General features: G+C 60.7%; 53 protein-coding genes and 1 tRNA gene (1 of these 54 running past the window's edge). 28 read left to right on the top strand and 26 right to left on the bottom strand.

Features of this window, described 5'->3' with window-relative positions; translation table 11 throughout:
- Positions 1-1,477, bottom strand: the 5' portion of a protein-coding gene (locus I2I01_RS00270) for a glutamine synthetase III family protein (protein ID WP_196284422.1). It extends 713 nt beyond the left edge of the window; the window shows 1,477 of its 2,190 coding nt (coding positions 1-1,477); it begins with the start codon at positions 1,475-1,477; the stop codon falls past the left edge of the window.
- A gap of 244 nt (positions 1,478-1,721) precedes the next feature.
- Here I2I01_RS00270 and I2I01_RS23470 point away from each other — a divergent pair, with 244 nt between their 5' ends.
- Together I2I01_RS23470 and mtaB are read left to right on the top strand one after the other, a co-directional pair.
- Positions 1,722-3,584, top strand: coding sequence for an LTA synthase family protein (locus tag I2I01_RS23470; RefSeq protein WP_196284421.1), 1,863 nt, complete (start codon positions 1,722-1,724; stop codon positions 3,582-3,584).
- A 52-nt stretch (positions 3,585-3,636) separates the two neighbouring features.
- On the top strand, positions 3,637-4,971 hold the full coding sequence (gene mtaB / locus I2I01_RS00260; RefSeq protein ID WP_196284420.1) for a tRNA (N(6)-L-threonylcarbamoyladenosine(37)-C(2))-methylthiotransferase MtaB: 1,335 nt from the start codon (positions 3,637-3,639) through the stop codon (positions 4,969-4,971).
- Positions 4,972-5,151: 180 nt separating this feature from the next.
- On the opposite strand, the gene I2I01_RS00255 is transcribed toward mtaB, so the two are convergent.
- The 3 genes from I2I01_RS00255 to I2I01_RS00245 are packed head-to-tail and all read right to left on the bottom strand — an operon-like array spanning position 5,152 to position 8,102.
- Positions 5,152-5,940, bottom strand: a complete 789-nt coding sequence (locus tag I2I01_RS00255) for a helix-turn-helix transcriptional regulator (protein ID WP_196284419.1) — start codon at positions 5,938-5,940, stop codon at positions 5,152-5,154.
- A gap of 45 nt (positions 5,941-5,985) precedes the next feature.
- Positions 5,986-6,843 carry a hypothetical protein gene (locus I2I01_RS00250; protein WP_196284418.1) on the bottom strand — a complete coding sequence of 286 codons (858 nt, stop codon included), beginning with the start codon at positions 6,841-6,843 and terminating at the stop codon, positions 5,986-5,988.
- A gap of 20 nt (positions 6,844-6,863) precedes the next feature.
- Positions 6,864-8,102, bottom strand: coding sequence for an ABC transporter permease (locus I2I01_RS00245; RefSeq protein WP_196284417.1), 1,239 nt, complete (start codon positions 8,100-8,102; stop codon positions 6,864-6,866).
- A gap of 256 nt (positions 8,103-8,358) precedes the next feature.
- Here I2I01_RS00245 and I2I01_RS00240 point away from each other — a divergent pair, with 256 nt between their 5' ends.
- From I2I01_RS00240 to I2I01_RS00220, 5 genes are all read left to right on the top strand, one after another.
- Positions 8,359-9,621: an asparagine synthetase B gene (locus I2I01_RS00240; RefSeq protein ID WP_196284416.1), complete on the top strand. Its 1,263-nt coding sequence runs from the start codon at positions 8,359-8,361 to the stop codon at positions 9,619-9,621.
- Positions 9,622-9,741: 120 nt separating this feature from the next.
- Complete coding sequence (locus I2I01_RS00235) at positions 9,742-10,584, top strand: carboxypeptidase regulatory-like domain-containing protein (protein ID WP_196284415.1); 843 nt, start codon at positions 9,742-9,744, stop codon at positions 10,582-10,584.
- Positions 10,584-10,817 (top strand): hypothetical protein, encoded by a 234-nt coding sequence (locus I2I01_RS00230; RefSeq protein WP_196284414.1) that lies wholly within the window; start codon positions 10,584-10,586, stop codon positions 10,815-10,817. Before I2I01_RS00235 ends, I2I01_RS00230 begins: the two co-directional genes overlap by 1 nt.
- A 132-nt stretch (positions 10,818-10,949) precedes the next feature.
- Positions 10,950-11,741 (top strand): phosphatase PAP2 family protein, encoded by a 792-nt coding sequence (locus tag I2I01_RS00225; protein WP_196284413.1) that lies wholly within the window; start codon positions 10,950-10,952, stop codon positions 11,739-11,741.
- A gap of 233 nt (positions 11,742-11,974) precedes the next feature.
- On the top strand, positions 11,975-13,852 hold the full coding sequence (locus tag I2I01_RS00220) for a sugar-binding domain-containing protein (protein ID WP_211537737.1): 1,878 nt from the start codon (positions 11,975-11,977) through the stop codon (positions 13,850-13,852).
- Positions 13,853-13,866: 14 nt separating this feature from the next.
- Here I2I01_RS00220 and I2I01_RS00215 read toward each other — a convergent pair whose 3' ends face one another.
- On the bottom strand, positions 13,867-14,181 hold the full coding sequence (locus I2I01_RS00215; protein ID WP_196284412.1) for a hypothetical protein: 315 nt from the start codon (positions 14,179-14,181) through the stop codon (positions 13,867-13,869).
- A 207-nt stretch (positions 14,182-14,388) separates the two neighbouring features.
- Between I2I01_RS00215 and I2I01_RS00210 the strand changes: the two genes are divergently transcribed.
- The gene (locus tag I2I01_RS00210; protein WP_196284411.1) at positions 14,389-15,492 is read left to right on the top strand and encodes an Mrp/NBP35 family ATP-binding protein; all 1,104 of its coding nucleotides are present in this window, start codon (positions 14,389-14,391) and stop codon (positions 15,490-15,492) included.
- A 47-nt stretch (positions 15,493-15,539) separates the two neighbouring features.
- Positions 15,540-15,755, top strand: a complete 216-nt coding sequence (locus I2I01_RS00205) for a NifU family protein (protein ID WP_317196864.1) — start codon at positions 15,540-15,542, stop codon at positions 15,753-15,755.
- An 84-nt stretch (positions 15,756-15,839) separates the two neighbouring features.
- On the opposite strand, the gene I2I01_RS00200 is transcribed toward I2I01_RS00205, so the two are convergent.
- Positions 15,840-16,430 (bottom strand): SET domain-containing protein, encoded by a 591-nt coding sequence (locus tag I2I01_RS00200; RefSeq protein ID WP_196284409.1) that lies wholly within the window; start codon positions 16,428-16,430, stop codon positions 15,840-15,842.
- A 116-nt stretch (positions 16,431-16,546) separates the two neighbouring features.
- Between I2I01_RS00200 and fahA the strand changes: the two genes are divergently transcribed.
- On the top strand, positions 16,547-17,836 hold the full coding sequence (fahA, locus tag I2I01_RS00195) for a fumarylacetoacetase (RefSeq protein WP_196284408.1): 1,290 nt from the start codon (positions 16,547-16,549) through the stop codon (positions 17,834-17,836).
- A 216-nt stretch (positions 17,837-18,052) separates the two neighbouring features.
- On the opposite strand, the gene miaE is transcribed toward fahA, so the two are convergent.
- From miaE to lpxK, 3 genes are read right to left on the bottom strand one after another with little or no spacing between them, the layout of a single operon-like run.
- Positions 18,053-18,649, bottom strand: a complete 597-nt coding sequence (miaE, locus tag I2I01_RS00190) for a tRNA-(ms[2]io[6]A)-hydroxylase (RefSeq protein ID WP_196284407.1) — start codon at positions 18,647-18,649, stop codon at positions 18,053-18,055.
- Positions 18,650-18,659: 10 nt separating this feature from the next.
- Positions 18,660-20,690: a putative porin gene (locus I2I01_RS00185; protein ID WP_196284406.1), complete on the bottom strand. Its 2,031-nt coding sequence runs from the start codon at positions 20,688-20,690 to the stop codon at positions 18,660-18,662.
- 38 nt (positions 20,691-20,728) lie between these two features.
- Entirely contained in the window at positions 20,729-21,826 is a 1,098-nt protein-coding gene (gene lpxK / locus I2I01_RS00180) for a tetraacyldisaccharide 4'-kinase (RefSeq protein ID WP_196284405.1), read from the bottom strand.
- Between the two features lie 54 nt (positions 21,827-21,880).
- On the opposite strand from lpxK, the gene I2I01_RS00175 reads away from it, so the two are divergent.
- The 14 genes from I2I01_RS00175 (at position 21,881) to I2I01_RS00110 (ending at position 36,763) form a co-directional block, all read left to right on the top strand.
- Entirely contained in the window at positions 21,881-22,567 is a 687-nt protein-coding gene (locus I2I01_RS00175; RefSeq protein ID WP_196284404.1) for a uracil-DNA glycosylase family protein, read from the top strand.
- Between the two features lie 129 nt (positions 22,568-22,696).
- The gene (locus I2I01_RS00170) at positions 22,697-23,818 is read left to right on the top strand and encodes a Nif3-like dinuclear metal center hexameric protein (RefSeq protein WP_196284403.1); all 1,122 of its coding nucleotides are present in this window, start codon (positions 22,697-22,699) and stop codon (positions 23,816-23,818) included.
- Positions 23,808-24,569: a zinc ribbon domain-containing protein gene (locus I2I01_RS00165; RefSeq protein WP_196284402.1), complete on the top strand. Its 762-nt coding sequence runs from the start codon at positions 23,808-23,810 to the stop codon at positions 24,567-24,569. The genes I2I01_RS00170 and I2I01_RS00165 overlap by 11 nt, the downstream gene beginning before the upstream one ends.
- 110 nt (positions 24,570-24,679) lie before the next feature.
- Positions 24,680-26,227 (top strand): DUF3808 domain-containing protein, encoded by a 1,548-nt coding sequence (locus I2I01_RS00160; RefSeq protein ID WP_196284401.1) that lies wholly within the window; start codon positions 24,680-24,682, stop codon positions 26,225-26,227.
- Between the two features lie 339 nt (positions 26,228-26,566).
- Positions 26,567-27,550 carry an anthranilate synthase component I family protein gene (locus I2I01_RS00155; protein ID WP_230678856.1) on the top strand — a complete coding sequence of 328 codons (984 nt, stop codon included), beginning with the start codon at positions 26,567-26,569 and terminating at the stop codon, positions 27,548-27,550.
- A 192-nt stretch (positions 27,551-27,742) separates the two neighbouring features.
- Positions 27,743-29,179, top strand: coding sequence for a tRNA (N6-isopentenyl adenosine(37)-C2)-methylthiotransferase MiaB (gene miaB / locus I2I01_RS00150; protein ID WP_196284399.1), 1,437 nt, complete (start codon positions 27,743-27,745; stop codon positions 29,177-29,179).
- 37 nt (positions 29,180-29,216) lie between these two features.
- Positions 29,217-29,648, top strand: coding sequence for a four helix bundle protein (locus tag I2I01_RS00145; RefSeq protein ID WP_196284398.1), 432 nt, complete (start codon positions 29,217-29,219; stop codon positions 29,646-29,648).
- A 3-nt stretch (positions 29,649-29,651) separates the two neighbouring features.
- Positions 29,652-30,941, top strand: a complete 1,290-nt coding sequence (locus I2I01_RS00140) for a sigma-54 interaction domain-containing protein (RefSeq protein ID WP_196284397.1) — start codon at positions 29,652-29,654, stop codon at positions 30,939-30,941.
- Positions 30,922-31,521, top strand: a complete 600-nt coding sequence (locus I2I01_RS00135) for an LptE family protein (protein ID WP_211537734.1) — start codon at positions 30,922-30,924, stop codon at positions 31,519-31,521. The genes I2I01_RS00140 and I2I01_RS00135 overlap by 20 nt, the downstream gene beginning before the upstream one ends.
- Positions 31,522-31,723: 202 nt before the next feature.
- Positions 31,724-33,304 carry a hypothetical protein gene (locus tag I2I01_RS00130; RefSeq protein WP_196284396.1) on the top strand — a complete coding sequence of 527 codons (1,581 nt, stop codon included), beginning with the start codon at positions 31,724-31,726 and terminating at the stop codon, positions 33,302-33,304.
- Between the two features lie 25 nt (positions 33,305-33,329).
- Entirely contained in the window at positions 33,330-33,740 is a 411-nt protein-coding gene (secG, locus tag I2I01_RS00125; RefSeq protein WP_196284395.1) for a preprotein translocase subunit SecG, read from the top strand.
- A 262-nt stretch (positions 33,741-34,002) separates the two neighbouring features.
- A complete protein-coding gene (groES, locus tag I2I01_RS00120; RefSeq protein ID WP_196284394.1) occupies positions 34,003-34,293 on the top strand; it encodes a co-chaperone GroES in 291 nt (96 codons plus the stop codon).
- Between the two features lie 68 nt (positions 34,294-34,361).
- A complete protein-coding gene (gene groL, locus I2I01_RS00115; protein WP_196284393.1) occupies positions 34,362-36,008 on the top strand; it encodes a chaperonin GroEL in 1,647 nt (548 codons plus the stop codon).
- A 218-nt stretch (positions 36,009-36,226) separates the two neighbouring features.
- Entirely contained in the window at positions 36,227-36,763 is a 537-nt protein-coding gene (locus tag I2I01_RS00110) for a GNAT family N-acetyltransferase (protein ID WP_196284392.1), read from the top strand.
- Between the two features lie 81 nt (positions 36,764-36,844).
- Here the strand turns inward: I2I01_RS00110 and I2I01_RS00105 are convergent, their stop codons facing one another.
- Both I2I01_RS00105 and I2I01_RS00100 read right to left on the bottom strand, forming a co-directional pair.
- Positions 36,845-38,419 carry a peptide MFS transporter gene (locus I2I01_RS00105; protein WP_196284391.1) on the bottom strand — a complete coding sequence of 525 codons (1,575 nt, stop codon included), beginning with the start codon at positions 38,417-38,419 and terminating at the stop codon, positions 36,845-36,847.
- A gap of 245 nt (positions 38,420-38,664) precedes the next feature.
- Positions 38,665-39,588: an AraC family transcriptional regulator gene (locus I2I01_RS00100; protein ID WP_196284390.1), complete on the bottom strand. Its 924-nt coding sequence runs from the start codon at positions 39,586-39,588 to the stop codon at positions 38,665-38,667.
- A 243-nt stretch (positions 39,589-39,831) separates the two neighbouring features.
- Here I2I01_RS00100 and pckA point away from each other — a divergent pair, with 243 nt between their 5' ends.
- Positions 39,832-41,457, top strand: coding sequence for a phosphoenolpyruvate carboxykinase (ATP) (gene pckA, locus I2I01_RS00095; RefSeq protein ID WP_196284389.1), 1,626 nt, complete (start codon positions 39,832-39,834; stop codon positions 41,455-41,457).
- 71 nt (positions 41,458-41,528) lie between these two features.
- On the opposite strand, the gene I2I01_RS00090 is transcribed toward pckA, so the two are convergent.
- From I2I01_RS00090 to I2I01_RS00080, 3 genes are all read right to left on the bottom strand, one after another.
- Entirely contained in the window at positions 41,529-42,065 is a 537-nt protein-coding gene (locus tag I2I01_RS00090; RefSeq protein WP_196284388.1) for a hypothetical protein, read from the bottom strand.
- A gap of 92 nt (positions 42,066-42,157) precedes the next feature.
- Positions 42,158-43,198 (bottom strand): SDR family oxidoreductase, encoded by a 1,041-nt coding sequence (locus tag I2I01_RS00085; protein ID WP_196284387.1) that lies wholly within the window; start codon positions 43,196-43,198, stop codon positions 42,158-42,160.
- 27 nt (positions 43,199-43,225) lie between these two features.
- Positions 43,226-43,669, bottom strand: coding sequence for an SPW repeat domain-containing protein (locus I2I01_RS00080; RefSeq protein ID WP_196284386.1), 444 nt, complete (start codon positions 43,667-43,669; stop codon positions 43,226-43,228).
- Between the two features lie 123 nt (positions 43,670-43,792).
- Between I2I01_RS00080 and I2I01_RS00075 the strand changes: the two genes are divergently transcribed.
- A complete protein-coding gene (locus I2I01_RS00075) occupies positions 43,793-44,491 on the top strand; it encodes a 16S rRNA (uracil(1498)-N(3))-methyltransferase (protein WP_196284385.1) in 699 nt (232 codons plus the stop codon).
- A 49-nt stretch (positions 44,492-44,540) separates the two neighbouring features.
- On the opposite strand, the gene I2I01_RS00070 is transcribed toward I2I01_RS00075, so the two are convergent.
- From I2I01_RS00070 to I2I01_RS00040, 7 genes are all read right to left on the bottom strand, one after another.
- Positions 44,541-45,614, bottom strand: a complete 1,074-nt coding sequence (locus I2I01_RS00070; protein WP_196284384.1) for a WD40/YVTN/BNR-like repeat-containing protein — start codon at positions 45,612-45,614, stop codon at positions 44,541-44,543.
- A 138-nt stretch (positions 45,615-45,752) separates the two neighbouring features.
- Entirely contained in the window at positions 45,753-47,189 is a 1,437-nt protein-coding gene (locus tag I2I01_RS00065; RefSeq protein ID WP_196284383.1) for an RtcB family protein, read from the bottom strand.
- An 87-nt stretch (positions 47,190-47,276) separates the two neighbouring features.
- Entirely contained in the window at positions 47,277-47,990 is a 714-nt protein-coding gene (locus I2I01_RS00060) for a hypothetical protein (RefSeq protein WP_196284382.1), read from the bottom strand.
- Positions 47,991-48,056: 66 nt separating this feature from the next.
- Positions 48,057-48,926 (bottom strand): cation diffusion facilitator family transporter, encoded by an 870-nt coding sequence (locus I2I01_RS00055; RefSeq protein ID WP_196284381.1) that lies wholly within the window; start codon positions 48,924-48,926, stop codon positions 48,057-48,059.
- Positions 48,927-48,981: 55 nt separating this feature from the next.
- Entirely contained in the window at positions 48,982-49,440 is a 459-nt protein-coding gene (locus I2I01_RS00050; RefSeq protein WP_196284380.1) for a hypothetical protein, read from the bottom strand.
- 63 nt (positions 49,441-49,503) lie between these two features.
- Positions 49,504-50,202 carry a hypothetical protein gene (locus tag I2I01_RS00045; RefSeq protein WP_196284379.1) on the bottom strand — a complete coding sequence of 233 codons (699 nt, stop codon included), beginning with the start codon at positions 50,200-50,202 and terminating at the stop codon, positions 49,504-49,506.
- Between the two features lie 76 nt (positions 50,203-50,278).
- Positions 50,279-50,854, bottom strand: coding sequence for a Crp/Fnr family transcriptional regulator (locus I2I01_RS00040; protein ID WP_211537733.1), 576 nt, complete (start codon positions 50,852-50,854; stop codon positions 50,279-50,281).
- Between the two features lie 190 nt (positions 50,855-51,044).
- On the opposite strand from I2I01_RS00040, the gene I2I01_RS00035 reads away from it, so the two are divergent.
- Positions 51,045-51,707, top strand: a complete 663-nt coding sequence (locus tag I2I01_RS00035) for a DUF4159 domain-containing protein (RefSeq protein ID WP_196284377.1) — start codon at positions 51,045-51,047, stop codon at positions 51,705-51,707.
- Between the two features lie 15 nt (positions 51,708-51,722).
- Here I2I01_RS00035 and I2I01_RS00030 read toward each other — a convergent pair whose 3' ends face one another.
- The 5 genes from I2I01_RS00030 to I2I01_RS00010 all read right to left on the bottom strand — a co-directional run bounded on the left by I2I01_RS00030 (position 51,723) and on the right by I2I01_RS00010 (position 55,608).
- Positions 51,723-52,022, bottom strand: a complete 300-nt coding sequence (locus I2I01_RS00030) for a hypothetical protein (protein ID WP_196284376.1) — start codon at positions 52,020-52,022, stop codon at positions 51,723-51,725.
- A 38-nt stretch (positions 52,023-52,060) separates the two neighbouring features.
- Positions 52,061-52,633: a 1-acyl-sn-glycerol-3-phosphate acyltransferase gene (locus I2I01_RS00025; protein ID WP_196284375.1), complete on the bottom strand. Its 573-nt coding sequence runs from the start codon at positions 52,631-52,633 to the stop codon at positions 52,061-52,063.
- 127 nt (positions 52,634-52,760) lie between these two features.
- The gene (locus tag I2I01_RS00020) at positions 52,761-53,567 is read right to left on the bottom strand and encodes a patatin-like phospholipase family protein (RefSeq protein ID WP_211537732.1); all 807 of its coding nucleotides are present in this window, start codon (positions 53,565-53,567) and stop codon (positions 52,761-52,763) included.
- A 98-nt stretch (positions 53,568-53,665) separates the two neighbouring features.
- The gene (locus I2I01_RS00015) at positions 53,666-54,514 is read right to left on the bottom strand and encodes an MBL fold metallo-hydrolase (RefSeq protein WP_196284374.1); all 849 of its coding nucleotides are present in this window, start codon (positions 54,512-54,514) and stop codon (positions 53,666-53,668) included.
- Positions 54,515-54,660: 146 nt separating this feature from the next.
- Positions 54,661-55,608 carry an acetyl-CoA carboxylase carboxyltransferase subunit alpha gene (locus I2I01_RS00010; protein ID WP_196284373.1) on the bottom strand — a complete coding sequence of 316 codons (948 nt, stop codon included), beginning with the start codon at positions 55,606-55,608 and terminating at the stop codon, positions 54,661-54,663.
- Between the two features lie 308 nt (positions 55,609-55,916).
- On the opposite strand from I2I01_RS00010, the gene I2I01_RS00005 reads away from it, so the two are divergent.
- Positions 55,917-55,990: transfer RNA gene (locus tag I2I01_RS00005), tRNA-Asp, on the top strand.
- The last annotated feature ends 238 nt before the right edge of the window (positions 55,991-56,228 follow it).

Raw genomic sequence — 56,228 nt, 5'->3', positions numbered from 1 at the left:
TGAGCACCGTCATGGCCGAAGAGCAGTTGGCCGAGGAGCCCACGGCGCGCAGCTCGAACTTGTTGCCGGTGAAGGCAAAGGGCGAAGTGCGGTTGCGGTCTGTGTTGTCGAGCAGGATGGGCGGAATCTTATCGATGCCCAGCTTGAGGTAGATGTTGTCGCCTTTGTCGAGCGGCAGCTTGGCGGTGCGCTCCAGTTCGTCGAGCACCGAGTCCAGCATTGAGCCCACGAACACCGACATGATGGCCGGCGGGGCCTCGTTGGCACCCAAGCGGTGGTCGTTGCTGGCCGAGGCAATGCTGGCGCGCAGCAGGTCGGCGTAGCGGTGCACCGCCTTGATGGTGGTGATGAAGAAGGCCAGGAATTGCAGGTTCTCCTTGGGCCGGCGGCCGGGCGCGAGCAGGTTCACGCCGGTGTCGGTGCTCATCGCCCAGTTGTTGTGCTTGCCGCTGCCGTTCACGCCGGCGAAAGGCTTCTCGTGCAGCAGCACTTTGAAGTTGTGGCGCTCAGCTACGCGGTCCATCACGTCCATCAGCAGCTGGTTGTGGTCCACGGCCAGGTTGGCGTCCTCGAAGGTGGGGGCGCACTCAAACTGGTTGGGGGCCACTTCGTTGTGACGGGTGCGCAGCGGAATGCCGAGCAGGTTGGCCTCCTCTTCAAATTCCAGCATGAAGCCGTGCACACGGGCCGGAATCGAGCCGAAGTAATGGTCGTCGAGCTGCTGGCCTTTGGCCGGTGTGTGGCCGAACAGGGTGCGGCCGGTCATCACCAGGTCGGGACGGGCGTCGTACAACGCCTTGTCAACTAGGAAATACTCCTGCTCGATGCCCAGCGTGGTGTTAACGCGGCTAACATCTTTGTCGAAGTACTGGCAAACCTCCACGGCGGCCTTCTCCAGCACGCCCAGCGACTTCAGCAGCGGTGCTTTGTAGTCGAGCGCCTCGCCGGTGTAGGCCACGAAGATGGTGGGGATGCAAAGCGTTTTGGCGCCTACCGTCTCAATGATGAAGGCGGGCGAAGTGGGGTCCCAGGCGGTGTAACCGCGGGCCTCGAAGGTATTGCGGATGCCGCCGTTGGGGAACGACGAGGCATCGGGCTCCTGCTGCACGAGGGCCGAGCCCTTGAAGTTCTCAATCGGCCGGCCGTCGGAGTTGAGGTCGAAGAAGGAGTCGTGCTTTTCGGCGGTGGCACCGGTCAGAGGCTGAAACCAGTGGGTGTAGTGCGTGGCGCCCTTGGCCATGGCCCAGGTTTTCATGGCCGAGGCCACGGCGTCGGCCACGTTGCGCTCCACGGTAGCGCCCTGCTTGATGGCAGCTTGCAGCTTCTTGAAATAGTCGCCGGGCATGGTAGCCCGCATGGCTTCCAGGTTGAACACGTTTTGCCCGTAGCTATCGGAGCGGCGGGCGGCAGCGGGCACCACGGTAATGGGGTGGCGCTGATTAACGAGTTCGAGGGCTTTAAAGCGAAGGGTGGCCATAAACAAAAGTACCGACGAGGACTGGTGACTAGGTGAGGTGTAATTTCTGGGGCAAAGATAAAGCAAGAATCGTTTTTTACGGCGCCTCCCCCTAAAAATTGGGGGCTTTACCATAAAAAAGCACTCATTTTTAGCATGACCCCATCGTAACTACATCAATCTTATGGTATCACCTATCGAAAAGCAACGGTTTGCCTTCAGAAGCTTTATAAAGCCGGCTGCACCCAAAGGCTATCTTTGTTGCGTGAAAAACCGCTTTGCGTTTCAGCCGCGCTACTTTTTGTTCTGGCTGCTTTTTTTCGGATTGGGCCGGGCGCTGTTTCTGGGCTACGAGTATGCTGCCGCAAAGCAGCTTTCGTTTGGCACAATGGCAGCCACGTTCGGGTACGGGTTGCGGCTAGATGCATCAGCGGCGGCCTACGTGTGTTTGCTACCCTTTGTGCTGTTTATAGTGGGCAGTCTTGTGCCCCGGCTGCCCTTGCGCGGGCTGATTAATGCTTACTCGGGCGCAATTGGAGCTTTGCTGGTTCTACTGATAATTATTGACCTGGAGCTGTACCGGGCCTGGGGCTTTCGACTCGACGACACGCCGCTGCAATACCTGAACTCGCCCGCTGAGATGGCCGCCTCGGCGGGCAGTGCGCCGGTGCTGCTATTACTGGCGTTGCTGGCTGGGTTTGGCGCGGGCAGCTGGTGGCTGTATAAAGCAGTAGTAGGCCGGATGCCGGCGCTGCCGCCGTGGTTTGGGCGCGGGCGGGCAGCGCTGGCCAGTTTGCTGTACGCGGCGCTGCTGGTGGTGCCGCTGCGGGGCGGCACGCAGCAAATTCCGATAAACCAAAGCGACGTGTACTTCTCGCGCATCCCTTTCGCTAATCACGCGGCACTTAATGCGCCCTGGAACCTGATGAGTGCCCTGGTGCTGCGGGCCGAGGAAAAGCCCCTCGCACCCTTCATGGCCGACAGCACGGCCCGGCGGCTGGTGGCAGGCCTGTACCCTAGGGCTGTGGGTGCGGCGGCGCCCCCAGATACGTCCGCCGCGGTGCTGACGACTTCGCGGCCGAATGTGCTGTTTATCATCCTCGAAAGCTTCACGGCCAAGCTAGTGGGTAGTGTGGGCGGCGAAAAAGGCGTCACGCCCAACCTCGACAGCCTGGCGCGCACGGGTGTACTATTCGATAGCGTTTACGCGGCCGGCGACCGCAGCCAGAAGGGCCTTGTGTCGCTGCTGTCGGGCTACCCTAACCAGCCTACAACCAGTATCATCAAGTTTCCGCGCAAAACGGAGAGCTTGCCGCACCTGTGCCGCACGCTGGCCACGGCAGGCTACAGCTCCAGCTACTACTATGGTGGCGAGCTGGCTTTTGCCAACATGAAGAGCTACCTCCAAACGGCCGGCTACGAACACCTGACCGAGCGCGCCGATTTTGCCGCCGCCGACCAAAATAGCAAGTGGGGCGCGCACGACGGCGTTCTGTTCAACCGCGTGCTAGCAGACTTGGCCCGGCAGCGGCAGCCCTTTTTTGTCACAGCTTTCACCCTGAGCAGCCACGAGCCATTCGACGTGCCGATGAAAACTCGGTTTCCGGGCAAGGCGGAGGAAGACTTGTTTCGCAATTCGGTGTTTTATACCGACTACGCGTTGGGAGAATTTCTGAAAAAAGCCAAGCAACAGCCCTGGTACGCCAATACCCTCTTGGTACTCGTGGCCGACCATGGCCACATCTTACCCGGCAATTCGTCTAACCAGAGTCCGGAAAAGTTTCACATTCCGCTGCTGCTGGCCGGGGGCGCCCTCCAGCCCGAAAGCCGGGGCCGGGTGGTAAGCACCATCGGCTCGCAGACGGATGTGGCGGCCACGTTGCTGCACCAGTTGCGCCTGCCCGCTGCCGATTTTGTGTGGAGCCGCGACTTGCTTGCGCCGAAAGCTGTGCCGTTTGCTTTCTATACGTTTAATAACGGGTTCGGAACGGTGTCGCCGGCCGGAATAGTGACCTTCGACAACGTGGGCCGCAACACCTGGGAGCGCGACGCTACCGTGCCCGATGCCCAGGTACGCCTCGGCCAGGCACTGGAGCAAGTTTCGCTGGAAGACTTTGCTCGCCGCTAGGGCAAAGGCCAGGCGGCGCATTTTGGCCCCCGGCCGTACCTTTGCGCCTGCTATGCCTACCCCTCAATCCGTTGCCTTTTATACCCTCGGCTGCAAGCTGAACTTTTCCGAAACGTCGGCCATCGGCCGGCAGTTTGAAGAAAAGGGCTTTGCCAAAGTCGCTTTCGAAGCCGGCGCCGACCTATACGTTATCAATACCTGCTCCGTGACCGACCACGCCGACCGCAAGTGCCGGAAGGTGGTGCAGCAGGCCCTCAAGCACAACCCCGATGCCTTTGTGGCCATCGTGGGCTGCTACGCCCAGCTTAAGCCGCAGGAAATCTCGGAAATTCCCGGGGTGAGCGCCGTGCTCGGCGCCGCCGAGAAGTTCCAGTTGGTCGATATACTGGCGGATTTCAAGAAGCCGGCCGCCGGGCAGCCCGGCGCGGTGCACGCCTCCCCCATCTCGGAAGCCACCGAGTTTGTAGCGGCGCATTCATTCGGCGACCGTACCCGCACCTTCCTCAAGGTACAGGACGGCTGCGACTATTCCTGCTCGTTCTGCACCATTCCGTTGGCGCGGGGCGGCAGCCGCTCAGGCAGCGTGGCCAGCGTGGTAGAGCGCGTAGAAAAGCTGGCCGAAACCGGCGTGAAGGAAATCGTGCTCACTGGCGTCAACCTCGGCGACTTCGGCCTGCAAGGCCCCGAGCGGGAGCGCCGCGAAGACTTCACCCAACTGGTGCAGGCGCTGGACAAGGTGAGCGGCATCCGCCGCTTCCGCATCAGCAGCTGCGAACCGAACTTGCTGACCGACGGCATTCTGAGCACAGTGGCTGCTTCGGAGCGTTTTATGCCTCACTTCCACATTCCCCTGCAAAGCGGCTCGGATAAGATACTAGGCCTGATGCGCCGCCGCTACCGCCGGGCCCTCTACGCCCAACGCGTAGCCCGCATCAAGGAGCTAATGCCGCACGCCTGCATTGGGGTGGATGTGATTGTGGGCTTTCCGGGCGAAACCGACGCCGACTTTCTCGATACCTACAACTTCCTGAATGAACTGCCCATTTCCTACCTGCACGTGTTCCCCTACTCGGAGCGGCCCGATACGCTGGCACCCAGCCTACCCGGCCGCGTGCAGGACCGGGTGCGCCACGAACGCACCACGCAGCTGCGCAGCCTATCGGAGAAGAAGAAACGTTTCTTCTACGAGCAGCACCTGGGCCTCGAAACCGACGTGTTGTTCGAGGACGACGTGACCGATGGCCGCATGGAAGGCTTCACCCCCAACTATATCCGCGTGGCCGCCAAGTACGACCCGCTACTGGTCGGCGAGATGAAAACCCTACGTCTCACGGCGGTGAATGCGCTGGGGCTGATGGAGGCTGAGGAAGTGGGTATTTTAGTCTGAACCACGGATTCATCCGGATTTTTCGGATTGCATGGATTTTGAGAACGATTATTTCGCTCTGTTTCCTACAAAAAAGGCCGCTCTGAGAGCGGCCTTTCTTCTTTTCAATAATCCGTTTGCATGCCTTGCGCACCGGCTAAAAAATCCGTGCAATCCGAGAAATCCGGACGAATCTGTGGTTCAGACCATTGCTTGGCGGGCCATGGCGAGCATCTCGCGCAGCATCTGCTGTTGTTCTAACAAGTGTTGGTTGCGCAATTCGGCCATTGCCAGTTGGTGCTGCATGTGTTGGGCATGCAATGCGGCCGAGATATAAGCTTCGGGGTTGGGGGCAGCGTATGGCGCAGCAGCGGGGACAGCAGCTGGCATTGGCTGCGCACTGGCGGCAGCCGCTACCGGAGGTGCTGCAATAACCGGCTCCTCCGGATGAGCAACGGGCGGCAGTGAACTGGCTTTCGTTTCAACGGAGGGAGTTTCAGCAGCGGCTGGGGGTGCAATAGGCTGCGGTGCGGGCTCATTCAGCACGGGTGCAGCGGTGCGGGCGGGCTGTTGGGCCGCTGCAGCCAAAACCAGCGTAGCGGTAATTTCTTCCGGCTGCAACTGCGTGCTGGTGGCCCCAGAGCCAGCGCGACGGGTGCTGCGGACCTCGATATCCGAAAGGTCGATGGGCTCCAGGGGGGACTCGGGCGCTGGGAGCGCGGAACGGGGCGCGGGCTTGGCGATGGGCTCACCGCCCACCAGCATAGGGCCGCGGCCGAGCAGCAGCCAATCTCTTGAGACATTTGGGTAGACCTCGAAGACCTTGCACAGCAAGTCGTAGCCTGGCTTGTTGCGGCCGTCGATGAGGTGCTGCACCACGCTGGCGGTTTTTCCCAGCGATATGGCGAAGCTGTTTTTCGTTAGTCCAAACTGTTGAATAAGCTGGGCAAAACGCCGGTCAATGGTTTCGGAAGCGGGAATGGCCACCATGCTTGCACAAATGAGGTTTGCGCAAATGTATAAAAACCGGCGTTGTTATTTGGTTTTGGGCTTTTTCGCAGCCGCAGCTTTAGCTAGAGGCACCAACAGGCCGCGCGGGTGAATGCGTGCAAAAGGAAACGTGTAAACGGGGTCGGGCAAAAACGGAATGTCTATGCGGCTCATGCCTACGTTGTGATACAACAACAGGGCGTGGTCATCCAGCGCGAAATCGGCGGTTTTAAGCCAGTATTGCTCGTCCAAAGCACTTGCGGCCGAAGTGTCGGCAAGAATCGGCTTCTGCTTAACCATGTTCCAATCCTCAAACCCGTAGAGCTGTGCCACATGCGCGATGACGTCCGAGTCACCGTAAACGGCCGCTACATCGGCCAATTCAGCCTTTAGGCGGCGGTTTATGGCCCAATCCATCCGCTGGGCTAACTGCGCCGGTGGGTCGGCCACGAGGTCGCCCAACGTCAGCCGTTTGCCCGTGCGCAGGTCGAAGGTTAGGTGTTCGGCGGCGAGTTCAGTGAGGCCGTTATTATCCCTGGTAAATTCGACCGACAGCAAATAGCCCTGGTTCAACAGCACAGTATAATCAGTGCCGGTGTAGCCAAGGCCACCGGCCATCCACGTCTTCGATTCCTGGTCGTAGCAACATTCCAGAAGTGTCTGCCGCAGTTGCTGCCGCGGGCTGGCCGTCGAATCCACGCTGCCAGTGTAATCGACGCACTGCCGCAGCAACTGCCGGTTGATGCGCCGTGCAACGACCGCATTCGGCAAGCGTACTCGCGGCATTCGGAAACGTTCGTAACGGTCGCTGGTCACCGTATACACCTGGGCCATGCTGCCCGGTACCGGTTGCGCCCGCAAGGCCGGGGCCAGTAGAAACAAACCAAATAGCAGCGTTTTCATTTGGAAGCAAGACCTCTGCCCTACTCGTAGCGCAACGAATCAATGGGGTCGAGCGCCGCGGCCTTGCTGGCCGGGTAGTAGCCCGACGACAGCCCCACACCCACGCAGATGAGCAGGCCCAGCATCATCCAGCCCCAGGGCACGTAGAAAGACTCGGAGCCGATGAGTTTGGCCACACCGTTGCCACCCAGCACACCCAGCACGATACCCAACGTGCCGCCCAGCAGGCAAATCACAATGGCTTCAATCAGAAACTGCTGGCGGATTTGCAGGGCCGTGGCGCCCAGCGCCTTGCGAATCCCAATTTCGCGGGTGCGCTCCGTGACGGACACCAGCATGATGTTCATGAGGGCGATGCTGGCGCCCAGCAGCGTGATAAAGGCCATGACGCTGCCGCCGGCCTTCACCTTGCCGGAAATGGAGTCCAGGTCGGCCGCCAACGACTCGCTGCTTTCTACCGTGAAGCTGTCTTCCTGGCCCAGGCGGTCGTGGCGCACGGCGCGCATCTTGCCCGTAGCCTGGCCCATGAGGTAAGCCAGTGTGCCGGGCTTGTCGGTCGCAGTTTTGATGTCGAAGGTGAGGGCGCGCTGGCGAGGCATCTGGTTGCCGGTTTCGAGGGGCAGCAGGGCCAGGCGGTCGGCCCCGCCGCCGCCCATGCCGCTGCCGCTTTTTTCGAGCAGGCCCACTATCAGAAAACGGCGGCCTAAGGCCGACACATACTGGCCCACAGGGCTTTGCTTGGGAAACAGCTTCTGCTTGATTTCGTCGCCCACCACCATCACGTTAGCCCCGCTATTAAGCTCGGTTTGGGAGAAGATGCGGCCCTCGCTGAGGTTGTAGCCCTGAATTTTCAGGTAGTTCTCATCGCCGGCAATTACCTGCATGTTGGGGTTGGTTTTGATGCCATTGGCTTTCATTTCGGCCGCGCCCGAGATAAAAGCCGAGACGCCCACTTGGGCGTCGTCGCCCATGGCTTTTTTATAGAGTTTGGCTTGTAGATAATCGATGGGCGGGTACTGCTTGCCCTTCACGCCCCCACGCTGGAAGCGGTTGGTGTAGCCCTTGGCGTGCAGCTCGAAGGAGTTGGCCCCCAGGCTGGCAAAGGTTTCGGACAGCGCGTTTTTCATCGCGTCGATGCTGGTGAGAATGCCCACCAGCGCAAATAGCCCGATGCTCAGAATCAGGGCCGTGAGGACGGTGCGCAGCAGGTTGGCGCGGATGGAGCGAAAGGCTTCGCGGACGTTTTCGAGGGGACTCATGGCGAGTTTTTGCAGAAGGTTTGGGGAACCTGTCATCCTGAGCGCAGCGAAGGACCTTCTCACCAACGAACGAAACCGTTCTCACTTAAGAAGGTCCTTCGCTGCGCTCAGGATGACAGACCTTGCAGGGAATGACAAGCGGTGCCAATACCGATAACCGGCAACGGCAACGCCCAAAGTTCGGCGGCCGGCGCTTAACTTGAACCACTGCCGCCGCAACCTCGTTGCTCAGACGCGTTTCTTTTGCTAAAATCTTATGCTGTTCAAGCGTTTTTTATTGCTGTTGCTGCTGGCCGCGCCGCTGGCTGCCCGCGCCAACCACGTGCTCATCCCGATGGACAACACCCAGAAGGAGTGCCTGAAGGCCTACGGCGTGGCCTTCTGGCTGCTGCAGCGCGAGGTGCCCGTCGACTGGCTGCTGAACTACCGGGGCGGCGCCTTCGCTTTCGAAACCAGTTCGGCGGCCGAAAACGAGTTGGCCGTGCGCGGCGTATCGTTCCAGGTTATCAGCGAGGCGCAGTACACCGGCATTCTGCAGGAAATAGCCGACCCCAACGCCAACATGGACGTGATGAAGCTTGAGAAGGTGCCCAAAATTGCGGTGTACACGCCCAAGGGCAAGCAGCCCTGGGACGACGCCGTTACCATGGTACTCACCTACGCCGAAATCCCTTACACGCAGCTCTACGACGACGAAGTACTAAAGGGCGAGCTGCCTAAATACGATTGGCTGCACCTGCACCACGAAGACTTCACCGGCGAGTACGGCAAGTTTTACGCCTCCTACCGCAACTACCCCTGGTACCAGCAGCAGGTGCGCGACGCCGAAGCCGCCGCTAAGCGCAACGGCTTCAATAAAGTCAGCGTGATGAAGGGCGCCGTAGCCACCAAGATGCAGGAGTTCATTGCCGGGGGCGGCTTTTTGTTTGCCATGTGCTCGGCTACCGACTCCTACGACATCGCCCTGGCGGGCCTGGGCATCGACATGGTGGAAAGCATGTACGACGGCGACCCGGCCGACCCGGCCGCCCAATCCAAGCTCAACTTCAACCGCTGCCTGGCCTTCCAGAACTTTCAGCTGGAGCGCAATCCCTTCCAATACGAGTACTCCAACATCGACATGCAGCCCAGCGAGCGGGGCCTGGGCGAGCAGAACGACTACTTCCAGCTCTTCACCTACTCGGCCAAGTACGACCCGGTGCCCACCATGCTCACGCAGGACCACGAGAAAACCATCCACGGCTTCATGGGTCAAACTACGGCCTTCCGGAAGAGCCTGATTAAGTCGGATGTGATTGTGATGGGCGAAACCAAGCAGACCGGCGAGGCGCGCTACATCCACGGCACCCTGGGCAAGGGCACCTGGACGTTTTACGGCGGCCACGACCCTGAAGACTACCAGCACCTCGTGGGCGAAGAACCCACCGACCTGGCCCTGCACCCCAACTCGCCCGGCTACCGGCTCATCCTAAACAACATCCTCTTCCCCGCCGCGAAGAAGAAGAAACAGAAAACCTAAGCCGGCCCAGGAACTGGTTATAGAGGCCCGCGCGGCGGCGTAGGGCGGCCGTGGGCCGCTATGCGCCGCCGTTTCTATTTTTGCAGGCTCGTGCTTTTGGTTTCCATTTTCACTTATTGTATGCCGCGTCCTTTACGCTTTTCCCAACGTTACTTGTTGTTGCTCGGCCTTGCCCTTTTCCCGCTGTTGACGGGCCTGGTGGCCTGCTCGAAAAAGAATTCGCCCGACCCCGCAAGCGTGGTGGGTGCCGTGGAAGGCACTGTCGCCCCGGCCGGCAGCATCAACCTGGTCCTGCTGGCGGCTCCTGGGGCCAGTAGCAGTCAGGCCGCGCAGCCCGATGGCAACGGCCATTTCAAGTTTGACAATGTAAATGCGGGCAATTACGAAGTTTCGTTCCGCGAAAACTCCGGCTACCTCCCGCCCAGCCCCCGCGCCGTAACCGTAACGGCCGGCACCACGGCCTCGGTGGGCACTATTGCCGTTTCTGGCAGCACAGGCGCCGTGGAAGGCACCGTGACGCCCGTCAACAGCATTTACTTGGTGGTGCTCACGACGCCTGGCAGTACCAACGGTCCCGCCACCACACCGGACGTGAACGGCTACTTCAAATTCAACAATGTGGCGGCTGGCACCTACAACGTATCGTTTCGCGAGAACTCCGGTTACGTGCAGCCCAGCCCCCGCACCGTGACGGTCACGACCGGGGCCACGGCCTCGGTGGGCACCATTACGGTGAGCCCGACAGGTCCGACCTCTGCCTCGCTACGCGGCACTGTGAGCTGGAGCCGGAGCGGCACTAACTACAACAGCAGCACGGTCGGGGGCTCGGTGAGCCTGACCAACGGTGCCCCCAGCAGCTTCTCGCTGCTGGCCACTTCACAAAATGGCAATATTGCCGAAATTATGGGGCTCAACCTGCCCTATTTCAGCGCCACGCCCACCCTCTCCGCCTCGAAAATGTGATGCTCAGCGGCAACGCCACGTATGTGCGTAGCTCGGGAGGTATCCCCTATGGTTCTTACGGTACCAGTGGCTACGCGGGCTTGCTGGGCACCGTCACCGTAACGGCCGTGAACACCACGGCCCGCACCATCACGGGCACCTTCGGCTTCACCGCCTACGACCCGCGCGGGTCTGCCATCCTGGGTACCGACCGCGTGGACATCTCCAACGGCGCGTTCAACCTGAGCTACTAGCTCCGGCGCGGCTGTTCGCCGGGTTTTTGCGACCATTCGGCTAGCCAGAGGCGGCCGCGGCGCGGAACGGCTTGAGCAAGGTTCGCATAGGTGTTAACTTTCAGCACCTTTCCCCTAGCCTTCCCGAATATCGTGCGTCTGAAGTTTGTTCTGACTTTGCTGCTGGGCCTGACTACTCTTGGTGCCCAAGCCCAGGCCCCTGCCCTTCCGGTCGCCGATTCTGTAGCGCATTCAACGCGGCCCGCTCACGGCACGCGGGCGGCACTGCTGCGCGTGGCCGTGCCTTCGGTGCTCATTGGCGTGGGCGTGCTGGCCCACAGCCCCAAGGTGAACCAGACGCTGTGCCAGGCCAAGCAGGATTTTCAGGCCGAAACGCAGGAGATGTTTCGCGGCTTCAACGCCTACGGCATCGACGATTACACCCGGCACGTGCCCCTGGCCATGGCCTACGGCATGATGGCCACTGGCCACCGTGGCGAACGCACCGCCGTGGGCTTCACCCTGATTTACCTGGTGGCACACGAGCTCGACGAGGGCGTGGTGAGCCACCTCAAGCGCTACACCGCCGAGCCCCGCCCTTACAATCCACAGGAGCTAACCTCCTTCCCGTCGTCGCACACCTCGCAGGCCTTCCTCACGGCTACGCTGCTGCACGAGCAATACGGCCGGCAGTACCCTTGGCTGAGCGTGAGTGGCTACGCCGTGGCTACCGCCACGGGCGCGATGCGCGTGCTCGGCAACAAGCACTGGGCCACCGACGTGCTGGCCGGCGCCGCCATCGGCTTTCTTTCGGCCGAAACCGTGTGGCACGCCTACCCTGCCCTCACCAAGCTGCTGCCGCAAAAGTTGGCGCACAAGCTGCTGCTGGTGCCCAGCTACAGCCCGGCCGGCGGCGCCGGGTTGGCGATGGGCTTGCAGCTGTAAGCTGCTTAAAGTCTTATCATCCTGAGCATTTCGCGCATAAAGCGAAGACGAAGGACCTTCTCACGGCCGAACAACTGTCGTTCAGCCATGATAAGGTCCTTCGTCTTCGCTTTATGCGCGAAATGCTCAGGATGACAGACATTTATGGAGCCGTATCCCTTGCGCAACTCTTTCATTTTGCATCATTCTGCCGCCCTGGCCCGTTAGCAGGAAAAGCTCGGCACCGCGCTTACATGCGGCGCCGCCTTAGCCCAGCCCGCATGGAGGACCTGAATCAATCAAATTACTCGCTCTCGGCCAGCCGGCCTCAGGAGGAAGCTCCCGAAGAATTTACCAACCCGCTGCCCCGCGCCGTGCTGCGCATGAACAGCCACGTGCTGCTCGATGGCGAATGGCATTTTGCCCCCGACGTGGAAGACAAGGGCCTGGAGGAAGACTGGGCCCTGGGCCATACCTACGCCCATAAGGCCCAATGGCCGGGCTCGGTGGAGGCGCACCTGGCCGAGGTGCGCGGGCATCGGGAGGGCGCGCTTTGGCACGACAAAATCGTGGTGTGGTACGAGCGGGAGTTTACCCTGCCCGAAGTAGCCGAACCCCAATCCCGCTCCCTGATTCAGCTCACCTTTGGGGCCTGTGGCTATGAAACCCGGGTGTGGCTCAACGGCCAGCCGCTGAAAACCATCGAGGGCGAGGAAACGCATTACGGCGAATACACCTCCTTCAGCTACGAGCTGGATGCCTCCATCCTGCACTTGGTGAACCGCCTCACGGTGCGCATCGAGGACACAATGGACGCTGAGACGCCACGCGGCAAGCAGGAATCGCACGTGTACAAGCGCGGCGGCATCTGGTACCAGACCTACACCGGCGCCGTGCGCAGCGTGTGGCTCGAAACCGTGGAGCGCAACCGCCTGCGCTCCCGCGTGGGCGTGGTGAGTGTGGTAGAAGACCAGCTGGTGCGCTTCAACCTGACCTTGCGCATTCACGACGCGGGCGACTACATCATCCGGATGCAGGTGTTCGACCCGCTCACGCCCGACCGCACGGCCCCGCTGGCCGAGTCGGACTTCCCGCTGCACCTCGAGCCCGGGCAGTGGCAGCAGCGCGTGGTGATGGAGCTGCCCGGCGCCGAACTGTGGAGCCCCGAGGCCCCCAACCGCTACCGCCTGCTGGCCCAGCTCATCGACCACGAGGGCTACGCTGCGCCCATCGAAACGCTGTTCGGGCTGCGCAAGATTGAGTCGCGGGGGCGCTACGTGTACCTCAACAACCAGTCCGTGTACCTCGATGGCATTCTCTACCAGCCGGGCACGGCCACCCTGGCCGAGATGCAGCGCCACATGCACGCCATGAAGGCGCTGGGCTGCAACTTGGTGCGCGTGCACATTGCCGGCGTCGACCCGCGCATCTACAATCTGGCCGACGAACTGGGCCTGCTGCTGTGGGTGGAAGTGCCCAGCCCGCACAGCTCCACGGCGCGCTCGCGCGAAAACCATCGCGCCGAGCTGCTGCGCCTCGTCACGCTCAGCGAAACGCATCCCAGCATCGTCATCTGGAGCCTTTACAACGAAGACTGGGGCGCCCAGGACATTGCCACCAACCCCGAAACCCGCCAGTACATCATCGAAACCTACCACTTCATGCAGATTGCCTATCCGCAGTTTCTGGTGGTGGATAACGACGGCTGGCACCACGTGTCGTACACCGGCCGCCTGAAATCGGACCTGCTCACGGCCCACCTCTATACGCCCGACCTGGAGCGCTGGAAAGAGCTGCTCGACCGCTTGGTGGGCGGCGAGATGGAAGGCACCGCGGCCTTCCCGCTGGTGGTGGGCGACCCGTTCTTCTACCGCCGCCAGGTGCCGCTGATTGTGAGCGAGTGGGGCGGCTTCGGCTTCTCCGACTACGGCGGCCCGGCCGATGCCGAGGCGCGCACCAACAGCATCCGCGCCTTCAAGCAGGAGCTGCGCCAGCGCCCCATCGCCGGCGACGTGTATACCCAGGCCACCAACATCGAAGACGAGCGCAACGGGCTCATCGACCCGCAAACCGGCGAGCTTAGCGTGCCCGAAGGCCTGCTGGCCTCGCGGCTGATGCAGCGGCTGGATTAGGAAAATAGCACGGACTAGACTTCGGGCGTGCACTGGGCCGGGCGCAAGGGCGCGGCCTTTAGGGTGGCGGTGGTCGACCAGTCGGTGGGCCGGGCGGTGTTGTTCATTTGCAGTTCGACGGGGGTTGTGCTAAATACGGTGCTGCTCACCGACGCGGGCCGCACCCGCAGCCACGCGGTTTCGGGCTGGTGGACGGGGGCCGGCACTTTGGCGGCTCGCGGCACCACCAGCTTCACCACTACCACTAGCTGGTCGTCATTGTCGGAACTATCAGAATAGCTGCCAATTTCCACGTTGGCAGCACAAAAGGCATGGTCGAGGTTTTGCATGGTCGAGAGCGAGGTAAGCGTAAGCGAAATGGTGGGGAATCGTGCGTTTGTAAATATGGGAGGAATTCATCGGACTTTCACTAAATTTTTGCGCTCAATCTTTGCGGCAATTACGCAGCTTGAACAGGCATTTTCGACCGACCCGAACCGTGCCGCCGCTTCCGGGGTTATCTTTGTACTTCGCCCCTGAGGCGTTTTGCCTGCCCCATGACCATAACCAAAGAAGCCGTTCTCAAAGCCCTGAGCTACGTGGAAGAGCCCGACCTGGGCCAGGACCTCGTCACGCTCAACATGATTGAGAACATCGAGATAGACGGCCTTACCGTCGCCTTTACCGTGGTGCTCACCACGCCTGCCTGCCCGCTTAAGCAGCTCATTCACGATGCCTGCGAGCGCGCCATTCATACCATGGTGGATAAGGACGCCAACGTCGTCATTACCATGACGTCGCGCGTGACCACCGGCCGCCACAATCGCGGCGACCTGCTGCCCGGCGTGAAAAACATCATTGCCATTGCCTCGGGCAAGGGCGGTGTGGGCAAGAGCACCGTGACGGCCAACCTGGCCGTGGCCCTGGCCGCCACCGGCGCCAAAGTGGGCTTGGTAGATGCCGACATTTCCGGCCCCAGCGTGCCCGTCATGTTCAACGTGGAGAACGAGGCGCCGCACGTTTTCCAGGGTCCGAACGGTAAGAACCTCATCCAGCCCATCGTCAAGTACGGCGTGAAACTGATGAGCATCGGCTTCCTGGCGCCGGCCGAAAGCGCCATTGTGTGGCGCGGGCCCATGGCCTCGTCGGCGCTCAAGCAGTTCATTACGGAGGTAGACTGGGGCGAGCTGGACTACCTGTTGCTCGACCTGCCGCCCGGCACCTCCGACATTCACCTCACCCTGGTGCAAACCGTACCCGTGACGGGCGCCGTCATCGTGACCACGCCACAGAAAGTGGCTTTGGCTGATGCCCAGAAAGGCCTGCAGATGTTCCGGCAGCCGCAAATCAACGTGCCGGTGCTAGGCGTGGTGGAGAACATGGCCTGGTTCACACCGGCCGAACTGCCCGAGAATAAGTACTTCATTTTCGGCGAAGGCGGCGGCCAGCGCCTGGCCGCGCAGCACGACGTGCCGCTGCTGGGCCAGCTGCCGCTGGTGCAAAGCATCCGCGAAAACGGCGACCAGGGCCAGCCCGCTGTGCTCGACCCGAAGTCGGCCGTGGGTGTGCTCTTTGCCGATTTGGCTGAGTCGGTAGCTCGCCAAGTGAGTATCCGCAACAACGTGGCCCCCAAAACGGCCGTCGTGCAGATGAATTCCTAATGCCCGTGGAAAACGCAACCCTCGCCCCCACCTTCGACCACCCGCTGATGCCCCGCATCGAAGCGGCCCTCGACACCCTGCGCCCCTACTTGGCCACCGATGGCGGCAACGTGCGCGTAGCCAACATCACGCCCGACGGCGTGCTCCAGCTGCAATGGGAAGGCGCCTGCGGGGCCTGCCCCATGTCGCCGATGACGCGCGCCGGCTTGGAAGATACCGTGAAGAAGGCCGTACCGGAAATTACGGCAGTAGAAGCCCGCTAGCAAGGTAGCAACACGTAGCGCGGACTTTGCAGCCGCGTCCCCGCGCCATCGGCGTTGTTGAGGGACGCGGCTGCAAAGTCCGCGCTATTTTTCGTGGTAGTAGCAGCTCAGGATGGATTCCATCGGCTGCTGGCCGGCGGCCACGGCCAGCACTTGCTTGCGGTGGGTGGCGTCGAGCAGCGGCAATAGCGGCTGGGGCACGTGGTTGAATTGCTGGAAGGCGTCGATGAGCTGGGCATCCCACTGGGCGTGAAAGTGCAGCAGGTCGTCGGGCAGCGCCTGGGTGCGCGGGCTGCCGGGCTCGGGCAGGCAGTCGAAGGGCTCGGTAAGGTTGAGGTAGCCGTAGTCGTCGGTCAGCTCCTCGCCGGGCAGGATGTCGCGCACGGCCAGCTCGCAGTTGTAGGCCGTGCTGATGCAGCTGGACCGGAAGCTGTGGTTGACGAAGCGCGAATGGTCGCCGCAGAGGACATAGTCGCCGTTGTGGTCGCGGTAGCTATATTTTTCCAGAAAAGCCTGCTGCAAAGGGTGCATGTCGGCCAGCGCGGCGGGCGAAAAAACTTCGTCGAGCGAATCGAATACCCAGGTGATGGTGCCTTTGGGAATAAGCTTGACAGCCACCACGCCAAAACCTATTTCGGGGCTGATGAACCGCAGCTCGGTGTCAGGATGAATCATGCTGGGAGGAGCTGAATTGAAGAGCTGCAAGGTTGGCAGAAACCAGCCTTGAACCAAGCAGAACCGTGTGCCAGCGCCCCGGTTCCTACTTTTGCGGCCAAACTCTTCTGTATCGCATGGCCACCTCGCCCAACTCGCCCACGCTTCGCTCCTGGATTGACATTCCGCTCGGCTCCGATTTCCCCATTCAAAACCTGCCGTTCGGCGTGTTCGAGACGGACGAGCGGGGGCCGCGACTGGCCGTGGCCATCGGCCGCTATGTGCTCGACTTGTACGCCGCAAGCCAATACGGCTTTTTTGAAGACCTCAACGAGCTGGGCGACGCCCAGCCCAAAGTGTTTCGCCGCCGCTCACTCAATGCGTTTTTGCGCCTGGGCCGGCCGGCGTGGCGGGCCGTGCGCCAGCGTGTGAGCGAGCTGCTGCGCCACGACGAGCCCCGCCTGCGCGACAACGAAGAAGCCGTGCGCGCCTGCCTGCTGCGCCAGTCCGAGGTGCGCATGCTGCGCCCCACCAAGCCGAATAACTACACCGATTTCTATAGCAGCATTGAGCACGCCACCAACGTGGGCACCATGTTCCGCGACCCGGCCAATGCCCTGCTGCCCAACTGGCGCTACATTCCCATCGGCTACCACGGCCGCACCAGCAGCATCGTAGTGTCGGGGACTGACATTCGTCGGCCCAACGGCCAGCGCAAAGCGCCCGACGAGGCCGTGCCCACCTTTGGCCCCAGCCGCCAACTCGATTTTGAGCTGGAAATGGCCTTCGTGGTTGGCACCAGCACCGAACTAGGCAGCACCGTAGACATCAGCGAGGCCGAAGACCACATTTTCGGCCTTTGCCTATTCAACGACTGGAGCGCCCGCGACCTGCAAAGCTGGGAATATGTGCCGCTGGGCCCCTTCCTGGGCAAAAACTTCGGCAGCAGCGTGGCGCCCTGGGTGGTGACGCTCGATGCATTGGAGCCTTTCCGTGTGGCTGGCCCCGCGCAGGAGCCCGCGCCGCTGCCCTACCTCAGCCAGAGCGGCGCCCACAATTTCGATGTGCACCTCGAAGTAGCCCTCACACCCACCGGCGGCTCGGAAAGCACCATTAGCCGCACCAACTTCGGCCTGATGTACTGGAGCATGGCTCAGCAGCTGGCCCACCACGCTTCCAACGGCTGCAACATCGAAGCCGGTGACCTCTACGCCTCGGGCACCATCTCGGGCCCCACCCCCGACTCACTGGGCTCGATGCTTGAGCTGGCCTGGCGTGGCACCCGCCCCGTGCCCCTGGCCGACGGCTCGGAGCGCAAGTTCCTGCTCGACGGCGACACGGTGACGATGCGTGGCTTTGCCGAAAAAGACGGCGTGCGCATCGGTTTTGGCGAGGTGAGTGGGACGGTGCTACCGGCGCACAGCTAAGCATCGTCTGTCATTGCGAGGCGCAGCCGAACCAACCGAAGGACAGCGTAGCTAATCCGTCCAGTTCTCAGCGACTTACCTAATAATGTGACAAAGCCCCGGCACCATTACGGTACCGGGGCTTTATGGTAAAAAAGGCTTTGTCACTTTGGAGCGGGCCTGGCTTTGATAGGACGGATGGCTTCGGCTGCACCTCACAATGACAAGCGGGCGCGCTTAGTGCATCCGGTCGTCGCGCACGGGCAAATTCGTCACAATTTCGCCTTCGATGACTAGCAATTCCTGCAGACGCTCGTCTACCTGTTTGGCGTCGCAGTATTCCTTGGCCAGGTCCACGTAGCTCACGAAGTGGGCGGCTTCCGACACCATCAGTTCGTAGTAGAACTTGCTCAGTTCTTGGTCGGCAATGTTTTGCCAGAGCAGCTTGAACCGCTCGCAGCTGCGCGCCTCGATGAGAGCCGACACCAGCAACTGGTCCATAAGCTGGCGCTCGCGGGCGCCGCCTTTGCGCACGTGGGCCAGCAGCTGCACTACATACTCGTCTTTACGGGGCTTGCCTAGGGCGTAGCCGCGCTTGCGCAGTTCCAGCAGCACCCGCTCGAAATGGCTCCACTCCTCGGCTACGAGGTCGGTCAGCTCGTCTACTAGCCGGGTTTTCTCGGGGTAGTGAATAATCATGCTGATGCCTGTGCTGGCGGCTTTCTGCTCGCACCAGGCGTGGTCGACCAAAATGTCCTCGATGTTTTTCTCGGCAATGTTCACCCAGCGCGGGTCGGTGTTCAGCTTGAGCTTAAGGATGGTTTTCTCTTTCATCTGTTGGGTTCTAATTAAAGAAGTTCCACCGCACCCCGAACTGGAAGCGGCGCGGGTAGCCCGTGTAGTACGGCGTGGTGTAGTAGCCGCCCGAGATGATGCCCTGGTTGATGTAAGCCATTTTCAGGAATACCGACACTGCCTTAATATCGGCCGAGAAGAATACGTCGGCCACGGCGTGGTTGGTGATGGTGAAATGGTCTTGCTGGTAAAACTGCTGGGTGCTGGGGCTGTAATCAAAAGCCTTATAGGCCGACTGATAATAGACCTGAATGCCCATCTGGCTGAACAGCGCCCGGCGGAAGATGTAGCTCTCGTAGAACACCCGCGAGTTGGTCACCAGTTTGGGAATGCGGATGCCCGTCACGTCGCCGCCCTGCGTGTAAGTAGCCTGGTTGTCGAAACCCACGCGGCCGAAATGCACCTGGTGTCGGGCCGACACAATCTGCAGGTTCTTGGCCACGGTGGCTTGCTCGGGCAGGCCGGCCGTGTTGTAATACACCAGGTTGGTGAGGTTGACGAGGTTGGCGCTGGCTTCGAAGTGTTGTTGGGTGAGGCGGCCCAGGTCGGGCAGCTTGAAGCGCAGGCGGCCGGTGAGTTGGGTGCTGCTAGTATTGCTGAACTCGGTGGGAGTACCGGGCAGGTGGTGCCATTCGTAGTTGTTGCCCACCAACTCCTGCTGCGTGAGCGTGGGCGAGTACGACGAGCGCAAGGCCTCCACCGACAGCGGCCCCGTGCGCACCGAAGCCCGCAGCCAGTACTCATCAAAGAGCTTGTACTCGCCGGCTGCCTCTACGGCGTAAATTTTGTGGTAATTGAACGCGACAGTGCCGCCCACGAAAGCCTGGGTGAAAGTGCGGGTGGGCGCGCCTACCACCAGCGAGTCGCCGGTGGTGCTGCGGGCGGCCCGCACTTGGTTCGAGTAAAGCGTTTTGGTGGCCAGACTGGCGTTGCGCAAGCGGCCGTACAGGCGGTATTCCACCACGTCGGTGCGGCCCAGCACGCCAAACGTGTTTTCGACCTGCCGGAACTCGGCCCGGTCCAGAATGGCGCGGGTATTACGCAGCACCCGCGGGTAGTACAGCACGCGCGGAAAGTACACCTCGGCCGTGTTGAGGCGCTTCAGTTCGGTGTCGGAGTAGTTGTTGAACTGGCGCTTGGCGTCGAAGGTGTGGTACGCGGTGAGGCCGCGGCCCAGCAGGCGGTAGGTTTGGGTAAAGTACAGCTCGTCCCGGTCTTCCTGATTAATGGCCTTGGTCAGGTACACCCGCTGCGCGCCGTAGTTAAACAGCTGGTTGGGTGCCGACTCGCCCAGCGTTACGCTGTCGCCCAGCTCCGGCGAGTACGCCCGCGTGGTGATGGGCCAGATGCCGCCCTGCTCCACCGCCCGGTGCCGGGCGTTGCCGATGTTGAACAGCAAGTGGTACCGCTCGTTTTCCGTTTGGAAGCGGCCGTACAGCATCAGGTTGGAATGCTCCACCAAGCCTTTGCCAATGCCCGCGCCGGAGGTAGCCAGCACCTTGTTCGAGGCAATGCGCTCGTAGTTGAAGCCCACGCTGAAGTTTTTCTTCAGGCTGCGGCTGTAGTTGAATTCAAACACCTGCTCGCCGGCGCCGGACTGGATGTAGCGGAAAAACGAAAACGGCGAGCGGGAGTCGTAGTACGGAATCTGGCTGGCGTCGTGGGCGTATTTGTTGAACACATCACGTCCAAAACGTGCCCCCAACTGCAGGTTGGGCTGGTAGAGCAGCGGCCGCGAGGCCGTACCCACTGCCCCCAAATCCTGCTGGAAAGTAGTGTCGTGCGTCCAGAACCGGTCCTGTGGGAAGCGCGTGAGCGTGGTGTCGAGCGGGGTACCGCTGGTGGAGTCGCGCAGGATTTCGGCCTCGTAGATGACGCGGGTGGTTTTGGGACCATACACCACCTTGGTGGAGTCGTCGAGCACCTGCGCGTGGGCGGCGGGCGCGGCCAGCATCGTGAGCAGCACCAGGGCCAGCAGTTGCGGCCAGCGTCCTAAAAATCCTCGTTTCGGGGCCTTCAAACAGGTAACAAATGCGCCGGAGCCCGGCAGGGTTAAAGTCAATTCAGGAGGGCACCGGCCGGCGCGCCGGGCAGCAGCAGCCGCAATTCGGCGCCGCCCATGCCCAGAAACGCCACCCGCACCGGAATGGTATAGATGGGAAGCCCCGTCAGCACCGGCCGCAACACGGCGGCCCGCAGGCGCGTGGCATCCTTTTCCGTCGTAAAAATAGGCCAGCCCGGCTGCCAATGCGCCCGCAGGGCCGCAAAGTCGGCCGGCTCGAAAGCATGATGGTCGGGAAAATGCGCGTGGTAGCGGATGTCATAACCCTGGCTTTCCAAGTATTTGCGCAAAGGCTGTGGCTGCGCAATGCCCGTCAGCAACAGGGCCGCGCCTTTGGCTGGCACATTGGGTAAGTCATCCGCCATTGGCAATTCCTCGCTCCTGCTCACGCTTGCCAGGCCCTGCGGCTTGGCGTATTCATACGTCGAAAACAGGACCGGAGTAGCCGAGCGGCTGTAGCGGCGGACGCGCTGGGCGATGGCCGTCTGGGCGGTTGCATTCAACCCGGCAGGGCATTTAGTTATGATGACGACATCGGCCCGACGGGCACCACCCCGGCTTTCGCGCAGTAGGCCGGCCGGCAGCACGTAGTCCTCATAAAAAGGCCGGGCGTGCTCCGTCAGCAGCACGTTGAGCGTGGGGCGCACGGCGCGGTGCTGGTAGGCGTCGTCAAGCACAACGATGCTGATTTCGGGATGTGCTTGCAACAACAGGTGCACCCCTAGGCCGCGCTTTTCGGCCACAGCTACCGGCACGTTTTGCGCCGCAAAATGCCCGAAGTACTGCCAGGGCTCATCGCCTACCGTGGCGGCCGAATCGGCCGGGCCTGCCAGGCGCGGGCCGGTGGTTTGGCGGCCGTAGCCCCGGCTCAGGATGGCCGGGCGGTGGCCCTGGCGCAATAGCTCTTCCACCATCCAGATGACGTGCGGCGTTTTGCCGGTGCCCCCCACGCGCAGGTTGCCCACGCTTACCAGCGGCACCGCGAAGGCTTCCGATTTCTTCCAGCCCGCGTCGTAAAGCCAGTTGCGCACGGCCAGCACCCCGGCGTAAAGCCAAGAGAACGGTAGCAGCAAAATCATCAGCAAGCGGGCCATACGCCCCCAAAAGTACGGCGGGTTTGGCCGGCACCCGGCGCGTACTTTTGGGTCATGTCTACCCTGGCCGACCGTCTGCTACGTTTTCTCACGACGTTTCCGCTGCCCCAGGCCCTGCCCGCGGGCGTGGAAGCTCTTAGTCCCTTCCGCGAGCCGGCCGTGCGGGAATTGCTTACGCGCTTCGCCGATAAATTTTACGCCGACAACCAGCCCCGCGTGGCTCTGCTCGGCATCAACCCCGGCAGACTGGGCATGGGCCGCACCGGCGTGGCCTTCACCGACCCTTCGGCGTTGGCCGAGCACTGCGGCATCGCCAACGACCTGCCGCGCGGCCGCCCCGAAACCTCCACCCAATTTGTCTATAAATTCATCAACGCCCTGGGAGGGCCGGCCGAATTCTACCAGCATTTTTTCGTGAGTTCGCTCTACCCGCTGGTACTCTTGAAGAATGGGCTGAACTACAACTATTACGACTCTTCTGCTCTCATTAAAGCACTGTGGCCGGATATTCAGCTTTCGCTGCGCCAACAAGTGGAAGAGCTGGGCCTGCGCCGCGACGTGGCCGTAAGCCTCGGCAAGCGCAACGGCGAGTTTCTGAAGCGTCTAAATGCCGAGCTGGGCTTGTTCCAGAAAATCGTCGTCCTCGACCATCCCCGCTACCTCATGCAATATAAAAGCCGCGACGAAGCGACCAACGTGGCTAAATACGTGGAAACACTGGGCGGTTTGATTTCCGAATAATGAAAGTCATGCCGCGCGCAGCCGAGGAATCTCGTCTGCATCGTTGAACGATTGATTTACTACCGCACGCGAGATGCCTCGGCTGCGCGCGGCATGACGGCTTTTCCCTTTTTATACTCCTCACCAATAATGCCCACCGTTCAAGACCTCGCCCGCCTGCTCGAGGCGGCAGCGCCCCTCGCCTACCAGGAAAGCTACGACAACGCCGGCCTGCAATGCGGTGACCCGCAGGCCGAAATCACCGGCGTGCTTATTACCCTCGACTGCACGCCCGCCGTGGTAGCCGAGGCCATGCGGCGCGGCTGCAACGTGGTAGTGGCCCACCATCCAGTCATTTTCCGCCCGCTCAAGCGCCTCACCGGCGCCAACGAGGTGGAGCAAACCATCATCGCCGCCCTCAAAAACGACGTGGCCATTTACGCCGCCCACACCAACCTCGACAACGTGCGCGGCGGTGTCAACGACAAGCTGGCCGAGAAGCTGGGCCTGATAAAAACCCGCGTGCTAGCTCCGCAAAGCGGCATTTTGGCCCGCCTCATCACCTACGTGCCCAACCGGCCCGAAGACCAGCAGGCCGACGTGGCCGGCCGCGTGCTGGCCGCCCTCTACGCCGCCGGGGCCGGTCAGGTGGGCCAATACTCCGCCTGCAGCTTCCAGGCCGAGGGCTCGGGCACCTTCACGCCCGGCGCGGGCACCCATCCCGCCATCGGCGCCGAAAACCAGCCCGAAACCGTACCCGAAAAGCGCTTGGAGGTGCTGCTACCCCTGCACCGGCAAGCAGCCGTGCTGCGGGCCCTGCGCGCCGCGCACCCCTATGAAGAAGTGGCCTACGAGCTCATCAAGCTAGAAAACGTGCACCAGGAAGTGGGCGCCGGTATGGTGGGTGAGTTGCCGGAGGCGATGGAGCCAGCCGCGTTTCGGCAACTGCTGAAGCGGCAGCTGCTGGTGCCGATGGTGCGCCACACGGCGTTTGAGAAGCCTATTAAAACCGTGGCCATCTGCGGCGGGGCGGGCGCGTTTCTCATTGGCGCGGCGCGGGCCAGCGGGGCCGATGCTTACGTGACCGGCGACGTGAAGTACCACGAGTTTTTCGGGGCCGAGGGGCGGCTCATGCTTTGCGACGTGGGCCATTTTGAGAGCGAACAGTTCACCGGCGAGGTGTTTCGGGATTTGCTAACGGCCGGATTTGGACGTACTTTTGCGGTCTTAATCGCTGAAACCCCTACGAACCCCGTTCAATATGACTGCTAACAGTGCCGCCGTGGCGCCCGCCGACGTTCCCGTAGCCGCCAAGCTCGAAGCCCTGCTCACCCTGCAGCACCTCGATTCGCAGCTCGACGAAATCCGGCGTGTGCGGGGCGATTTGCCCGAAGAAGTGCGGGATTTGGAAGATGAAATCGCGGGCTACGAAGTGCGCGTGAAGAAATTCGACGAAGACATTCAGGGTCTCAACGACTTCATCAAGAGCCGCAAGCAGGCCAGCAAAGACGCCGAGTCGCTCATCAAGAAGTACGACGAGCAGCAGCAGAACGTGCGCAACAACCGCGAGTTCGAAGCCATTGCCAAGGAAATTGAGCTGCAGCGCCTGGAAATCCAGATTGCCGACAAGAAAATCAAGGAAGCCCAGTACCAGATTGACGTGAAGAATGCCGAAATCAGCGGCACCAAGTCGAAGCTGGACGAGCGCCGCAAGGACCTCGAAAACAAGAAAGGCGAGCTCGACACCATCGTGGCCGAGAACGAGGAGGAAGAGCGTGGCCTGCTGACGCAACGCGAAGAAGCCACCAAGCCGGTGGAAGAGCGCCTGCTGACGGCCTACACCCGCATCCGCGGCAACGTGCGCAACGGCCTGGCCGTGGTGCTGGTGCGTCGCGACGCCTGCGGCGGCTGCTTCAACACGGTGCCGCCCCAGCGCCAAGCTGACATCATCTCGCACAAGAAAATCATTGTGTGTGAGCACTGCGGCCGCATCCTGGCCGACGTCGAAGCCCGTACGGCCTAAGCTCAACCGGCGAGCAACTCATGACTTTGATTTGCTGAAAAAATCTTAAAAAGGAACGGCCCCGAGTCGTTCCTTTTTTATTTAAGCATTAGATGACCTTTTTGGCTGCAATGGTTCGGGGAATGGTGGCGGGCAGCTGGCGGACGGCCGGGTTGGCGGGTAGCCTGGCCGCAGGGGTGCTGCTAACAGGCTTTACACCACCGCAAGCCGTTGAGAAACCGGAGCAGCCCGCCGAAATGGCTGCCACCGTGGGCGAGCTCACGCCCACCAGCCGCCGCGCCTACGCCGAAGTGCTCAAGCTGCGCCTGGGCCCCGCCCGCGAGCTGTTGCGCCCCGAACTGGCCAGCACGCCCGCCGCACCCGCTCCCCTGCTGGTAGCCAACTGCATCGACTTTGCCGACTTGCTGCTTAGCCAGGACGCCGCGCGCTACGAGGCCATCGAAAAGGCTCAGGAAGCCCGCTTGGCTAGGCTGGACAAGGTACCGACCAGCGCAATGCGCGACTACGCCCGGGCCGAAATAACGCTGCACCTGGGCTTATCCCAGCTGTTGTTCAAACACTTAGTAATGGGTGGCTACCATCTGCGCAGCGGCTACCGCCAGATGCAGGACGTGGTGAAACGATACCCGGCGTTTCTGCCGGCTCGCAAGACGCTGGGCATCTGCCAGTTTGCCGTAGGTTCCTTGCCTGAGGGTTACCACTGGCTGCTGAGCTTGCTGGGCCTGACGGCTAACTCCAGCGAGGGACTGAAAAACCTGGCGCTGGCGGCTGCCCAACCCCACGACTTCCAAATCGAAAGTCAGATTTACCTCAGCCTGATTCGGGAAGGGTATTACAAAAAGCCCGAAGAAGCTCTGCGCTTAGTAGAGCATCTGCACGCCCAGCAGCCCGACAATTTGCTGTTCTCTTACCTGCTCATCAGCATCAATAAGCGCCAGCACCACGGCGAAGCGGCCCTCGCGGCCTACCGTGCCCGCCCAACGGGTTCTAGCTATGTGCCCGTACCTTACCTGCGTCACATGGCTGCCGATTTGCTGCTTTACAAGGGCGATTACGCTGATTCAGAGCGCGAAAATCTGGCATTTTTGCGTGAGTACAGGGGAGTGCACTACCGCAAGGATGCCGCCTTTAAGCTCTACCTGGCAGCGTGGCTGGGCGGGCAGCCGGCCGCGGCCGTGGCCCGCTACCGCGAACAAATCAACCAGCCCGGCCCCACCGACGTGGAGGAAGACAACTACGCCCAGCACTACTACCACGAGGCCGTGGCGCTGAATCCCATCCTCACCCGCGCCCGCCTGCAAACCGATGGCGGCTACAACCAGCAGGCCTTGGCCACGCTGCGCAGCTTCCGGGCCAGGCCTGCCACGCTCTGGCGCGACCGCATTGAGGAGCCCTACCGCCGGGCTCGCGCCTTCCAGGGCCTCGGCCGGCTCGATTCGGCCTGGTTCTATTTCGAGCGCACCCAAACCGTGGCAGGCCCCAAGGCACCTTATTATTTTGCGCCCCAAGCTGCGCTGCAGCAGGGTTACCTGGCCCAGGAGGCTGGCAATAAAGCCAAGGCTAGGATTTACTTTGAAAGGGCCTTGCACTACCCCTGGCACGAGTATAAAAACAGCACCGACGCCAAGGCTACCCTGGCGTTGCGGGAGCTGAAATAACGCGTTAGGCTAGATTTTATCTGATAAAACGAACAGTACGACTTGACTTCGGCCACTCCTTTGGTTGTTCGCCTTGCTGATTTGCCGGCCGACTTTCGAGTGCGGGCGCTGCACTGGGGGGCGCAGTTTGCGCATTGCGCCTACTTCGAGCACAACGACTTTCTCTATCCGAAGGGCCCCTTCCGGCGCTTGCTGGCGGTTGCCCCAGTCGGGGCAGCCACAGTCAGTTCACTTGAAGGGTTAGCACATTCAGCATCAGAACCAGTATTGTACTGCGGGTTTATAACCTATGATGTCAAGAACGATATCGAGGCGCTGACGAGCGAGAACTTTAGCGGCATGGGCTGGCCCCAGATTGGTTTTTTTATCCCTCATACCTGGCTATATTGGCAGGATGACCATATTGAAATTCATGGCTTTACTACTGACGTCTTAAATAAGATTCTAACCCTCCCGGTACCAACAGTTCCGGCACCACAAGTGCCGGTGTTGCAGCCCCGCACGCCTAGGGCCGACTATCTGCAGGCCGTGGAAGCCATCCGAACCGATATTCTAAACGGGGAAGTTTACGAGTTGAATCTGTGCCAGGAGTTCTACGCCGAAAATGTGGCTCTAGAGCCGGTGGATGTTTTTTGGCGGCTTATGGCGGCCTCGCCCGCGCCCTTCGCAGGCTTCGTGCGTTGGCACGACCATTTTCTTCTTTGCGCCTCGCCCGAACGGTTCCTAGCGCGTGCGGGCAGCAGCATTCATTCGCAGCCCATCAAAGGCACCATCCGCCGGGGCACCACTCCGGAAATCGATGAGCAGCAGCGCCTCACGCTGTTGCACGACGAAAAAGAGCGCGCCGAAAACCTGATGATTGTCGACCTTGTACGCAACGACCTCGCCCGCGTAGCCCAAACCGGCACCGTGCGTGTGCCCGAGCTGTTCGGCCTCTACCCTTTCCGCCACCTCTGGCAAATGATTTCGACGGTGGAAGCTGACCTCCGCCCCGATGTTCAACTGCCTGAAATATTGCGTGCCACCTTCCCGATGGGCTCCATGACGGGCGCGCCTAAAATCCGAGCCATGCAGCTCATTGAGCGCTACGAGCACACCCGGCGCGGCCTCTACAGCGGCAGCATCGGCTACCTCTGGCCCGGCAGCGACTTCGATTTTAACGTTGTCATCCGCTCTCTTCAGTACCGGCAGGACAGCGGCTACCTCAGCTTTGAGGTCGGTTCGGCCATCACCTACGACTCAGACGCAGAGCGCGAATACGAGGAATGCCTATTGAAAGCCAAGGCCTTGCTCGAGGTGCTGGGTTCGGTTATCAAGGAGTAAAGCACGTCTGTCATCCTGAGCGCAGCGAAGGACCTTCTCACGTGAGTGCAAGCAACTCAATCGTGAGAAGGTCCTTCGCTGCGCTCAGGATGACAGACGTTTGTGTTAATGCAACCAATTGCAACTCCTGCCATTCTGTCATTTCTCCCGGTTAAAGTGTATCTTTGCCTTCCGCCGAAACGCGCTATAATTATGCCCCAGCCCCTATTAACCTTAGATTTTCTAGACCAGGCCGCCCCTACCACCGAAGCCACGCCCAGCGGCGAGGTGCGCATCACGGCTGCCACCCGCACCGGCCGCCAGCGCAAGCTCTACATCGAGAGCTACGGCTGCCAGATGAATTTCTCAGATTCGGAAATCGTATCGAGCATTCTCTTTGATGAAGGCTTCGACACCACCGACGACCTCGCCAACGCCGACCTCGTGCTGCTCAATACCTGCTCCATCCGCGAAAAGGCCGAGCAGACGGTGCGCATGCGCCTCAAGCAGATTAACTCGCACAAGAAGCGCAAACCGGCCATGCTGGTGGGCGTGTTGGGCTGCATGGCCGAACGCCTTAAAAGCAAGTTTTTGGAGGAAGAAAAAATCGTAGACCTCGTGGTTGGCCCCGACGCCTACCGCGACCTGCCCGGCCTCATCGAGCAGGTCGATGGCGGCCAGAAGGGCGTGAACGTGCTGCTGAGCCGCGAGGAAACCTACGCTGACATCACGCCCGTGCGCCTGAACTCCAATGGCATCACGGCTTTTATCAGCATCATGCGCGGCTGCGACAACATGTGCTCCTTCTGCGTGGTGCCCTTCACCCGCGGCCGGGAGCGCAGCCGCGATGCCCACAGCATCGTGCAAGAAGCCGAGGCGCTGGTAGCTGCTGGCTATAAGGAGGTGACCCTGCTGGGCCAGAACGTGGACTCCTATAAGTGGGCCTCGGCCGACGGCACCGAGCACGTGAATTTCGCGCAGCTATTGGAGCGCGTGGCCCTCATCAGCCCCGAATTGCGCGTGCGCTTCTCCACCTCGCACCCCAAGGACATCACCGACGAGGTGCTGCACACCATGGCCAAGTACGAGAACATCTGCAAGTATATCCACTTGCCTGCCCAAAGCGGCAACACCCGCGTGCTGGCTTTGATGAATCGCACCTACGACCGGCCCTGGTACGAGGACCGGGTGCGCGCCATCCGCCGCATTCTGGGCGAGGACTGCGCCATCTCGACCGACATGATTTCGGGCTTCTGCTCCGAAACCGAAGAAGAGCACCAGGACAGCCTGAGCCTCATCGACTTCGCACAGTACGACATGGGCTACAATTTCTTCTACTCGGAGCGCCCCGGCACACTGGCCGCCCGCAAGCTCGAAGACGACATTCCGCTGGACGTGAAGAAGCGCCGCTTACAGGAAATCATCGACCGGCAGCAGGTGCACGCCCGCGCCCGCTACGCCCGCATGGTGGGCCAGGTGCACCGCGTGTTGGTAGAAGGACCATCCAAACGCTCGGCCGAGCACCTGAGCGGCCGCAACAGCCAGAACCAGGTAGTTATTTTCCCAAAGCAAAACTTCAAGAAAGGCGACTACGTGAACGTACTGGCAACCAGCACGACGGGCGCAGCGCTGCTGGGAGAAGCTGTCTAGTTGTTAGTTGCTCGTTGTCAGTTGTCAGCTTATTCTAATGGAAAGGTCATATACCGAGTTGAGCGTTTGGCTACAAAGCCGACAGCTGACAAAGCGGGTTTATGAACTTACCCAGCATTTCCCAAAAGAAGAATTGTTTGGGCTGACTAATCAATTGCGGCGGGCGGCGGTTTCTGTTCCTTCAAACATCGCGGAGGGCTGCGGCCGTCAACATACCCGAGACACCCTGCAGTTTCTATTTGTGGCGCGAGGCTCTTTGTTCGAAGTAGAAACGCAGCTTTACCTCGCCAACGATTTAGCCTACCTGACCGAGGCAGAGCTTCAAGAATTGCTATCAGCCGTAACCAATTGCAAGAAGTTATTGCAAGGGTTCATTCGTTACTATCGCTCCCTTCTTCCAGTATCTCAAGTTACCGAAGAAAGTCTCCACTACTTTCCTGACAACGGACAACTAACAACGGACAACTAACCTTTGACACCTTCCGAAATCCAATCCATCAAGCTCCGGTTCGGCATCATCGGCAACGCGCCGGCGCTGAACTACGCCATTCAGGTGGCCGCGCAAGTCGCGCCGACTGACATGACGGTGCTCATCACCGGCGAAAGCGGGTCGGGCAAGGAGTCGTTTTCCAAGATTATCCACGCCCTCTCGCCGCGCAAGCACGGACAGTTCATCGCCATCAACTGCGGCGCTATTCCCGAGGGCACCATCGATTCCGAGCTATTTGGCCACGAAAAGGGCTCCTTCACGGGCGCCAACGAGGCCCGCAAGGGTTACTTTGAAGTGACCAACGGCGGCACCATTTTCCTCGATGAAATTGGCGAAATGCCGCTGGGCACCCAGGCCCGCCTGCTGCGCGTGCTGGAAAATGGCGAGTTCATTCGGGTAGGCAGCAGCAAGGTGCAGAAAACCGACGTGCGCGTGGTGGCTGCCACTAATGTGAATTTGCTCGACCGCGTGCAGGCTGGCACCTTCCGCGAAGACCTGTACTACCGCCTGAACACGGTGCCCATTACGGTACCACCCCTGCGTGAGCGCGGCGAGGACATCTACCTGCTGTTCCGCAAGTTTGCTTCCGATTCGGCTGAGCGGTACCGCACGCGGCCCATCACGCTGCTGCCCGATGCGGTGCAGGCACTCACGCGCTTCCGCTTCCCCGGCAACATCCGCCAGCTTAAGAACATCGCCGAGCAGATTTCGGTATTGGAAACCGACCGGGAGCTGGATGCCCGCCGCCTGGCCCCCTACCTGCCGCAAGACCAAACCAGCCGGCTGCCCATGCTGCTGGGCCCCGGTGCCCCCGAGGGTGCGGGCGCTGGCTACTCGGAGCGCGACTTGCTCTACAAAATCCTGTTCGACATGCGCCGCGACATGACTGACCTCAAAAAGATGGTGCTGGAGCTGGCCACCGGCCAGCGCCCCCACGAGGCCCAGGAGTTGCTGCGCCAAAACAGCCACCTGTTCAGCAATACCGGCCCCGGCAGCGCGTTTGAGGCCAGCGGCGGCTCGGAATATTTTCTACCTCCTGCTCCCACCGTATACAACGCCGAGCCGGTGGCCCGTTACGACGAAGCGCCGGTGGAAGACATACCCCACGAAACCGAGGACGAGACCCTCTCGCTCGACGTGAAGGAGAAGGAAATGATTCTCAAGGCGCTGAAGAAACATAACAACAAGCGCAAGTACGCCGCTCACGATTTGGGCATTTCCGAGCGCACGCTCTACCGCAAGCTGAAGCAATATGACCTGGAACAAGTTTGATTTTAAGCTGCAAGCCATGAGCTACAAGTCGCAAACTGTCAGCCAGGCGAGGCAAGCGACGCGCTACTTCATAGCTTGCAGCTTGTGGCTTGTGGCTTGCAGCTTCCTCACCGGCTGCGGCATTTATTCCTTCAACGGCACCAACATCGACCCGGCGGTGCGCACCATTTCTATCTCCACTATTCAGAACAACGCGCCGACGGGGCCCGCTTTTCTGACGCAGCGCTTCACGGAGGATTTAAAGGACTACTTCCAGCGCAACACCAACCTGAAGCTGGTGCCACGCGACGGCGACCTGCAGTTCGATGGCAACATTGTGGCGTATGACTTTGCGCCGGCCTCTATTCAGCAGGTGAACGGCGTGAGCCAGGCCGGCTCCAACCGCCTCACCATTCAGGTCAAGATTCGCTTCACCAACACCAAGGACGACAAGCAGAGCTTCGAGCAGATATTCCAGAATTTCGACGACTACGCGGCCGACCGCAACATCGCCACCATCAACAACGACCCCAACGCCGTGCGCACCACGACGAACAAAATCATCACCGATATTTTCAACAAGTCGGTGGCCAACTGGTAGCGGGCCTTTAGGAGGCATTTGATAAGGCTCAATTGGTGAAGCCCTTGCCCAAGCTGGGTACCCAATGCCCGTGAATAGCAGCAAAAAAACCTGCGGGTATTTGCGTAAATTGACGTAATGTTGCGGCCCCATTCTTCCGTCGATAGCGCGGAGTTTAGGAAGTTGTTCGCTCGCTGCTGCTTTTTTTAAGTCTTTTTCACCCGTGACCCGCGCCACGCTTCTGCAAGTTCTTGCCCGCCCAACGGCCCTTGGTCCGGCGGAAGTGCGCGAATTGGAGCAGTTGGCCCAAGCCTTCCCCTACTGCCAAACGGCCCACCTGCTGCTGGCCAAGGCTGCCCACGACCAGGGCACCATGCTGGCCGGCCAGCGCCTGCGCCGCGCCGCCACCTACGCCGCCGACCGCGCCCTGTTGCGCCGCTTGATTGAGGAAGTGGAGCCGACCGCCCCGGCAGTTGAAATAGCCCACGAAATCGCTCCCGAAGAACCAGCACACGTGCACGTGCCGGCTCCGGAACCCTTGCCGGCAGCATCAGTAACGGTGGAACCAGCCATGCCCGCTGCAATGCCTGCGCCTGTTGCAGTGGTGACACCTGTTGCCGCAGAAACCGAAGTTACCCCAGTCGCAGCGGCAACGGTGGAAACGGCTGCTTCGCCAACGCCCGTTGTTGCGCCGGAAGTTGTTGTGTCCACTCCTTTGATGGCGCCGGTTGCGGCACCGTCGCCCATAGAGTTGCCCCCTGTTGCGGAACCAACCGCAACCCCCGAACCCCCAGTGGTAGAGGCTGCACCGGAACCTGAAACCCAGGTCACGGTTGTGACGCCCGCAGCGGAACTAACACCAGCGCCGATTACTGAGGCAGCGCCAGAACCGGAAGTAGCTGCTGCTGCTGAAGAGCCCACCGTAGCTGAAGTAGTTGCACCCGTCATCGAACCTGAACTTCCGGCCGTCCTTGTCGACCAGGAAGGGGCTGATATTCCTCCCGCTGCGCTGCAGGCCGAGCCGCTGCCAGCAGAGCAGCCGGAAGCGTCATCTGCGGAAGAACCCGACCTGCCAGCCCAGGCGCCGGCCATCCGCCCGCCGGCCGAAGCCGGTGAAGCACGCTTTGAATTCGGTCTGTCGGAGCCCCCGCCGCCCCCGCCCGCTTACGAGCTGCCTGGCTTGGTAGACGAATGGGCCGCGGCGGCCGTTACCCTGAGCTTGGCCGGTCCCGAGCCGGTGGCCGATTTTCTGCCGGTTGGTACCGGGACGGCACCTGCGCAGCCTGCTTTAACCCCGGCCGCCTTTACGGGCGACGAGGTCATTGGCTACGGCTTGGGCGAAAGCAGCCGCCTGGGCTTCTCCATGCAGCTGATGAATCTGCTGACCGACAAGGCCGAACGGGAAGCCGCCGAAATGCCGCTGGCCGAGCCCCCCCCCGACCCACTACCGCCCGTTGGCACCTTCTTCGAGCCCGACCCGCTCCTGCTCGACCATTGGGCCACGCACCGCCCGCTGCCCCCGGCGCTGCCCTCCTCACTCGACCTGATTAACAACTTCCTCAAGCGCCAGCCGCGCCTCACCCGGCCCGCCATGCTGCCGCCCGCCCCCGGGGGCCAAACCGACCTCAGCGCCCGCAGCACTCGCGCCGAACCCGACCTGGTTTCCGAAAATCTGGCCCGCATTTTCGTGCGGCAGGGCAAAACTGCCCGAGCCATTGAGATTTATGAGAAGCTAATGTTGAAACAGCCGGAAAAAATGGCGTACTTTGCGGCCCAAATTCAGTCTTTGCAACCTTCGGCGTAGTTCGCCTTTCTTCTTTTTTAATTCCATGTATATCGCCCTCGTCGTTCTGATTCTTGTTGTGTGCTTCCTGCTGGCCCTCGTGGTGCTGGCCCAAAACCCCAAGGGCGGTGGCATTTCCAGCCAGTTCAGCGCCGGCGGCGCGGCCAGCATGATGGGCGTGAAACGCACCGGCGACCTGCTGGAAAAACTGACCTGGGGCTTCGCCATCGGCCTGGTGGTGCTGTCGCTGGGCACGCACATGCTCACCGGCACCACGGCCGGCCCCGTGCGCAGCGTGAACCAACAGCGCGCCCTCGAAACCAAGCTGCCCGCTCCGGCCCCTGCCCCGGGCGCGCCGGCTCCTAGCGGTGCAGCCGCTCCGGCTGGTGACGCAAGCACAGCGCCTGCCACGGCCCCGGCTGCTCCGGCCGAAGCTCCTGCCACCCCTGTTAAATAAATTTCTGCGCTTCAAGCGCTCCCGCTTTCAAAAGCCGGTGTTTCCTCATGGAACACCGGCTTTTTTTGTTGGCCACAGCCAGGTTGGCGGATTTCTGGCAACTTTGCCTCCGTCTGGCGGTTTGCTTCGGCGGCACTGCCACCTCGGGCCGATGTTGGCTCCGATACTGTCTATTTTGTCAGGTTTGGCGGAGCTGGCACGGGAAGTGAGGCAGGGGCCGGCACTGATTATTTCCACTTAACTCAATCCAAACACACCCAAAATGGCACTTAGCATGAAACCGCTGGCCGACCGCGTGATTGTACGCGCTGCCGCCGCCGAGGAGAAAACCAAATCCGGCATCATCATCCCCGATACGGCTAAGGAGAAGCCCCAGCGTGGCGAAGTAGTGGCCGTGGGCGAAGGCAAAACCGCCGACAGCGGCACCCTCATCAAGCCGCAGGTGCAAGTGGGCGACCAAGTGCTCTACGGCAAATACGCCGGCACCGAAATCACCGTCGACGGCGAAGACCTGCTCATCATGCGCGAGTCGGACATTTTCGCCGTGCTCTAAGCCGCTTGGTTTAGCACCGCGAAAATACCCAAACCCCTCATTCACCTTACTTACTACAGTTCCCAGAAATGGCTAAGAACATCCAATTCGACGTTGACGGCCGCGCCAAGCTGCAGGCTGGCGTGAACAAACTGGCCAACGCCGTGAAAGTGACCCTCGGCCCGAAAGGCCGCAACGTCATCATCGATAAGAAATTCGGCGCGCCGAGCATCACCAAGGACGGCGTGACCGTGGCCAAGGAGATTGAGCTGCGCGACCCCATCGAGAACATGGGCGCCCAGCTCGTGAAAGAAGTGGCTTCGAAAACGGCCGACCAGGCCGGCGACGGCACCACCACCGCTACGGTGCTGGCCCAAGCCATCTACACCGCTGGCTCGAAGAACGTAGCCGCCGGCGCCAACCCCATGGACCTAAAGCGCGGCATCGACAAAGCCGTGCAGGCCGTGGTGGCCAACCTGAAGTCGCAGTCGAAGAAGATTGACAACTCCTCGGAAATTGCCCAGGTGGGCACCATTTCGGCCAACAACGACGCGGAAATCGGCAAAATGATTGCTGACGCCATGGACAAAGTGGGCAAAGAAGGCGTGATTACCGTGGAAGAAGCCCGCGGCACCGAAACCGAAGTGAAAACGGTGGAAGGCATGCAGTTCGACCGCGGCTACCTCTCCCCCTACTTCGTGACCAACCCGGAGAAGATGGAGACGGAGTTTGACAACCCCTACCTGCTCATCTACGACAAGAAAGTGAGCACCATGAAGGAGCTGCTGCCCGTGCTGGAGCAAGTGCTGCAAACCGGCAAGCCCCTCGTCATCATCTCGGAGGACGTGGACGGCGAAGCCCTCGCCACGCTGGTGGTGAACAAGCTGCGCGGCTCGCTGAAAATTGCCGCCGTGAAGGCTCCCGGCTTCGGCGACCGCCGCAAGGCCATGCTCGAAGACATCGCCACCCTCACGGGCGGTACGGTTATCTCGGAAGAGCAGGGCTACAAGCTCGAAAATGCCACGCTGGAATACCTCGGCACGGCGGAGAAGGTCATCATCGACAAAGACAATACCACCATCGTGAACGGCAAGGGCTCGAAAGACGCCATCACCGCCCGCGTGGGCCAGATTAAGGCCCAGATGGAAACCACTACCTCGGACTACGACAAGGAGAAGCTGCAAGAGCGCCTCGCCAAGCTGAGCGGCGGCGTGGCCATCCTCTACATCGGGGCCAGCACCGAGGTGGAAATGAAAGAGAAGAAAGACCGGGTGGACGACGCCCTGCACGCCACCCGCGCCGCCGTTGAGGAAGGCGTGGTACCCGGCGGCGGCGTGGCCCTGGTGCGCGCCCTCGAAGCCCTCGAAAGCCTCTCGGGCCTGACCGGCGACGAGAAAACCGGCGTGCAAATCATCCGCACGGCGCTGGAGGCTCCCCTGCGCACCATCGTGGCCAACGCTGGCGGCGAAGGCTCGGTAGTGGTGCAGAAGGTGCGCGACGGCAAAGGCGACTTCGGTTACAACGCCCGTGAAGACCGTTATGAAAACCTGGTGGCCGCCGGTATCATCGACCCCACCAAGGTTACCCGTCTGGCCCTCGAAAACGCTGCTTCCATCGCCGGCCTGCTGCTGACGACCGAAGCCGTGATTTCGGACGAGCCCGAGCCCAAAGAAGCTGGCCATAGCCACGGCGATGGCGGCATGGGCGGTATGGGCGGCATGGGCGGCATGATGTAATTCACGCCGCTTGTAGCCCTGTGCTATAAGAATGAAAGCCCCGCTGGCAGTGCCGGCGGGGCTTTTTTGTATGCTGCATCAAAGCAAGGACGCCGAATTGCAGAATATTTTTATAGCTTGTACGGTTGCAAAAACAGGTTTCCCACGACGGCTAATGAGACTACAGCATTTCTCGTTTGGTAAGCCTGGAAAGCGAAACATTCTTCGATACGCTGCCCATGATGCCCAACATTCAACCTCGCCTGGAAAACCAGCAGGTGCTGCTATTGCCATTACAGGAAAGTGACTTCCCGGCCCTGTATGCCGTCGCTTCCGACCCGAAAATATGGGAGCAGCACCCTAACAAAGACCGGTGGCGGCAGGAGGTGTTTCGGACCTTTTTTGATGGGGCCATGCAAAGTCAGGGAGCCTTCAAAATCGTTGATAAAGCAACCAATGAAATAGCTGGCAGCACCCGCTTCTACGGTTACGACGAGGCAGATAATAGCATCCTAATCGGCTACACTTTCTACGGCACCCGGTATTGGGGAAAGGGGTTTAACCTGGGCGTGAAAGCGCTGATGCTGAATTACATTTTTCAGTATGTCGACCGGGTTTACTTCCATATTGGCGGGCAAAACGTTCGTTCACAAATTGCCATCGGTCGGCTGGGTGCGGAGAAGATTGCCGAGGAAGAAATTGCTTATTTCGGCGAAGCTCCCAAACCCAACTTCGTTTATAGCCTTAGCAAAGAACACTGGGCTGAACGCGCCTAATAGCTCATCAAACGCCTTGGCATTGCAACAAAAAAGCCCCGCCACTTATGTGGCGGGGCTTTTCTTATAGTTAGCCTTCCCTTAGGCCTGGGCTGCGGGCGTGGGGTAGTTGCGGGCATCCATCATCTTGGCCAGCTTGCCGCTGATGAGGAACAGGATGGCTGCGGCAGCGGCGGCCGACACCACAAACACCATGAAGAAATCGTAGAGGTTGGTGATGTGGAAGCCCAGCAGCTCGGGCGCGGGGGCCGTCGATTTGGGGTCGGGGTAGAGGCTGCTCATGTAGCCAGCCAGGTAGTTGGCGGCGGCGTTGGCGAGGAACCACACGGCCATCAGCAGCGAAGCGAATTTGGCCGGGGCCAGCTTGTTTACCAGCGACAGGCCGATGGGCGACAAGCACAGCTCGCCCACCGAGTGCAGGAAGTAGAGCGCCACCAGGAAGAACATGCTCACCTTCACGCCAGGCTGCAGGTTGTGCACGCCGAAGCACATCACCAGGTAGCCAGCGGCCAGCATGGCCAGGCCAATGGCCATTTTGAGGGGTGATGGCGGCTCGGCGCCGCGGCGGCCCAGGGCCGTCCACACAGCGGCCATGATGGGCGCGCCCACCACCACGAAGATGGCGTTCAGGTTCTGGAAAATGCTGGCCGGCAACGTGTAGCCAAAGATGGTGCGGTTCATTTGCTCATCGGCGAAGAAGGTGAGCGAGGCCGGCGCTTGTTCGAAGGCGGCCCAGAAGAACACCACGAAGAACGACACGATGAAAATCACCATGATGCCCTTCACGTCGGCACCGCTCAGGGATTTATCGCTGAAAATCATAAAGCCGATGCCCACCACGGCCACGCCCAGCAGCGGCGCAATGGTCGGGAACTTGGCCGAATCGAGCCACAGAATGCCCAGGATGATGGCCAGCAGCACCGGCAGCAGGGCGTAGATGCCCTTCACGCCACCCGACTGCACGGGGGTTTCGCCCACCTGCACGCCCTCGGGCGTGTGCAGGTATTTGCCTTTGCCCCAGTTGAAGATGACCGTGCCCAACAGCATGGCAATGCCGCAGGCCAGGAAGGCCCAGCGGAAGTCGGCCGGGTTACCAGTGTCGCCGATGAGGCTGGTGATGGTGTTGCCGATGAACGAGCCCAGGTTGATGCCCATGTAGAAAATGGTGTAGGCCGCGTCCTTGCGCTTGTCGGCCGGGCTGTAGAGCGAGCCCACCATCGACGAAATATTGGGCTTGAAGAAGCCGTTGCCCACAATCATCACACCCAGGCCCAGGTACAGCAGCCAGTGGCTGAGGGCGTGGGTTTCGGCCGCGCCATAGTTGGAGGCCGCGGCAAACAGCGTGAACTGGCCCATTGCCATCAGCAAGCCACCCGTGAGGATGGAGCGCCGGTTGCCCCAGTACCGGTCCGAAATAAAGCCCCCGATGAGCGGCGTGAGGTATACCAGGCTGGTGTAGCCGCCGTAGAACTTAGACGCGAAGGCCTTGTCCATCATCATGGCCTTGGTGAGGAACAGCACCAGCACGGCTCGCATGCCGTAGTAGCTGAACCGCTCCCACATTTCGGTGGCGAAAAGCAGGTATAGCCCGGTGGGGTGGCTGGTGGATTCCGCGGCGAGCGGGCGCTCGGCCGGGGGGGCAGTGACTGGTTGCATAGAAAAAACGCGGGTGAGAAATGAAGTTGATGGCGAGGGAAATTGGCCCGGCTGCGCACATTGTGCATTGCGGGCACAGTAAATCTAGGAAAGTTTCGGCATTGTGACGTTTGATGAGCGGAGCTGTTCCCTCGGCTTCTGTCATCCTGAGCAGAGCGAAAGACCTTCTCGCCGAAGAACAGCCTGCTGCAATTACTACTCCAAAAGGGATGTGCTGCTTCGGCTTTGCTTGATTCGCAGCCTGTTCAGGAGGACAGGGAGGCCTCCGGCTTCCCTACCTTGCCGGCCCCATCGCTCCGGTAGGCCTTGGCCCGGTAAGCGCCCGGTGCCAGCCCGGTTTGCTTCCGAAAAAACCGGGTGAAGTAGCCAGGGTCCATGAATTGAAGCTCGTAAGCAATTTCGGCCACCGAGAGCGAGGTGTATAAAAGGTAGTTGTGGGCTTTGCGGATGGTGTGGGCCTGCACAATTTGCTGGGCGGTTTTGCCTTTCACGGCCTGGCAGATGCGGTTGAGGTGCACCGGCGTAATCTTTAGCTCCTGGGCAAAATCCGAAATTTTCTTCTCGAAGGGTGCTGTCTTCTCAATGGCCTTCTGAAACTCGCGGAAGTAGTGCAGGGCGCGGTTGGGGCTGTCTTCCTTGCGGCGGTTGTGGTGCAACAGCCGGAAAATTTTCACGAACAGCAGCTTGAAATAGCCATTAATGGCCAGCTGTTTGCCGGGCAGTTCCGAGTAAATTTCTTCGTGGAGGCGCTGCTCCAGTTCCGACAAATCAGCAAAGCTGACCTCGGCATTGAAGTCCGAAAGAATGTGCACCGTGTTCAGCTCCACCAGCACGCCCGGTGTGGCCTGCAGAATGGTATCGAGCAGGGCCTCGGAGAGCGTGAGGGTGCGGCCCTTCACCTGCGGGCTGAAGGTGAAGCCGTGCACCGTGTTGGCCGGGATGATGACCAGGCAAGGCGTGCGCAGCTCCACGAGTTCCGTAGCCTCGAAGGCGGCACGGCCGGATTCGAGAAAAAAAAGCTGAAACAGATTTTCGTGCAGGTGCGGCTTGAGGCCCCAGTCGGTGAGGCGCTGCCGGGGCACAATAAGCTGACTCTGCAGGTAGTCGTGCGAAATCTGGGCGCGGTGGTCGCCGTATATTCCGTTGTAACGGGCAATGTCGGTGCGCATGGACAAAAAAGCGTAAGACCGGGACAAACTAAACCTAAAGATAGCAAGTCGTTGCATTCCTCCTACCCTAGCGGCTTGCCAAGCGCCATAATTTTGCACGCAGGCACAAATCAAGCATGCGAGGTTTGATTTGTCCTGCTAAAAAAACAAATTGTTTCACTGGTAACGTTTGCGGCGCCCGTACCTTTGTCGTAGAAGTCACGAGAGAATTCCCACCCAACACTTTCCAACGCTTTCCGGGCCATGCAACAAGACGCACAGTTTGCCGCCAACCTCCACAATCGTTTGCAGCCTCTGGGCTTCAACGAAACAGCTACCGTTCACCTCAACCTCACGCCCGCCGCGCTCGTGGAGCACGCCCTGCGCAACGGCGAGGGCCACCTCACCGATACCGGCGCTCTGATGGCCGACACCGGCAAGTTCACCGGCCGCTCGCCCAAAGACCGGTTTGTGGTGAAGGACGAAAACACCGAGAAGAGCGTGTGGTGGGGCGACATCAACATTCCCTTCGCCCCCGACAAATTCGACCAACTGCACCAGAAAATGGTAGCCTACCTGGCCGACAAGGAGCTGTACGTGCGCGAAGCCTACGCCGGCGCCAACCCCGACTACCAGCTCAAGCTACGCATCGTGAACGAGCAGGCCTGGCACAACCTGTTTTGCTACAACATGTTCCTGCGCCCCGAGGAAGGCGCTGATACGAGCTGGACGCCCGACTTTAGCATCATCTGCGCCCCCGGTTTCGAAGCCGACCCGGCCGTGGACGGCACCCGCCAGCCCAACTTCGCCATCATCAACTTCACCAAGAAGATGATTCTGATTGGCGGCACGGGCTACGCCGGCGAGATGAAGAAAGGCATCTTCGGCGTGCTGAACTACCTGCTCCCCCACGAGCGCCAGACCCTAAGCATGCACTGCTCGGCCAACGTGGGCAAGGACGGCGACACGGCCATCTTCTTCGGCCTCTCGGGCACCGGCAAAACCACCCTCTCGGCCGACCCCAACCGCGGCCTCATCGGCGACGACGAGCACGGCTGGACGCCCGATGAAGGCATCTTCAACTTCGAAGGCGGCTGCTACGCCAAGGTCATCGACCTGAGCAAGGAGAAGGAGCCCGAGATTTACGACGCCATCCGCTTCGGCTCCATTGTGGAGAACACGCGCTTCATCCCCGGCACGCACACCGTGGACTACGCCAACAAGTCGGTGACCGAAAACACCCGCACCGCCTACCCCATCAACTTTATTCCCAACGCCATCGAGCCCGGCGTGGCCGACGCGCCGAAGAACATTTTCTTCCTCACGGCCGATGCGTTTGGGGTGATTCCGCCCATCAGCAAGCTTGATAAGTCGCACGCCATGTACCTGTTCATGAGCGGCTACACGGCCAAAGTGGCCGGTACCGAAATGGGCGTGACCGAGCCGCAAACTACGTTCTCGGCCTGCTTCGGCGCGGTGTTCCTGCCGCTGCACCCCACCAAATACGCCGAGATGCTGGGCCAGAAAATGGACGAGAACCCCGACATCAACGTGTGGCTCATCAACACGGGCTGGACGGGTGGCAGCTACGGCACGGGCTCGCGCATGAAGCTGCCCTATACCCGCGCCATGATTACGGCCGCCTTGAACGGCCAGCTCGATGACGTGAAGTTCACCAAGCACCCCGTCTTCGGCATGATGGTGCCCGGTGCTGTGCCCGGCGTTCCTTCCGAAATCCTGGACCCGCGCAACACCTGGGCCGACAAAGACGCCTACGACCACACCGCCAACTCGCTGGCCGAGAAGTTTGTCGAAAACTTCAAGAAGTACGCCGAGTTTGCCAACGAGGAAATCCTGGCCGGTGCCCCCCGCTTGGCGGTCGAAGCATAAGCTTCCGCAACAGTTCACTCACCACTAAAAAGCCCCGTCGGTTGCAGCCGACGGGGCTTTTGCTGTATTATTTATTCCTCAACAATTGAGTGGCCAAGATGCGTTAGCACTTGTTTCAGGCCTTGATAAGTTGCTGTATCAGCATAAACTTCCTCGCCCATGTGTGTTACCATTCTGTCGCAACTAAAGCAAATATTTAGCACATCTATTAGCTTATCCTGTGCATCATAAAAAGCCAGAGCGTCTCGGTAAATCGGCGCGCACATCCAATCGAAGCTATTGACAACAGGTAGTTGTAAAAAATGCCGTATTCGCTCTGTGTCAGCACAATCGACACCAATCTTTGCAATAGGAAGGGCCGTGATATGGAATGCACCTGCTCTATCCGTTAATGGCATCAAGTTCAACCCCCACAACTGCTCCAAATTTCTAAGCTGTGCCCTTATTGCGGGTAGTTCGGACGCACTGACATGCAACAATTGCTTCCGATTTCTCTGAAATAACTCGCCTGCTGCCGCTTTAAGTTGCGTGAGTTTCCCGCCGCGATTGAATGAATAACTGATGATATAGTTGCAGTCTAGCTTGGAAATGAATTCAGCTGTCGTCATTTAGCAATTATAACCAGCAAACAACGCCGGGCAACCGCCGCGTCCGAAAACACAGCCATTGCCCGGCGTTGTTTGCCGCATTTATGTGGCTGCTACGGCCGCTGCTTATTAAGCTGATTCCTGGTGGTGGGCCGCCCCAGCCATGCGGCCAACGCCACGCCGGCCCCGGCCAGAAGGGCGGTACGGAGGGCCGGGCTGCCGGTAGTCACGGCCTCAGTATAGAAGCTGGTTTCGCGGGTGTAGCCGGGGTAGTTGCCACGCTCGTGCAGCGAGCCGGCGGGGCGGTCGAGGCCGTTGTGGTTGAGCGGACGCGGAGGCTCGCTGCTGTGCTCCTGCCGGGCAAAGGCCTTTTCCATGTATTGGTCGAACAAGGCGGGCGTCCAGCGCTGCATGCCGATGAAGGCGCGGCCTCCACCGCCCACCACGATAGCCCGCTCCGGCGTGACAGCGGCGTGCAGAATGGCGCGGGCCACGGTGTCGGGGGCGTAAGCAGGCGGGCCGTGTTTGGCCTCGCGGTGCATGTAGTTTTTGGCGTGCACCGTGTAGGGCGTATCGATGGACGAGGGCTGGATGAGCGTGACGGACACCGGGGCGCCGTCCATTTCCAGCTCCATGCGCAGGCCGTCGGTGAAGCCTTTCACAGCGTGCTTGCTGGCCGAGTAAATGGTTTGCAGAATGGCCGTGACATCCGACAAAATGCTGCCCACGTTGATGATGGCGCCGCCCTTCGCTTTCAGATGATTGGCGGCTTCCAGCGAGCCGTAAACGAGGCCCCAGAAGTTGGTCTCGAACAGCTTGCGCATGTCGGCCACGGGCACCCGCTCCAGCTTGCCATAGATGGACACGCCCGCGTTGTTGACCCAAGTATCGTAGCCACCAAAAGCTTCCTCGGCCGCTTGGGCAATGCGCCGCACATCGGTTTGCTGGCTCACGTCGGCCACCACGTAAATGGCCTGGCCGCCGGCCTGCTCGATTTCCTGGCAGAGCAGGCGCAATGCAACTTCGCTGCGCGCGGCCAGCACCAGCCGGGCGCCTTCCTTAGCCGCCATACGGGCCGTGACCAAGCCAATGCCCGACGAGGCACCGGTGATGACCATGACCTGGTCTTTAAGTTTTTTAAGGTTGGTTTTCATATCAAACAGAAGTTGAGAAGCAAAAGACTAAGCACTTACCGGAGCCAGTGCTGGCGGCATCAGCCCATCGGGCTCATCCGAGGTAGAGTCGTCGGTGGCTGGCATTTCCCGGGCCCCGCCAAACAGCCCTGACAGCAGGCTTGCGCCCACGCTGATGGCGCCGAATATGAGGAAGGCGTTGCGGGCCTGGCGGCGGCGCGAAAAACCAGCTAACCACGGAAGGGCCATGGTGCCCACGCCCGCGCCAAAATCCAGCGCTAAGTGTGCTTTGTAAGGCATCGCCTTGAACACGCCCCACTCGGCACGGGTGAGCATGGTGGACGCCAGCACGCCGCCGCTGATGAGGCGGGCCAACCGAGCGGGCGTATGGTGGTGGGCGAAGCCGAAAAGGGCGGGTGCGGCGGCTACAGCGGGCACGTAGAGGTAGTCGGCCACCCCGTGCAGGGGGCGGGGAATAACGGGAGTATCCATAAGGAAAGCAGGAATTGGAAATGTGGAGTATTCCCTACGCCGGCCAACGGCAGGCCGTTATGGCTCAGCTTGCATTTTAGTATCAAACCCGCCTTTTGGCGCTGTCTTCCGTTCTTTGCACCCATGCATACTTTCTTCGCGCCCGACCTCGTCGGCCCCACCTACACCTTGCCCGAAGACGAAAGCAAGCACGCCATTCGGGTGCTGCGCCTGGGCCTGGGCGACACCGTGGAACTGCTCGACGGCCGCGGGGGCCGCTACCAGGCGGCCGTGGCCGATGCCAACCCCAAGCGCTGCCAGCTGCGCATCATCCAGCACGAAACCGTGGCGCCCCGCCCCTACTTCACCCACGTGGCCGTGGCCCCCACCAAAAACCTCGACCGCATGGAGTGGTTCGTGGAAAAAGCCGTGGAAGTGGGCGTCGAGCGCATCAGCTTCCTGCGCTGCGCCCGCTCCGAGCGCCGCGAGCTGAAGCTGGAGCGGCTGGAGAAAATTGCCATCAGCGCGCTTAAGCAGAGCGGCCAGGCCTGGCTGCCGCAGCTGGATGAACTGCAGGACTTTGCTGCTTTCATGGCCGGCGTGGCGCCCGCAACCACCTTCATAGCCCACCTCGAAGAGGGGGAGCGCACGGCCCTGGCGCAGGTTGCCGGCGCGGGGCCAGGCTGCTGCGTGCTCATTGGGCCGGAAGGCGACTTTACACCCCAAGAAATTGAGTTGGCCATAAGCAAAGGGATTCGGCCCGTGACGTTGGGCGCTTCGCGGCTGCGCACCGAAACGGCGGCACTGGCGGCCGTGTTCACGGCGCACGTGGTGCGTGCATAGCTGCCCCTGTCGCCGCGCTGCCGGGCCTTTGCTTCAACTCGGCAGCAAGTTATTTCACCGTTATTTTAAGCAATGTGCTGCCAGCAAGGGCGTAGCCACTCTGCGCGCTGTAGAAGCTAGCCTGTCGGATGGTGCCCACGGTCTTCAGCTCGATTTCGCTCCAGCTATTCCCTGCGTCCTCCGACTGCCGAAGCGAACCGCTGTAGGTGCCAAAGTCGCCGCCGCTGTACGTTCCACTGCCGAAAATTAAGCAGTTGGTGGCAGTCAGGGGCGTTATTACCTGGGCCGAGAAATTGCTGCTGGTGATGGGGGTCCAGTTCGCGCCGTCGTTTGTGGTTTTGTACACAATGGAATACCCGGAGGCGCAAAAACCGATGCCCGGGCCGAAAGCCAACTCATTCAGGTAAGGATACGCGAATGTGGCCGCCTCGCTCCAGCTAGCGCCATCCTCAAGGCTGCGAATAATTTTTCCTGCGTTTCCCCCGCTGCCGCTGTTGCCGCTGGCCCCGTAGCCCAAGTGGAGGTCAAAGGCGATTTTGTTGAGCTGGTAAGGCCAGCTGGCAACCGGCGTCCAGGTGGCCCCGGCATCGCTGCTTTTTATTATTTGGCTGCCCGTGGTATTGGCGACGGCAAACAAATCGCCGACGCTGTTCACGGCTATCGCCGCCAGGGCGGCCCCGTTCACGCGGTGAACTGCGGCCCAGGTAATGCCCGCGTCGGTGGTTTTCAGCACCAGCCCGCCAGGCGGCGTGCACCCGGACCCGGTGCACTGAACTGAGCCGCCCACGATGTAGCCCACGCGGGCGCTAGTGAACAAAATCTGCAGCAGGGGCAGTTGGGTGGGGGTACCCACGCTATATTGCAGCGACCAGCTTCGACCCCCGTCGCTTGTGCGGTACACCTTGCCGTCGTAGGTGCACACAATGCCCACGGATGCGTCAAGAAAAGTCATCGCCTGAATCCAGGTGGGCAGGTTATTCGCCACCAACTCAACCTTGACCGCGGCGTTCTCAAATGGCAACGCCGTGGCCACCGTCCGGGGCGTCGTGGGGCTTTCGTTTTCCTTTTTACAGCCCGTCAGGACAAGAAACGTGGCTAGGATGAGGAAGCAATGCGCTTTCATGCGGCTGGCTGGCGAAGGTGAATGCTAGTTGTGCGGGCATGACCGACCACTCGGGCCTGAAGTTGTATCAACTGGTCAAAGAACCACGCAACCGCCTCCGCTGCGCATCCAAGGCGCTAAAAACAAGAAGCTGCTAACCTATTCCTCCACCAGCGCCGAGCCGTCGGCCTGGGCGTCGGCGGCTTCGCGCAGCTTGGCGGCGGCTTTGGCCAGCTTCTTTTTGCGCCAGGGAGCGTCCTGTTCCCAGTCGCCGGCCATGATGCAGCCGTAAGGCCGGATTTCGTCGATGACGGTGGCCAGGTTGAAATCGGTGATTTGCTGCTTCACGTCTTCGGCATTTTTGTAGGCGCTGGGCAGCTCCGAAATATCGATGCGGTTGAAGAAAAAGCGGGCGTCGATGCCCTGCGTTTCTTCGGCAAACACCTGCTCGTCGGTTTTGCCTACAATGCTGCGCTTGTGGCGGGTGCGGCTGAGGTTGCGGCCGGCGCCGTGCGGGGCGAAGCCCAGGTTGTTCGCATTCGTGTCGCCTTCCACAATCAAAATGGGCTGGGCCATGTTGAGCGGAATAATGCGCGGACCGGTAATGTCGGGCATGAACTTGGGGTCGAGTGGCGTGGCCCCCTTGGCGTGGTAAAACACGTCGCCGTCGCGGAATACGAAGTTGTGCTCGTTCCAGTAGCGCTGCTGCACGGGCGCACTCAGCTTGGCGGCAATGGCGTCGTGCAGCACCAGGTGGTTGAGCTTGGTCCACTTGCGCACGGTTTGCAGGGCGGCCCAGTAGTTTTCGCCTTCGGGTGTGTTAGTAGGAATCCAGGCGTTGGCCGGGTCGGTATCGGGCGAGATATCGCGCCGGAAAAACTCGGCCACCTTCATGCCGTTGCCATAGAGCAAGGCGCCCACGCCGCGCGAGCCGTGGTGCGTCACGAGCACCGTGTCGCCGGTGGCGGCCGATACCCCCACGTAGAGGAAGTGGTTGCCGTCGCCCTGCGTGCCGAGGTGCTCGCGGGCCATTTTCAGGCTGCGCACCGAGCTCAGGAATGGGTTGGCTTCCAGCTCGGCCAGCAGGTCGTCGGGCAGGGCAAACTGCTGGTCGGCTTCGCGCCCGCCGGGGCCGAAGTGCGTGATTTGCTGAGCCGTGTCGAGCACGGTTTTGGGGTCGGTTTTGCCCAGGTTGGTCAGCATCACCGAGCAACAGATATCGGCCGAGTGCATGCCCGGGTGGATGGCGCCGCGGGCCGCCACCACGCCGCCCACCGGAATGGTGCCCAGCGGCCCGGCCGGGCAGGCATCGGGCATGATGGCCCCGCCCACCACCGTGGGCGTGCGCATGAGCAGGTCCATCGACTTTTTCACTTGGTCGATGTTGTCCTGCTCTACGGCCGAGGCGGCGCGAATATTCTCGTAGAACGGCACAGGCTGCGCCAGCAGTGGTAGTACCGGCGCAGGCTTCACGGTGTCGAGGTAGGCGTGCAGGGCATCGCGTTCCAGCCCGTGGGCATTGATGTGTTCCAGCGCGTCTTTAAACCATTTGCCGGGCTTGAGGCCCAGGTTGAGGAGGTCTTTACCCGTTACCATGTGGTGGGTGGTTGAGGTATAATAGCAGGCGAATGTACTCTGCTTGGCCTGGTGCCAAATCTGCACCGGCTGCTGTGGGCCAGCCAACTACTCAGCGTTGAACTCGAAGTAAGAAAGGTAAGATTCCTGGTCAAACTCTCGGAAATAGAACAGCTCAAACGCCATGTACGACAGCATGCTCATAGCAGGGCCAATGTCGGCATCAGTCGCCAAGGGCCGGAACGAAATGAGTTTATCGCCTTGGTCGTAGCGTCGGAACCCTAGCCGTTGAAGCACCCGCCGCCTTTTCTTAGGCAGGTGGTAGTGCTCCCGGTGTCGCCGCACTTCGGGCAAGGTGATGATGAGCGTGCGGCGGGCCAGCCGGAAAGTAAGATACAAGCCCATGGCCCGGCTCAAAGTCAGCGTGAAGCCTGTAATGCGGCCGTGCAGCAGCTTGTGCAGGGCCTCTGCCACAGCCGTGGTTTGCGGGCGGGGCAGGCGAACCTGGGCTTCCCACTCGGCCAGCTTTTTTCGCTCATCGGCAATCCAGGCGGCATAGTAGCCCCCCCGGTGGCCGGCGCGCTCCTGCTGGCTGAATTTCTCCAACGACTCGATGTGCCGGAGCGCAGCTACTTTTTCATCGTGTCGGTGGTCGCGCAGGTTGTACAGCGTTTGCAGCTGCATGTTCACCAAAAACAGGCCTTTCGAGAAGCGGTGCGCCATGCCGTGGTCAAACTCCTCCACGCACTCGTTTAGCTGCTCGTTCAGCAGCCGGCGTTCGGCTTCGTAGTGGACAATGAGTTGGTTTAGCTTGCGACGCATGGCGCGGCTTCCTCCCGAATAGATGAGCCGGCAAGCTACGACGCCGGGCCATTCCAACCTTGGCGCCTATTCCTGCGGCTCCACGTGAATGAGTATGTTGCCCAGTTGCGGCAGCTGGGCGCGCAGCGTGTCCTGCAGCCGGTGCGCTATTTCGTGGCCCCGACGCACGCTGATGTCGCCGCTCACGTTGGCGTGCAGGTCGACGTGGTACTGCATGCCGGCTTTGCGGATGTAGCACTTCTCGGTGCCCAGCACGCCCTCCACCTGCTGCGCCACGGTGCGGATTTCGGCCACCAGGTCGTCGTACACGTGCTCATCGAGGATTTCGCCTAGCGCGGGCCGGAAAATCTGGTAGCTGTTGTAGAGGATGAAGCCGGCGGCAAACAGCGCGGCCCAGTCGTCGGCGGCCTCGTAGCCTTTGCCCAGTAGCAGCGCTATGGAAATGCCGATGAAGGCCGCCACCGACGTAATGGCATCGCTGCGGTGGTGCCAGGCATCGGCTTTGAGCGAGGACGAGTTGGTTTCCTCCGCCTTTTTCATCACCGTGCGAAAAGAAATTTCCTTCCAGACGATGATGCCCGCCAGCACGGCCAACGTCCAGGACCGGGGCAGCGCGTGGGGCGTGCCAATGTTTTGAATGCTTTCGTAAGCAATGATGGTGGCCGAGGTGATGAGGAAGCCCACCACTAGAAACGTCACCAGCGGCTCGATGCGGCCGTGGCCGTAGGGGTGGTTGGCGTCGGCGGGCCGGTTGGCGTATTTCAAACCGAGCAGCACCAGCACCGACGCGAATATGTCGGCGGTCGACTCAATGGCATCGGCCACCAGCGCGTAGGAATTGCCGAAAATACCGGCCGCGCCTTTCAGCAGCGCCAGGCTGGCATTGCCGGCGATGCTGAAATAAGTGGCCTTGATGGCGGTTTCTTCCTTGGTCATAAGGACTGGCTTAGCGGCGCAACCGCCACGCCCGTGGGCTGAAGAGGTGCATGCTCTATTTCAGGTAATACGCCCGCAGCAGCTCCATTGCCTCTTTGGGATTGGCCGTGCACTCGCGGCAGAACGTGCCTACGCCGTTCACTGGCCCTTCGTACTTCCAGGCAAACGTTCGGGGGGCGTCGGTGGCCGAATCGGCCACTTTCAGCTGGCTGCCACTGGGAATGATAGTGAGCAGGCGGTCATCGGCCAGGCGCACGGCGAAGCTGGCGCCGTTGGTTTTGCCGGTTTGGGGCAGGTAGTTGCCCCTGATTTCGTTTCGGTTTTTGCCGCGGGTGTAATAGATATCGGCACGCTTGCCATCCTTCACCCAGAAGCTCAGTTCCTCATATTGCTCGGTGCCCGGCTTGCCGGTTGCGTACGAGGCTACTTTGCTTTGAGCCTGCGCCGTGTTTGCGGTCAACAGGGCAAACGCGACGGCCGCAGCGGCCGCAAATAGGGCTGATGGCTTTATCATGGTTGGATGCAGAAAGTGCTTGGCCCAACTTACTAAATCGACCTTTGAAAAGTTGCTGCGCGGCTACGCAACTTTGGCCACTGTGCTGCTTCTGGCGGCCCACAGTTGCCGGATGGCCGCCAGGTGCGCCAGCAGCACCAGCGGCACCACCACAGCCGGGAGCCAATTGAACGGGAAATGCAGAATGGCCACGTTGGGCTGGTCGAAGGCAAACTGTTGGAAGCGGGTGGGCGCCGCCAACAGGGCATTGGTCACAATATTGAGCAGCAGGCCCAGGCACACAAAATTCCAGGCCAGCAGCCACCCGGGGCCAAGCGTTGGCCGCCGAAACACCAGGTAATACACAACTGGCGCGCTCAAGCCCGAAAGAATGTCCCAGTTGCGGCCCGCAAAAGTCATGAGCTCCGGCACGGCGCGGTACACGTACAAGCCGTACAGCACCAACTCAACCGGAATGCGGACTACGTGCAGCATCGTCAGCGCAGGCAGGTCAAGGGCGTCGAGGTAGTGCCGGCCGCGCGCTGTGCCAAACAGGAGCGCAATAAGCAGCACGGGCGGCGCAAGCAGGGCCATTGGCCGTGGCGGCAGGGAGTTGGTAACGGTATAGAAACCGCTCAGCTCCACCCCGGCCTGCAGCCCCAGCCACGCCAGTAGCACGGCCAGCGTGCGCCTCGAATAATGAGCGGCTCGGTAAAAACAGGCAATGGTCAGCAAGGCGATGAGGCCGAAGGCGAAAGGAAGGGCAGTGGGCAGTTGTTGCATGGCGAAATGCGGTTAAAAACGACCTCACAAAGGAACCCGCGCCGCCAGGCAAACCTGCTTGCCAAATGACAGGAAATCACGCCTTGCCTCCACCTTTTGCGCCAGCCCGAATCCGGCTCAGGGAAGTATCCGTCACCCCGAGGTACGTGGCTATGTGCTTTATCGGGGCGTGTTGCAGTACTTCGGGCGAGCTATGGAGCAATTCTTCGTAGCGCTCGGTGGTAGAGTTGGTTATCATGGCCAGCATCCTGCTTTTCAGGGCCGCGAAGCCCTGCACCAGCACCCCCCGCCCAAACTCCCGGAACTCGGGGCGGGCGTGGAACAAGGCGTTGAGTTGGGCAAAAGAAATAACCCAGCCCGCACAATCGGTCAGGGCCTGGATGTTTTCTTGGGAAGGCGTACGGTTGAAAAAGGACGATACCTCTAACACGGTTTGCCCGCTGGGATAAAACGCGGTGGTGACCTCGTTGCCGTCGGGGTCGCTGGCAAACGCCCGTAGCAGGCCGTGGTCGAGAAAGAAATAGTCGTCGCACACCTGGCCCTTGCGCAGCAAAAACTCGTTTTTGGCCAAGAGTTTGGGGCTGAACTGAGCGGCTATTTCCAGCGCCTGCTCCGCGTTAATCGGGCCTCGGCTTTGCAGGAACCGCCGCATTTTTTCGGGTGATGGGTTTGTGAGGGACGACCGCATGCCGCTAAAATTACCACCGGGCTTCACAAGGCATCTGGCCGGCGCGGCGGCAACCAGCATGCCACGGTACCGTCTTTGGGCCCCGCACGGGCTGAACTTTCCCATTCGGCCGTTACTTTATACCGCTGTCGGGTTGGCCCCGATGCTGATTCCCATGCTCAAACATTTGCTGCTCAGCCTCGCGCTGCTCTTCACCCTTACGGCCGCCGCGCCCGCGCCCAGCTTCCGCATCGCCAAGCTGCACTACGGCGGCGGGGGCGACTGGTACGCCAACAAAACCTCGCTGCCCAACCTCATCAGCTTCTGCAACCAGACGCTGAAAACCAACATCGCGCCCGACGAGGCCACCGTGGAGCTCGACGCACCCGAACTCCTCACCTACCCCTTCGTGCACATGACTGGGCACGGCAACGTGAGCTTCACCGCCGCCGAAGCCAAAAACCTGCGCCAGTACCTCGTTGGCGGCGGCTTCCTGCACATCGACGACAACTACGGTCTCGATAAATTCATCCGGCCCGAGATGAAAAAGGTATTTCCCGAGCTGGAATTTGTGGAGCTGCCCTACTCCCACCCCATCTACCATCAGAAATATCAGTTCCCCAAGGGCTTGCCCAAGGTGCACGAGCACGACGGCAAGCGCGCCCAGGGCTTTGGCCTGATTTACAAAGGCCGACTGGTATGCTTCTACAGCTATGAATGCGACCTCGGCAACGGCTGGGAAGACGTGGGCACCTACCCCGAAGACTCACCCGCTGTGCACGAAGCCGCCCTGCGCATGGGCGCCAACCTGGTGAGCTACGCCCTCACGCAAGACTAAACGCCGCTTTCAGCTCTACGGCCGCCGCACTTTGCGGCGCCACAGGCCGCCCCAGGGCTGATGCCACCAGGTAGGAATGGGCGCGTCGGGCACCACGGCCGGGCGCGACTCCTGCGGCGTGGCCGCGTTCTGGGCCTGCATGAGCAGCACCTTGGTATAAAAAGCATCGTCGGAAAGCGCGGGGCCATCGCCGGCAGGCCGCGGGGGCCGCTCCTGCCGCTCACGGGCCGCCGTGACCCGGGCCTTGTACCACCACCACGCCACCAAGGCGCCGAGACCCAGGAAAATCAGCAGCAAGGTTTCTAGCTTTCCCATAGTCATAAGGTACGGCGCCAAAGCGGGCAAGGCCAAACCTAGCGCACGCCTTTCTCGGGGAAACGCCCGGTGACCTGACGGTAGAAGGCTTTGATTTTGGCTTCGTCGGCTTCGTAGTCGCCGGTGGGCCACACGGCCTCACCAATGCCGGCTTCTTTCTTGGCGTAGTCGAGGTAGCCCAGCCGGATGGGCACGTGCGCGCCCAGCGCCGCAAAGTAGTAGCCCTTGCGCCAGCGGGGCTGGTAGGCGCGGGTGCCTTCCGGGGTGATGAGGATGACCAACTCGTCGTGCTCATTAAAGAGCTTCACCATACCGTCCACGAGGCTGTTGTTGCGGCTGCGGTCCACGGCCAGGCCACCAATGGCTTTCACCAGCCAGCCCAGGGCCCAATGCTCGGTCCACTCCTTTTTCACGGTGAAGCGCACCGGCACACCCATGAGGTAAAACGCGGCCCGGGCAATGATGATGTCCCAATTGCTGGTGTGCGGGGCCGCAATCATGATACTCTTCTTGATATCGGGGTTGTGAATCTCGCCCAAGTGCCAGCCTGCTACCTTGAATACGAGCGTGGCCATGGCGTGCCAGAAGGGGGATTTTTCGCGGGGAGTCATGCGGGGCAGGGCAACTGGAAGTAAGCAGCGCGGTTGCGCCAGGAATATAAATCAGCCACCTAGGGCGGCATTTCAACTGCAAAGATGCGCGGCCGGCTTTAATGCGGCGCCGTGCTTCGCTTCGGCCCTACTTCAGCAACGCCGCCAGGGCATCAGCCTGCGCCAGGGTGTAGCGGTAGCCAATATCGAACAGTTCGGCGCCGCTCTTGTAGCTCAGGGGGCGGTAGTGGCGCAGGTCGGGCGGCTCCAACAACAAGTCGCACTGGGCCTTGCGGCTGGTGGTGTTGGCATTGATGGCCAAGTGCAGGGTGCGCTCGACGAGCCGCCGGAAAGTAGGAATGCGCGCCTCGGGGTTGATAGGGTTGCAGTTGACGCCCACCACGCGCAGGCCGGCGTGGCCCAGCAGGGGCTCCACCGGCAAATTGTTGAGTAAGCCACCGTCCACCAGTTGCCGCCCCTGGTACTCCACTGGCCGGTACACAATGGGCACCGCCGATGACGCCAGCAGCGGCGGCAGCAACGGCCCGGTGCTGAAATACACCGATTCACCCGCCATCAAATCAGTAGCCACCAGCGTGAGAGGCAGGCGCAGGTCCTCAAAGTTGGCCGTGCTGCCCAGGTGGCGGGCCAACAGCTGCGCCACGGCATCGAGGTGCAGCAGGCCAAACCGGCTGAAGGCGGGCCGCGTCAGCCGCACCATGTTTGTTTCCTGCAACAGCCGCAGAATTTCCCGCGGCGCAAAGCCCGCCGCGTAGAACACGCTGGCAATGCCCCCCGAGCTTGCGCCCGATAACCGCCCCACCGGCAGTTGCAACTCCTCCAAGGCCGCCAGCACCCCCAAATGCGCAATGCCGCGCGCCCCTCCTCCTGATAAAGCCAAGCCGATGGCAGATGAGTGGATTGGTGGATTGGCGGGCTGGTGTTCGGGCTGCACGGTTCTTAAATTGGTGGAAGCGTAGCGTCGTGGATTATTAATCGGTACGCCCTTGTACGGGCTTCTTCAATAATCCATCAATCCACTCATCCGCCAAATTATAAATCTGCCAGACGCAGGGTTTCGGCCAGCCGCACGCCCTTGTCGGTGTGCTGCACTGTGCATGCTTCGTTGAGTGGGTCGTGTTCAAGCACCAATACCCAGTTTTCCTCGGCCGCGCGGCGCAACACGGCTTCTTTTTCGGTCATCGTCACCAGCGGGCGCATGTCGTAGCTCATCACGTAAGGGAGCGGAATGTGGCCGGTGCTGGGCAGCAAATCGGCCATAAACGCCAGTGTGCGGTCTTTGTAATCCAGCAGCGGCACCATCATCTTTTCGGTGTGCCCGTCGGCCATGATGATTTCGCGCAGCTGCGGCAAGGCGTCTGGCACCCCGCCATCCAAGCCCACAAACTTCAAGTGCCCGCTTTCCTGAATGGGCAGGATGTTTTCCTTTAGAAAGCTGGCTTTCTCGCGCGGGTTAGGCGCCACGGCCCAGTCCCAATGGGCCTCATTGCTCCAGTACGTGGCATTCGGAAAAGCCAGCTGCAGCGCCCCGTCGGGCCGCCGCTGCACCGAGCCACCGCAATGGTCGAAATGCAGGTGCGTGAGAAAAACATCGGTAATGTCGGCGCTGGTAAAGCCCAGCTTGCGCAAAGACTTTTCCAGCGTATCGTCGCCGTGCAGGTAAAAATGGCCCCGAAACTTCTCGTCCTGCTTGTCGCCAATGCCATTGTCGATGAGCAGCAGCCGGTTGCCGTCTTCCACCAGCAGGCAGCGCATAGCCCAGGTGCACATGTTGTTGGAGTCGGCCGGGTTCAGCTTCTGCCACATGCTTTTGGGCACCACGCCAAACATGGCGCCGCCATCGAGCTTGAATAGGCCGGTGTCGAGGGTATGGATTTTCATGTTTGAGTTAGCAGAATAAATTTTAAAAACGTCATGCTGAGCGCAGCCGAAGCATCTCTACTGCGCAATGCAAATATTCGCTATTGCGGTAGAGATGCTTCGGCTGCGCTCAGCATGACGGTCCTTTCTGTTATGAACGGCGAATGTTATTCCATCACCACGCCCATGGCCGAAAACTTGTCGATGCGCTGCGAAATCCGCTCCTCGGCCGGCACAGCGGCCAGTTCCTTGAGGGCCTTCAGCAACGTGGTTTTCAGCGTTTCAACCATGCGCTCCGGGTCGGTATGCGCCCCGCCCAGCGGCTCTTTCACAATCCCGTCCACGAGGCCCGCCTTCTGCATGTCGGTGGCTGTTAGCTTGAGGGCTTCGGCGGCCTGCTCTTTATAATCCCAGGAGCGCCACAGTATGCTGCTGCATGATTCCGGCGAAATCACGGAATACCACGTGTTTTCCAGCATCAATACCCGGTCACCGATGGCGATGCCCAGCGCCCCGCCGCTCGCCCCCTCCCCAATGATGACGCACACCACGGGGACTTTCAGCATAAACATCTCCTTGAGGTTGCGGGCAATGGCCTCGCCCTGTCCCCGCTCCTCGGCCTCCAGTCCCGGGAAAGCGCCCGGCGTGTCAATCAGCGTCACCACCGGCACGTTGAACTTCTCGGCCAGCTTCATCAGGCGCAGGGCCTTGCGGTAGCCCTCCGGGTTGGGCATGCCGAAGTTGCGGTATTGGCGCTGCTTGGTGTTGTGACCTTTTTGCTGGCCAATAAACATGACCGTTTGGCCGCCAATCTCGCCGAAACCGCCTACCATGGCCTTGTCGTCGCCCACGGTGCGGTCGCCGTGCAGCTCCACAAACTTATCGGCCATGCCTTCGATATAGTCTAAGGTATAAGGCCGGTCGGGGTGGCGCGAGAGCTGCACGCGCTGCCAACGGGTGAGGTTGGCATAGGTTTCCTTTTTGAGCTGCTTGATGCGCTTTTCGAGCGCTGCTACGGCTTCGCCCACTTCCACGTCGCTGTCGGCAGCGAGTTTCTGCATTTCAAGAAGCTTGCCTTCGAGGGCAGCAATGGGTTGTTCAAAGTCGAGGAGCATGGAGCGACGAATGGCTGAGCAAATGAGAATGTGTCGGGAGGCAAAAATAACGCGCTTTGGCGGGTCGAACGGTATTTCCACCCGCTCCACTGGCCCTCAAATATCGGTTGTAAGGGCGTCGGCTAAGTTAAATCGCCTGCCAACGCAATGGTGACTGAAAAATAATCAGGCTGATAAACAACCTTCAAGCACCAAATCGAGCCCAATTCCAGAAAAATATTGGCCTCATCCTTGCGGGCGGTCAATTTCTTGCTCTACCTTTGCAGCACCAAAACGGAGAAGCATACGGCTTCTCCACCAAGGCAAACGGTTTGGTAGTTCAGTTGGTTAGAATGCCGCCCTGTCACGGCGGAGGTCGCGGGTTCGAGTCCCGTCCAGACCGCTCGTTTGTCAAAAGGCCGTTTCCAATACGGAAGCGGCCTTTTTCTTTCCTAACACGCGTTTCAGTATCAGCCGATATTGAAGCGACTTACTTACCGCAAAGCAGGATTACCGCCTGCCCTGCGGCTTTAAAACGGCAGAGCACACGGCTTTTCCGTCCAAGCAAACGGTTTGGTAGTTCAGTTGGTTAGAATGCCGCCCTGTCACGGCGGAGGTCGCGGGTTCGAGTCCCGTCCAGA

The organism is Hymenobacter properus, assembly GCF_015694735.1.
In the GTDB taxonomy this organism is placed as follows: domain Bacteria; phylum Bacteroidota; class Bacteroidia; order Cytophagales; family Hymenobacteraceae; genus Hymenobacter; species Hymenobacter properus.
The sequence above is the reverse complement of the archived record's forward strand: the minus strand, read 5'-3'. Positions and strand labels throughout refer to the sequence as shown.

What these genes read in the sequence shown, in the direction of transcription:
- mtaB (WP_196284420.1), top strand. Translation starts at nt 3,637, where the DNA reads ATGCCTACCCCTCAATCCGTTGCCTTTTATACCCTCGGCTGCAAGCTG.
- I2I01_RS00255 (WP_196284419.1), bottom strand. Translation starts at nt 5,940, where the DNA reads ATGGTGGCCATTCCCGCTTCCGAAACCATTGACCGGCGTTTTGCCCAG.
- I2I01_RS00250 (WP_196284418.1), bottom strand. Translation starts at nt 6,843, where the DNA reads ATGAAAACGCTGCTATTTGGTTTGTTTCTACTGGCCCCGGCCTTGCGG.
- I2I01_RS00245 (WP_196284417.1), bottom strand. Translation starts at nt 8,102, where the DNA reads ATGAGTCCCCTCGAAAACGTCCGCGAAGCCTTTCGCTCCATCCGCGCC.
- I2I01_RS00240 (WP_196284416.1), top strand. Translation starts at nt 8,359, where the DNA reads ATGCTGTTCAAGCGTTTTTTATTGCTGTTGCTGCTGGCCGCGCCGCTG.
- I2I01_RS00235 (WP_196284415.1), top strand. Translation starts at nt 9,742, where the DNA reads ATGCCGCGTCCTTTACGCTTTTCCCAACGTTACTTGTTGTTGCTCGGC.
- I2I01_RS00230 (WP_196284414.1), top strand. Translation starts at nt 10,584, where the DNA reads ATGCTCAGCGGCAACGCCACGTATGTGCGTAGCTCGGGAGGTATCCCC.
- I2I01_RS00220 (WP_211537737.1), top strand. Translation starts at nt 11,975, where the DNA reads ATGCGGCGCCGCCTTAGCCCAGCCCGCATGGAGGACCTGAATCAATCA.
- I2I01_RS00215 (WP_196284412.1), bottom strand. Translation starts at nt 14,181, where the DNA reads ATGCAAAACCTCGACCATGCCTTTTGTGCTGCCAACGTGGAAATTGGC.
- I2I01_RS00210 (WP_196284411.1), top strand. Translation starts at nt 14,389, where the DNA reads ATGACCATAACCAAAGAAGCCGTTCTCAAAGCCCTGAGCTACGTGGAA.
- I2I01_RS00205 (WP_317196864.1), top strand. Translation starts at nt 15,540, where the DNA reads ATGCCCCGCATCGAAGCGGCCCTCGACACCCTGCGCCCCTACTTGGCC.
- I2I01_RS00200 (WP_196284409.1), bottom strand. Translation starts at nt 16,430, where the DNA reads ATGATTCATCCTGACACCGAGCTGCGGTTCATCAGCCCCGAAATAGGT.
- fahA (WP_196284408.1), top strand. Translation starts at nt 16,547, where the DNA reads ATGGCCACCTCGCCCAACTCGCCCACGCTTCGCTCCTGGATTGACATT.
- miaE (WP_196284407.1), bottom strand. Translation starts at nt 18,649, where the DNA reads ATGAAAGAGAAAACCATCCTTAAGCTCAAGCTGAACACCGACCCGCGC.
- lpxK (WP_196284405.1), bottom strand. Translation starts at nt 21,826, where the DNA reads ATGGCCCGCTTGCTGATGATTTTGCTGCTACCGTTCTCTTGGCTTTAC.
- I2I01_RS00175 (WP_196284404.1), top strand. Translation starts at nt 21,881, where the DNA reads ATGTCTACCCTGGCCGACCGTCTGCTACGTTTTCTCACGACGTTTCCG.
- I2I01_RS00170 (WP_196284403.1), top strand. Translation starts at nt 22,697, where the DNA reads ATGCCCACCGTTCAAGACCTCGCCCGCCTGCTCGAGGCGGCAGCGCCC.
- I2I01_RS00165 (WP_196284402.1), top strand. Translation starts at nt 23,808, where the DNA reads ATGACTGCTAACAGTGCCGCCGTGGCGCCCGCCGACGTTCCCGTAGCC.
- I2I01_RS00160 (WP_196284401.1), top strand. Translation starts at nt 24,680, where the DNA reads ATGGTTCGGGGAATGGTGGCGGGCAGCTGGCGGACGGCCGGGTTGGCG.
- I2I01_RS00155 (WP_230678856.1), top strand. Translation starts at nt 26,567, where the DNA reads ATGGGCTGGCCCCAGATTGGTTTTTTTATCCCTCATACCTGGCTATAT.
- miaB (WP_196284399.1), top strand. Translation starts at nt 27,743, where the DNA reads ATGCCCCAGCCCCTATTAACCTTAGATTTTCTAGACCAGGCCGCCCCT.
- I2I01_RS00145 (WP_196284398.1), top strand. Translation starts at nt 29,217, where the DNA reads ATGGAAAGGTCATATACCGAGTTGAGCGTTTGGCTACAAAGCCGACAG.
- I2I01_RS00135 (WP_211537734.1), top strand. Translation starts at nt 30,922, where the DNA reads ATGACCTGGAACAAGTTTGATTTTAAGCTGCAAGCCATGAGCTACAAG.
- secG (WP_196284395.1), top strand. Translation starts at nt 33,330, where the DNA reads ATGTATATCGCCCTCGTCGTTCTGATTCTTGTTGTGTGCTTCCTGCTG.
- groES (WP_196284394.1), top strand. Translation starts at nt 34,003, where the DNA reads ATGGCACTTAGCATGAAACCGCTGGCCGACCGCGTGATTGTACGCGCT.
- groL (WP_196284393.1), top strand. Translation starts at nt 34,362, where the DNA reads ATGGCTAAGAACATCCAATTCGACGTTGACGGCCGCGCCAAGCTGCAG.
- I2I01_RS00110 (WP_196284392.1), top strand. Translation starts at nt 36,227, where the DNA reads ATGATGCCCAACATTCAACCTCGCCTGGAAAACCAGCAGGTGCTGCTA.
- I2I01_RS00105 (WP_196284391.1), bottom strand. Translation starts at nt 38,419, where the DNA reads ATGCAACCAGTCACTGCCCCCCCGGCCGAGCGCCCGCTCGCCGCGGAA.
- I2I01_RS00100 (WP_196284390.1), bottom strand. Translation starts at nt 39,588, where the DNA reads ATGCGCACCGACATTGCCCGTTACAACGGAATATACGGCGACCACCGC.
- pckA (WP_196284389.1), top strand. Translation starts at nt 39,832, where the DNA reads ATGCAACAAGACGCACAGTTTGCCGCCAACCTCCACAATCGTTTGCAG.
- I2I01_RS00090 (WP_196284388.1), bottom strand. Translation starts at nt 42,065, where the DNA reads ATGACGACAGCTGAATTCATTTCCAAGCTAGACTGCAACTATATCATC.
- I2I01_RS00085 (WP_196284387.1), bottom strand. Translation starts at nt 43,198, where the DNA reads ATGAAAACCAACCTTAAAAAACTTAAAGACCAGGTCATGGTCATCACC.
- I2I01_RS00080 (WP_196284386.1), bottom strand. Translation starts at nt 43,669, where the DNA reads ATGGATACTCCCGTTATTCCCCGCCCCCTGCACGGGGTGGCCGACTAC.
- I2I01_RS00075 (WP_196284385.1), top strand. Translation starts at nt 43,793, where the DNA reads ATGCATACTTTCTTCGCGCCCGACCTCGTCGGCCCCACCTACACCTTG.
- I2I01_RS00070 (WP_196284384.1), bottom strand. Translation starts at nt 45,614, where the DNA reads ATGAAAGCGCATTGCTTCCTCATCCTAGCCACGTTTCTTGTCCTGACG.
- I2I01_RS00065 (WP_196284383.1), bottom strand. Translation starts at nt 47,189, where the DNA reads ATGGTAACGGGTAAAGACCTCCTCAACCTGGGCCTCAAGCCCGGCAAA.
- I2I01_RS00060 (WP_196284382.1), bottom strand. Translation starts at nt 47,990, where the DNA reads ATGCGTCGCAAGCTAAACCAACTCATTGTCCACTACGAAGCCGAACGC.
- I2I01_RS00055 (WP_196284381.1), bottom strand. Translation starts at nt 48,926, where the DNA reads ATGACCAAGGAAGAAACCGCCATCAAGGCCACTTATTTCAGCATCGCC.
- I2I01_RS00050 (WP_196284380.1), bottom strand. Translation starts at nt 49,440, where the DNA reads ATGATAAAGCCATCAGCCCTATTTGCGGCCGCTGCGGCCGTCGCGTTT.
- I2I01_RS00045 (WP_196284379.1), bottom strand. Translation starts at nt 50,202, where the DNA reads ATGCAACAACTGCCCACTGCCCTTCCTTTCGCCTTCGGCCTCATCGCC.
- I2I01_RS00040 (WP_211537733.1), bottom strand. Translation starts at nt 50,854, where the DNA reads ATGCGGCGGTTCCTGCAAAGCCGAGGCCCGATTAACGCGGAGCAGGCG.
- I2I01_RS00035 (WP_196284377.1), top strand. Translation starts at nt 51,045, where the DNA reads ATGCTCAAACATTTGCTGCTCAGCCTCGCGCTGCTCTTCACCCTTACG.
- I2I01_RS00030 (WP_196284376.1), bottom strand. Translation starts at nt 52,022, where the DNA reads ATGGGAAAGCTAGAAACCTTGCTGCTGATTTTCCTGGGTCTCGGCGCC.
- I2I01_RS00025 (WP_196284375.1), bottom strand. Translation starts at nt 52,633, where the DNA reads ATGACTCCCCGCGAAAAATCCCCCTTCTGGCACGCCATGGCCACGCTC.
- I2I01_RS00015 (WP_196284374.1), bottom strand. Translation starts at nt 54,514, where the DNA reads ATGAAAATCCATACCCTCGACACCGGCCTATTCAAGCTCGATGGCGGC.
- I2I01_RS00010 (WP_196284373.1), bottom strand. Translation starts at nt 55,608, where the DNA reads ATGCTCCTCGACTTTGAACAACCCATTGCTGCCCTCGAAGGCAAGCTT.